This window comes from Micromonospora sp. NPDC004336 (assembly GCF_053602615.1).
Genome location: NZ_JBSGDY010000036.1, coordinates 1 through 44,893, shown reverse-complemented (window position 1 = coordinate 44,893; position 44,893 = coordinate 1). Strand labels below are relative to the sequence as shown.

Below are 44,893 nucleotides of genomic sequence, written 5' to 3'. Positions count from 1 at the left end.
GGGCGGGCCGAGCCGCCCACCCGGAGGCGCTGGTTCAGCCGTTGGGGAACAGCTTCCCGTAGTCGGCGTACGCCATGGCGACGTCGGCCTGGGCCCAGAACCGGTGGTACCGGAACTCCGGCTCGGGGCCGCCGTCGAGGTACGCCTGGACCTTGGGCCACGCCGGGTCGTTCTTGTAGAAGGAGCGGATGTCGACGAAGCTCTTGCCCGGGGCGATGGCGTCGCCGTTGGCCATCGTGCCCGTCCAGCCCGGCGGCACGTAGAGGCCCTGGCCGGTGGCGGCGTCGTAGGTGTCGTCGAAGCGCCGGTAGTCGCCGCGCTTCTCCACCGTGGACACGCCCTGGGCGTCGCTGGCCGCGTGCAGGGCGTCCAGCAGCCCCTTGGCGGTGTTCTTCGCCGCCGCGTTGCCCGACTTGGCCGCGTACGCGATCAGGGTCCGGGCGTAGGCTGCGGCGACGCCGACGTCCTGGCCCTTCACGGTGACCTCGACGTGCAGGTTGGTGTTGGGCTGCGGGTTGGTCGGGTTCCAGGTGGTGGGCTGGCCGGTCCACTTCATGTCCGACGGGATCGACCAGTCGGCGCCGAGCGTGGTGTTGGCGATGGCCCACGGCACCCACTTGTCCAGCAGCGCCTTGGCCTTGGCGTTGCCGGTCTGCAGGTACAGCTCGGCGATGCGCTGCATCGACCAGGCCTGCATGCCGAACCACTGGTTCGACGGCGGGTCGTTGTAGACCGGGTCGACGTCGTAGTACATGCCGTAGAAGGTCGACGTGCCGGCCGGCGGCTGGCCGTAGTGGCCGCCCCAGCTGTTGGTCGCGCCGCCGGCGATGCCGCCCTCGGCGGACTGGAGCCAGGTGTAGAACTCCAGCTGCCGCTCGAAGCTCTTGGTCCAGTCGGCGACCGCGGTCGGCGACTTCGGCTTCAGCTCGTTGACGTTGGTCAGCGCCCACGCCGCGAACGGGTTCTGGTAGCCGAAGTGGTTGTGGCTGGAACCGATGCGCCACGACCAGTTCTGGTTCGTCTCGTACGCGCCGCCCCAGGCGTAGTACCAGGACATCAGGTAGTGCGCCGAGTCCTTGCCGGTGCCGGCCGGGCAGGCGCTCGCCCCGACGCAGTTGCCGATCTTCTTGAAGTACTTGTCGAACATGGCGTACCGCAGGTAGTCGCCCATCTTCGCGGCCTTGGCCACGGTGGCCGCCACGTCGGCCTCCCTGCCCTGCTCCCGGGCCCAGGTCAGGGCCCAGTAGGCGGCCTGCACGGCGCGGGCGTCGGCGTCGGGGGCGTTGGTGTACTTCCACTGCTTAGCCGGGGCGTTGGCCTCCTTGACGAACAGGTCGAGGAAGCCGTACCGGCCGCCGTGGGCGAAGGTGTCGCAGGACGGCTGCGGCACGGTCTCCCACACCGACTCCTGGGTGCCGCGCTGGAAGGTGTTGATGTACGCCGGCCGGCTGGTGCCGTCGCCGCAGCGGCCGTAGCCGTAGGTGTTGTCCACGTCGAGCAGCCAGTGCATGCCGTAGATGTCACCGGTGCCGTAGGTGGACTGGAGCTCGGCGCGCAGCGGGTCCTGCCCGACCGGCACGGACGCCTCCAGCTGCGACGGGTACTGGCTGGGCAGGTCGTGCTCGGCGGCGTACTGCGCGGTGCCCGCCGCGCCCGCCGTCGGCTGGTCCGAATGATTCGGAATTATATATTTTTCCATGACGGTCCAGGCGTTGTTGAACGGCGCCCAGTTCTGGGTCACCCGCCCGTAGTTGGCCTCCAGCCAGAGCCAGAAGCTGAACGCCTCCGAGGTCGTCTCGTGGCCGTGGTCGGGCGCCTCGACGATCAGCGTCTCGACCGAGTGGTACGGCACGCCCTCGGGGCTGAAGTAGCCCGAGTTCTTGATCTTGCCGTACTGGTCGAGGAACCGCTTGACGTAGGTGTTGTCCCCGCCGCCGGTGTCGTTGTCGACCTCGGTGGCGGTGATCGCCAGCGGCGCGTAGCCGGTCGCCGAGGCGGTGACGGTGGCGGTGCCGCCGACCGTGTCGGCGTCCTCGGCCGCCGCGACCGTCACGTTCGCCCCGGTGTTCCAGTTGCTCGGGGTCAGCGTCACCGAGGCCGGCGAGACGGTGATGTCGGTGTCCCCGGTGCGCGCCAGGGTCACCGGCACGTTGGCGCTCGGCGCGGCGCTGAGCTTGAGGTTGACCGTCGAGCTGCCGCCCTCGGTCACGCTCACCGCCGACGGGGTGGCCACCAGCACCGGCCCGGACGCCGCCGAGACGGTGAAGGACTTCTCCGCCGTGGCGGTCAGGTTGGCGTTGTCGTACGCCTTGGCCTGCACGGTGTACGCGCCGGCGGGCAGGTCCTCCAGCGTGTAGCCGTACGGGGCGGTGGTGTCGGTGTTGACCAGCAGGCCGTTGCGGTAGAACTCGACCTTGCTGATGGTGCCGTCGGGGTCGCTGGCGGTGGCGGTCAGCGGCACGTCGGCGGGGGCCTCGAAGGGCCCGGCCGGCACTCCGAGCGTGACCGTCGGCGGCTGTTGCTGGGTGCCGCCGCAGGTCACCCCGTTGACGGAGAACGAGGTGGGCTTCGGGTTGGCGCCGCCGTGCGAGCCGTTGAAGCCGATGCTGGTCGAGGCGCCGGTGCCGAGGCTGCCGTTCCACGACTCGTTGGTCGCGGTGACCTCGTTGCCGGTCTGGCTCCACCTGGCCGACCAGCCCTGCGTGACCCGCTGGTCGCCGGGGAAGGCGAACTTCAACGTCCAGCCGTTGATCGGGTCGCCGAGGTTCTTGATGGTGACGTTGGCGGTGAAGCCGTTGTTCCAGTCGCTGGTCGCGTAGACCACGTCGCAGGCCGGGGCGGCCTGCGCGGCGCCGGCCGGCAGGGTCACCCCGCCGACGGCGAGCGCGGCGGCGGCGACCATCGCCAGGCGGCGACGTCTTGCCAGATTTCTCATGTGCGCGGTGTCTCCTCTGACCTGGCCGGGGACGCGGGCCCCGGCGAGGGCGCCTCCCGCGATGGGGGATTCGAGGCGCCCGGGGATGGTGGTCGGCCCCGGCCCGGCCGGGGTGGCGGCGGGCGGCGCCCCTTCGGCGGGGCTGCGCCGGCCGCGTCGGGTGCCGTGCCGGAGACACCGGCTGCCCTCGGCCCCCACGCTCACGCGATCTGGCTCCGTGTCGCGGTGGCGCCAGTGTGCCACGCATGGAAGCGCTCCCACAATGGGCGCGGGCGCGCCGGACAATCAGATGTTTCGATCTTGTTTTGGGTCTTTCACAAAGCCGTGACGGGCGTTACAGTCGCAAGCATCGTCGATGGGAGCGCTTCCATCGACAAGGTTCCAACTGGAAGATCACCCGGGATCCGTCCGACGGGACCGGGGAGTCAGCCCGAGGGCTGACGGCGGGCCAGCCCGGACGCCGCCGTCAGCCGTCAACCCGCCAACGTGGAGGGAGGTGGATCCTCAAGCCACTCGCGTGGCCCGGCTCCCGCGCGACACGCACGACAGGACGCCAATTCCGCCCGTGCGTGTGCAGCAACGGTGGGGACGGGGGTTGCCCTCCCCCGTCCCCACACTAAGCCCCCTCGCACGATGGGAAAAGAGGCCGACGGAACTGGCCGCTGTCGCCGTTCCGAACGGCCTCGTCCGCTGTCCGCCCACCTTCACCCGCCCCGCCCGGCGACCCGCGGCGCCCCGCCCCCCGCCTCGGCCGGCACGTTCGCGCCCGCACGCCACCGCGCGCCCCCGCCCCGCACCGCCGACCCTCGGGCGCGCGCCGCGGACCCCTTCCGCCCGCTCCGACCGCCGCCACCCCCGCCCCGGCCCCCGACCGGTCTACCGGCGGCGATCGACGGGCGCCGTCCGACTATGCTGGGAGCGCTCCCGGCCCGGCGGTGGCCACGCAGACCACGAGGAGAACCCATGTCGATGCCCACCCGGCGGCAGCCGCTCGCCCACGCCGCGCCCCCCGCCACCGCCCGCGCCGCCACCGGCACCGGACCGGGCGCCGCCGCGACCGCCGGCCCGCCCCTCGACCACGCGGACCCGGACGGCGGGCCCGCGCCGCAGACCGGGGAGACCCCGGCCGCCGGCCTGCGCTTCCCGCCGGACTTCGGCTGGGGCGCGGCCACCTCGGCCTACCAGATCGAGGGCGCCGCCAAGGAGGACGGCCGGGGCGAGTCGGTCTGGGACACCTTCAGCCGTACGCCCGGGCGCACGCGCAACGGCGACACCGGCGACGTCGCCGCCGACCACTACCACCGGTACGCCGAGGACCTCGACCTGATGCGCGACCTGGGGCTGCACAGCTACCGGTTCTCCATCTCCTGGCCGCGCGTGCAGGCCGACGGCGCCGGCGCTCCCAACCAGCGCGGCCTCGACTTCTACCGCCGGCTGGTCGACGGGCTGCACGAGCGGGGCATCACGCCGATGGCGACCCTGTTCCACTGGGACCTGCCGCAGGCCCTCCAGGACGCCGGGGGCTGGGAGTCGCGCGACGTCGCCCACCGGTTCGCCGACTACGCCGAGATCGTCTACCGCGCCCTCGGCGACCGGGTGCCGACCTGGCTGACCATCAACGAGCCGAAGACGGTCGTGCAGAACGGCTACCTCTCGGGGCACCACGCGCCGGGCCGGCAGGATCCCGACGCCGCGTACCTGGTCGCCCACCACCTCCAGCTCGCCCACGGGCTCGCCGTCGCGGCGCTGCGCGCCACCGGCCCCGGCCGGATCGGCCCGGCCCTGAACCTGCACCCCTGCTACCCGGCCGACGACTCCCCCGAGGCGGCGAGGGCGAGCCGGCTCTACGACGGCTACGAGAACCGCCTCTACCTCGACTCCATCCTCACCGGCCGCTACCCGCAGGACGTGCTGGACGACCTCGGACCCGACAGCCGGATGGCGCGCGGAATCCGCGACGGGGACCTGGCCACCATCTCCGCGCCGGTGGACCTGCTGGCCGTGCAGTACTACACCCCGTACTACGTCACCGCCGACGGCCAGACGACCGAACGGTGGCCCACCTCGGAGGCCGACTGGCAGCAGATCTACCCCGACGGGATGTACGACATCCTGACCCGGATCACCCGCGACTACGGCCCGATCCCGCTCACCGTCACCGAGAACGGGCTGCCCACCCCCGACGTCCTCGACGCCGACGGCGTGGTCGACGACGCCGGACGGATCGGCTTCCTGCGCGACCACCTCGCCGCCGCCCACCGCGCCGTCGCCGCCGGGGTGCCGCTGGAGAGCTTCCACGTCTGGTCCCTGCTGGACAACTTCGAGTGGGCCGAGGGGTACGACCAGCGCTGGGGCCTGGTCTACGTGGACTACCCGACCCAGCGGCGCGTGCTCAAGCGCAGCGCCCACTGGTACCGCCAGGTCATCGCCGCCAACGGCCTCTGACCGCCCCGCCGGCATGCGCCCCGACCGGCGCGCGCCCGCGCCGGAAGGGCATCCGGGCCCGGCACCGCCATGCGACCTCGTCGCGGCAGGCCGCCGGGCCCGGGCAGGGCGTCGCCGGCGCGGGCCCGCGCGTCGGTCAGTCCACCGGGGCCGCCGACCAGCCGGCCCCGATGACGCCCAGCAGTCGCAACGCCTCGGCCGACCGGCTGCCCGGCGCGGCGGTGTGCAGGACGAGCCGCTGCCCGCCCCCGGCCAGCTCCAGCACCTCGCGATCCAGCGTCACCTCGCCCACCGCCCGGTGGGTCAGCACCATCCGGTCCGGACGGTCGGGCACGCAGACCCCGTGGTCCCGCCAGCGGCGCTCGAACTCGGGGCTGTCGGCGCGGAGCCGGGCCAGCAGCCGGCCCAGGGCCGGATCGTCCGGGTAGCGGCTGGCGGCCGCGCGCAGGTCCGTCACGCACCGCGCGGCCACGTCGTTCGCGCCGACCGGATCGACCTCCGGCGCCGGCCGGCCGCTGAACATCCGCCAGGCCAGGTTCCGCTCCCCCGGCGCCCAGTCGTCCGGGTCGCCCAGCACGGCCACCGCGAGCGAATTCCAGGCGAGCAGCTCGTACCGGACGTCGATGACGTAGGCGGGGGTGTCGGCGAGCCGGTCGAGCAGGTGTCGCACCCCGTTCGGCACCACGTCGTCCGGGCGGGCCGGCGGGTCGGGCACCTCGCCGGCGAGGCGGAACAGGTGCGCCCGCTCGGTCGGGTAGAGCAGCAGCGCGCGTCCCAGCGCCGCGAGCACCTGCCGGGACGGCCGCGGGGCCCGGGCCTGCTCCAGCCGGTTGTAGTAGTCCACCGAGATCGCGGCGAGCTGGGCGACCTCCTCCCGCCGCAGCCCCGGCGTGCGGCGGCGCGACCCGGGAGGCAGCCCGACCTCCTCCGGGCGCACCCGGGCGCGGCGGCAGCGGAGGAACTCGGCGAGCAGGGCGCGGTCCATCCGCCCATGATGGCCTGCGCCGCGACCGCCCAGCCAGGGACCGCCGGTCCCTGGATGGCCGGTGCCTTCCCGGCCCCGACGCGCCGCCGCAGGGTTGGTGGCATGAGCGCACAGGTCGCCCTCGTCACGGGGGCCAACAAGGGAATCGGTTACGAGATCGCGCGCGGCCTGGCCGCGGCGGGGCTGCGGGTGCTGATCGGCGCCCGGTCGGCCACGCGGGGCCGGGAGGCGGCCGGGAAGCTGGCCGCCGAGGGGTACGACGTGTCGACCGTGCCGCTCGACGTCACCGACCCGGAGTCGGTGGCCGCCGCCGCACGCACCGTGGAACGCGGGTACGGCCGGCTCGACGTGCTGGTCAACAACGCCGGGGTGCTGCTCGACTTCGGGGTCGCCCCGAGCGCCGCCCCGCTCGACGCGGTGCGGAGCACCTTCGAGACGAACGTGCTCGGGGTGGTGGCGGTGACCAACGCGATGCTGCCGCTGCTGCGCCGGGCGCCGGCCGGACGGATCGTCAACCTGTCCAGCGGGCTGGGCTCGCTCACCGTCGGCACCGACCCGGCGTCGCCCTACTCCCGGATGCCGATGGTGGCGTACAACGCCTCGAAGAGCGCGGTGAACGCGGTGACCGTCTGCTACGCCAACGAGCTGCGGGACACCCCGATCAAGGTCAACGCGGCCGACCCCGGGTACTGCGCCACGGACATGAACGGGGGCAGTGGCGACCGTACGCCCGAGCAGGGCGCGTCGGCCGCCGTACGGCTGGCGACCCTGCCGGCCGACGTGTCGGGCCCCGTCCCCGGTGCGCGCAGGTGAGTCATCGATCGTCCTCTCCGGCGGACGCGCCGCCCATCGCGGCGGTCAGGATGTCCTCGCCGCCGCACCCGTGGGCCGGCAGCTCCGCGACGGCCCGGCCGCGCCGCAGGACGACGATCCGGTCGCAGACGCCGGTCAGCTCGGGCAGCTCCGACGAGGCGAGCAGGATGCCCATGCCGTCGTCGGCGAGCCGGCGCAGCAGCCGGTAGATCTCCGCCTTCGCGCCGACGTCGACTCCCCGGGTCGGCTCGTCGAGCAGCAGCAGTCGGGGGCGGGTGAGCAGGTGCCGGGCGAAGACGACCTTCTGCTGGTTGCCGCCGGAGAGGGAGCCGACCGGGGCGGTGGCCGACGCCGTCTTGATCGCCAGTGCGGCGACCTGGCGGCGGACCGCGTCGCGCTCGCGGCCGCTGCGCACGAACCCGGCGGTGGTGAGCCGGCGCAGGGCGGCCAGCACGATGCTGCGGCCGACGGGATGTTCGAGGACCAGGGCGGAGCGGCGGCGGTCCTCCGGCACGAAGCCGACGCCGGCGCGCAGCGCGGCGCGGGGGCCGCGCGGGGCGTACGGGCGGCCGGCGAGCGTGACCCGCCCGCTGCGGCGACCGGGCGGGCCGGCGCCGTAGAGGGTCTCCAGCAGCTCGGTGCGGCCCGCCCCCATGAGGCCGGCCAGGCCGACGATCTCCCCGGCGCGGACGGTAAGGCTGACGCCGGCGGGTTCGCAGCGCCCGGGACGGGCGCCCCGGGGCCGTACGGCGAGCTCGTCGACCTCCAGCAGCGGCGGCCCGGCCGCGCGCGGTGTGCCGGCGGATCCCTCGCCGAACAGGGTCTCCGCCGGGCGGCCGACCATCAGGGTGATGATCCGCTGCCGGTCGGCGCGGTCCGGTCGCAGCGTGCCGGCCACCTCGCCGTTGCGCAGGACGGTGGCCCGGTCGGCGATCTGCTCGATCTCCTCGAGCCGGTGGGAGATGTAGACGACGGCCACGCCGCGCTGGCGCAGCGCGCGGATGGTGGACATGAGCCGGCGCACCTCGGCCTCGGCGAGCGCGGCGGTCGGTTCGTCCATGACGAGGACGCGGGCGTCGAGGGAGAGCGCCTTGGCGATCTCGACGAGCTGCTGCTCGCCGACGCGCAGCGAGCCGACGGGCCGGCGCGGGTCGATCCGCGCGCCGAGCGGGGCCAGCCAGTCGCGGGCGGCGCGGGTCGCCGCCCGCCGGTCGAGCGTCCGCAGCCGGGTGCGCGGCTCGCGGCCGAGCACGAGGTTCTCGGCCACGGAGAGCGCCGGCACGAGGTCGAGTTCCTGGTGGATGGTGGCGACGCCGGCGGCCTGGGCGGCGGCCGGGCCGGCGAAGCGAACGGGGTGGCCGCCGATCGTGATCTCGCCGTCGTAGTCGGTGACGACGCCGGAGAGGATGTTGATCAGGGTCGACTTCCCGGCGCCGTTCTCCCCCAGCAGGGCGTGCACCTCGCCGGCCCGCAGGGTGAGGTCGACGCCGCGCAGGGCGTGGACGCCGCCGAAGCGCTTGGCGATGCCGGCCATGCCGACGATCACCTGGTCGCTCATGCGGCCTCCCGCGCGGAGTCGGAAATCGATTTCTGGCGAAACATAGAGCAGCATCGAAGTTGCGTCAAGAGCGCGGGTCCGATCGCCGCGAACGCCACCCGGCCCGCACCGGACGCGGTCGGCTACGGCACCGCGTTGACGGCCGCGTGCACGGTGTCGGCGAACGCGGTGTCCCGCGCGGCCGCGCTGGCGGCGAACCGCCACGTTCCGCCCGGGTACGCCCCCGACGGCCACGACATGCCGCCGTTGCGCCACAGCGGCTGCCAGGCGGCCATCGCGTGGCCGGCGTCGTACCAGGTGTTGTCGCCCCGCCAGGCCGACGCCCAGCGGTGCGCGGCCACCAGGGAAAGACCGGGACCGGAGGTCATCGACCACGTCGGCATCCCCGGCACGTCGCCGGTCGGCCTGGCCGCGACGGCGGGGTCGCCGACCGACGGCAGGGCCCCGTCGACGTTGAACGCCACCTCCCACACCGGCGCCGTCGTCGGGCCGGTCACCCACCAGGTGACGTCGCTCTGCAGACCCGGGCCGGTCCATCGGGGAGCGACCGTGAGCAGCCAGTCGGCGACGACCGGCTCGTCACCCATCCGCATGCCGACCAGGTTGAGCCGGGAGCCGTCGGCGGAGACGTCCACCCGGGCCGGCGGCCCCGCCCGGTCGGTGACGTCGAACCGGCCGACCGCCAGGTAGGGGCCGGTCCCCCGGTGCGACGAGTCCAGCGCCGGCCGGTACGCCCCCGCCCCGGCCGGGTCGACCGCCAGCGACGCGATCCGGGTGTGCGGCCAGGTGCGCACGTCGGCGCGCAGGAAACCGGTGCTCACCTGGTAGCCACGGGCGACGACCCCGGTGGTCCAGGTCAGCGGGGCCAGCCACAGCCCGCCCTGGCCCCAGCCGGCGTGGCTGAGGTACCAGGTGTCGCCGTTCACCACCACCTCGGCGGCGTGCGCGTCCAGCACGGTCACCTTCTCCGCCGCCTCGAAGCGCAGCGGGTCGCGGCTGCGGTAGACGGCGGTGCGCCGGTACGCCGCCCCGTAGTCGGTGCCGTCGCAGCAGACGAAGAGATACCACCAGTCCCCCCGGCGCAGCACGAACGGCGACTCCGTCTGCCCGGCGGCCCGACCGGTGTGCGGCGACGCGTACGCCACGCCCCGGCCGCTCCACGTCCGCAGGTCGGTGCTGGTGCGGTACGCGACCACGTGGTTGCCGCCCTGCGGGTTCGAGGTCGCCGTGTAGTACATGACCCACCGGTCGCCGACCCGGGTCACCATCGGGTCGCGCGCCTCCCAGCCGTCGGTGAACAGCGGGTTGGCGGGGCTGCGGGTCCAGGTGAACAGGTCGGTCGAGGTGGCCAGGTGCATCCGGTAGTTCGCGTAGTCGGGGCTCCCGGCCGCGTAGAACAGGTAGTAGACGCCGCGGTCGTGGACGACGTGCGGCGCCCAGATCCACTGCTCGCCGGCCGCCGGGTCGGCCCACAGCGCCGGCGGCTGCTTCGTCCACGGTCCGGTGGGCGTGGGCGCCGTGGCGTGACCGAAGCTCCTCTCGTCCTGCGGCGCGCCGGGCTCGGCGTGGGTGATCGCGAAGGCGTGCCACAGCCCGGTCCGCTGGTCGCGCACGATCGTGTGGTCGTTGTAGTACCACGCCGTCGGCTCGCCCACGCCCGGGTCGAAGACCCGGGTCAGCGGCCCGCGCGCCGGGGTCTCGCCGACCGTCTCGTACGCCGTGGTGGTGACCGACGCCAGCGGGCCGACGCGGCGCAGGGCGATCGTGTCCAGGCCGGCGAAGAACCCGGTCGAGGACGCGGACCGGCCGGTCACCGTCACGGTCAACCGGTGGCTGCCGACGGTGAGCGAGGCCGACCCCAGCGGCACCGCCTCGACGCGCCGCACGGCGGGGGCGTACCCGTCGAAGAGCTGGCCGACGGCCACCCCGTCGACGGCGAAGCGCAGGGTGCCGTAGTCGGCGGCGCGGGTGAGCACGGCGCCGATGTCGTACTGCCCGGCCGGCACCGACGGCAGCGTCACGGTGACCGAGTCCCCCGCCCGGGCGCCCCGCAGCCAGAGCTGACGGTCGGCCGACCAGGCCACCCCGCAGCAGTTGCCCTGCGCCTCGACCGGTGCGGTGGCCGAGGCCACGGGCAGCGACTCCGCCTCCACCCGTACGTCGTCGGCGGCGGCGGCGGGCGCGGCCGGGGCGGTCAGCAGTGCGGCGCCGAGCAGGAGCACCGCGAGCATCCGGGGCGCGCGCATCACGACACGCTCGGGCGGGGCAGGTCGGTGCCGGGCGCGAACCGGTCGTGCCACTTGACGCCGGCGCCGAAGCCGCCGCCGGTCGACAGCGCCACGTACGCGTCCGCTCCGGTCCCCCTGGTGTAGGTCACGAGGTCCGCCCTTCCGTCGCCGTTGAAGTCGCCGATGCCGGGCAGCTCGTCGCCCACCGCGAACCAGTCGTGCCATCTGCCGGCCTGCGCGACGAAGCGCGTGCCGTCGGAGAGCGCGACGAACACGTCGCCCGTGGTGCCGCGGGTGAATGTCACGACGTCGTCGCGGCCGTCGCCGTCGACGTCGCCGAGCGCCGGCAGGTGGTCGCCGGGCGCGATGGAGTCGTGCCACTTCCAGCCGTCCTCGACGAACCGGGTGCCGTCGGAGCGGGAGACGAACGCGTCGGCGGCGGCGCCGCGGGTGAACGTCACGATGTCGTCGCGCCCGTCGCCGTCGACGTCGCCGACCGCCGGCAGCTCGTCGCCGAGGGCGAAGTGGTCGTGCCACTTGACGCCCGGGCCGAAGCCGCTGCCGGTGGACAGCGCCACGTACACGTCGGCGGCGGCGCCCCGGGTGAAGGTGATGATGTCGGCCCGCCCGTCGCCGTCGACGTCGCCGACCGCGGGGATCTCCGTGCCGGTGGCGAAGAAGTCGTGCCACTTGACCCCGGGCGCGTAGGCCGTGCCGGTGGAGAGCCCGACGTAGACGTCGGCGCTGTCGCCCCGGGTGAAGGTGATGATGTCGGCCCGCCCGTCGCCGTTGACGTCGCCGGTCAGCGGGACCTCCTCGCCGACGGCGAAGAAGTCGTTCCAGGTCCGCCCGTCGGGCACGAACCTGGCGCCGTCCGACAGGGAGGTGGTCACGTCGGCGGTGGCGCCCCGGGTGAAGGCGACGGCGTCGTCGCGGCGGTCGCCGTTGGCGTCGCTGGTGTTGCGCGTACGGGTGGTCGCCGACACCTCGGCCGAGGGCGCGGAGGTGTTGCCGGCGCCGTCGACGGCGACGACCCGGTAGTGGCGGGTCTGCCAGGCCGGCAGCGGACCGTGCCGGAAGGCGGTCGCGCGGGTCGTGCCGACCAGGTTGGCCGGGGTGATCGCGACGCCGGGGTTGCGCGAGGCGTAGACCCGGTAGCCGGCGACTCCCACGTCGTCGGGCGACGCCGCCCAGGACAGGCCGACGGCGTGCACCCGGCCGGTGTTCAGGCGCAGGCCGGTGACCGCGCCGGGCGCGGTGGCGTCGACGAAGGGGGTGACCATGCTGTCGGCGTCGTAGCGGGCCGCCGTCCACGCCGGGGCGCCGGCCACCGGGGTCAGGGTGACGGTGACGCTCGACCGGCCGGCGGTCAGCGCGGCCGGCAGGACGAACTCGTCGGCCGACCAGCGCTGCCGGTCGTTGCCCAGCGGTTGCAGCCACACCCCGGCCGACCTGCCGTCGACCGACACGGCGACCTGCTGGTACGCGGCGGCCTGGTCGCCGTGGCGGCGCAGCCGTACGCCATGGTTGGCGGGGTCGACGGCGAGCCGGAAGCTGGCGGTGCCGGCGCTGGCCCGGACCTGGCCGGCGACGGGGACGTTGTCGTCGTCGCCCTCGTACGCGGCGGTCAGCGGGTACTGCGTCCCGGAGTCGGTGTACGCGTGCGCGGCGCGGCTGGCGGCGTCGCCGGTGACCACCGTGTCGGTGCGGCGCAGGGCGACGGTCGGCTGGGTGTAGAGGAAGGCGGTCGAGGCGTAGTCGGCGGGCATGTCGTTGGCGGGGCCGTGCTCGATGCCGAAGCGCAGCGCCGTCGCGTAGGGCACCGCGTCGCCGATCATCAGCCGGTACGTGGCGTCGCACTCGTCGACGCAGCCGCCGGAGCGGAACAGGTGGGCGGTGTTGCCGGTGAAGGCGCCGCTGTACTCGCCACGGTTGAAGTACCACCCGGACTCGTAGAAGTCCTCCGTGCCGGTGCCGTGGATCTGCGGCGTGGGCGAGCCGTCGACGTGGACGCGCTCGTCGCCCTCCAGGTAGTTGCGGGTGTTGCCGCCGGTGATGTGCCCCCGGGCGGTCTGGGACACGCCGACGAAGCGGCCCCGCCCGGCCTGGTCGGCGACGATCCAGTCGCTGCCGCCCACCGTCTGGGCGCGCCGGGACTGGGTGGTGAAGTAGCCGGCGGCGCCGTCGGGGGCGAGCGCGCCGGTCCAGGCGGCGCCCGGCGCGGTGGTCACCTCGGCCTGGACGCCGTTGACGGCCGCGCCGGTGGTGTTGGTGACCGCGACGGTGGCGGTGGAGCGGAACGGCATCGGCCACCAGGCGCTGTACCAGCCGCCCGGCGCGGCGTCCATGGCGAACATCAGCGAGCGCACGGAGCGTTCGCCGAGGCCCGCGCCGAAGAACTCGCCCACCGGGCTGTCGACCGTGGTGCGCCCGTCGAAGGTGATCCGCAGCCGCAGCCCCGCCAGTGTCGACGCGGTGGCGGCGGCGTCGGGCAGCCGCAGCCGCAGCGCCGTGACGGCGGCGGGGCCGGTGCGGGTGGCGAGTGTCGCCCGCCCGCCCGCCGGGACGTCGACCCGGGCGGTGGCGGTGCTCGCGCCGGGCTGGGCGGGCTTCGGGTCGCGCAGGCCGGCGGCGCGCAGCCTGTCGACCACGTCGGCGGCGGGGTCGGCGGGGTCGAAGCGGGACACCCCGACCGCGTCGGCGAACGTGCGGTACGTGACGTGGTGGAAGAGCGGGTTGAACTGGGTGGTGATCCGCATGGACTCGCGGTAGGGCATCGGCACCTTGACGGTCACCCCGCCGGAGGTCTGGTCGGCGTTGGTGACCAGCGGGAACACGAACGGGCTGCCGAGGCCGCCGTCGACGAGGCGCTGGAGGCCGGTGTCGACCACGGTGACGCCGTCGAGCTCGATCCGGATCCAGCCGGTGGCGCTGACGTCACCGTCGTCGCGGGTGAACCAGATCGACTGCACCTCGCCGGGCCCGCGGTCCTCGGCGATGACGCAGCCGCCCGACTGACGCAGGCACGAGTACGTGCCGACGAAGCCGTCGTCGTTGGAGCCGTCCCGGGCGAAGCTGGAGAACTGCCGGGTGCGGCTGCCGGCGGCCAGCTCGGGCAGCCGGTCGAGCCGGCGGTAGACGTCCCAGCCGACCGGGCCCTTGTCTGCGGTGACCGCGAGCGCCGCCGTGCCGCGCGGGGTCGGGGCGGGCCCGTCGGCGTGCGCCGCCGTCGCGGGGATCATGATCACCATCACCGCGGCGAGGGCCGACCAGCGGCGTGCGTGGGGCTTCATGGCTGTCCCTCCGGGAGGACCGTCGAGCCGCGGGAAATCGATTGCTCGGCAGTTAACTGGGGGCATCGCGAGATGTCAATACTTTACCGGCGCCGCTCAGTTGCCGAAGGAAGATTCCAGCACTCATTGACAGCCGTGATGGCCATGGCGATACTCCTCGGCAATCGATTTCTCAGCCGGAGACGTCGCACCCTGCCGCCTCTCGTGGCGCCGCGACCACCGCCAGCCGCGTGGGCCCACGCGCCGACGCCCCGACGGCCGCCGGACCGCCCGCCGCACCCACCGACACCCCCAGAGGAGCATCGTGAGACGCACTCCCCTCGCCCTCCTGATCGGCCTCTGCACCGCCCTGGCGTCGGTCGCGGCGACCGCACCGGCGCGGGCCGAGCCTCCGATCGGCACGCTGGCCTGTTCCGCCATCCCCGCCAACCACGATCCCGCGATCACCGTGATCGTCTACCGGGTCGCCCGCGCCCACGACGTCAACGACAAGGTCATGCTCTCCGCGTTCGAGGCCGGCTGGGTCGAGTCGCACATGAACAACCTGCCGTGCGGCGACAAGTCCTCGCTCGGGGTGTTCCAGCAGCGCTGGGACTACGGCTGGGGAACGCCGGAGCAGATCATGGACCCGGTCCACGCCACCACGCAGTACGTCACCCGCGCGATCGTCTGCGACCGGAACAACCCCCGCTACACCGCCGGCCAGGTCGCCCAGTGCGTGCAGCGCTCCGGCTTCCCCGACCGGTACGACCAGGTCGCGGCCAAGGCCCGGACCCTGCTCAACGAGGCGGCGCGGACCCACGCCATCGCCGGCGGGTCCGCCACCGACGTCAGCGGCGACGGCCGCGACGACGTCCTCACCTTCACCCAGAACGCCCTCGCCGACGTCTACGTCGCCACCTCCACGGGCGCCGGCTTCGCCGGGACCTCCGTGAAGTGGAACGACTTCTTCTCCATCGGCGGCGAGACGGCCTCGACCGGTGACGTCGACGGAGACGGCAGGGACGACATAGTCACCTTCGCGCACAGCAACACCGGCGACGTCTACGTGGCCCTGTCGAACGGCACCGGCTTCGGCGGCGGCCAGAAGTGGCACGACTGGTTCGCCCCCGGCGCGGAGATCGGCGCGGTCGGCGACGTCAACGGCGACGGACGCGCCGACATCGTCGCCTTCACCCACAACGCGGCCGGCGACGTCTATGTGGCGCTCTCCACCGGGTCCTCGTTCGTCGGGACGGAGGTGAAGTGGCACGAGTACTTCTCGATCACCGGCGAGTATCCCGCCCTGGGCGACGTCAACGGCGACGGCAGGGACGACATCGTCGTGTTCACCAAGGGCGCCACCAACGACGTCTACGTAGGACTCTCCACCGGCACCGCCTTCGGCGCCGGCGCCAAGTGGCACGACTACTTCGGCCTCAACGGCGAGACCACCCTGTGACCCGCGGACGGGAGACAATCATGAGACCCGGCAGACTCCCCTGGCGCGCGGGTGCCGCCGCCATCCTCGCGGCGGCGCTCCTGGGCCCCGTCGCGCCAGCCGCCGCCGCGCCCGCCCGCCCGGCCGACCCGCTCGACGCGGCCTTCGCCCGGGCGGCCGGCGAGTTCGACGTACCCAGGGACCTGCTGGTCGCCGTCGGCTACGGCGAGACCCGGCTGGACGGGCACGGGGGGCGGCCCAGTCAGGCCAACGGCTACGGCGTCATGCACCTGGTCAGCAACCCGCGCCAGCGCAGCCTGGAACGGGCCGCCGAGCTGACCGGGCAGCCGGTGGCGGCCCTCAAGGCGGTGACCTCGGCCAACATCAGGGGCGGCGCGGCCCTGCTGCGGGACATCGCCGACGCCGAGCGGCTCACGGCCGCGGACCGGGACCGCGTCTCGGCCTGGTACCCGGTGGTCGCGCGGTACGCGAACGCCGCCGACGACGCCACTGCACGCCTGTACGCCGACCACGTCTACGACCTGCTCCGCGCCGGCATCACCGCCGCCGTCCGGGTGGCGCCCCGGCCGGTGCGACCGGAGCTCGGCCGGTACGCCCGTGTCGCCCCCGCCGGGGCGGCGGCACCCGGCGCCCTCGCCGCGGTGCCGGAGTACGCGCCGGCCCGGTGGATCGCCGCGCACGGCGCCAACTACGCGGCGGGCCGCTCCTCGCGGATCACGACCGTGGTGGTGCACGTTACCCAGGGCTCGTACGCCGGCACGATCAGCTGGTTCCAGAACCCGTCGGCGCAGGTGAGCGCGCACTACGTGGTGAAGTCGAGCAACGGCGAGATCACCCAGATGGTGCGTGAGGGCGACACGGCCTACCACGCGCGCTCGGCCAACCCGTACTCCGTGGGCATCGAGCACGAGGGCTACGTCGACAACCCAAGCTGGTTCACCGAGAGCATGTACCGCTCGTCGGCGGCGCTGACCCGCTACCTGTGCGACAAGTACGGCCTGCCGAAGAACCGTACCGCCATCAAGGGTCACCACGAGATGCCGGGCAACGACCACACGGATCCCGGCCCCCACTGGAACTGGAACTACTACGTCTCCCTGGTCAACGCCGGTGGCGGATCCGGTGGTCGCTACCTGGCGGGTTCGCCGACGGACTTCACCGGCGACGGCCGCGACGACATCGTCGCCTTCACCCGAGGCACCCTCAACGACGTCTACGTCGCCACCTCCACCGGCAGCACCTTCGCCGGCACCTCCACCAAATGGAACGACTTCTTCGGCCTCAACGGCGAAACACTCCTCACCGGAGACTTCAACGGCGACAACCGCGACGACATCATCACCTTCACCCACGGCACCCTCGCCGACGTCTACGTCGCCACCTCCACCGGCACCACCTTCAACCCCGCCACCAAATGGCACGACTGGTTCGCCCCCCACAACGAAGTCGCCGCAGTCGGCGACGTCAACGGCGACGGCAAAGACGACATCATCACCTTCACCCACGACACCAACGCCGACGTCTACGTCGCCCTCTCCACCGGAACATCCTTCACCGGCACCGCCGCCAAATGGCACGAATACTTCTCCATCCCCGGCGAACACCCCGCCCTCGGCGACGTCAACGGCGACGGACGCGACGACATCATCACCTTCACCCAAGGCCCCAACACCGCCGCCGACGTCATCATCGCCCTCTCCACCGGCACCACCTTCGGCCCACCCCAGAAATGGCACGACCTCTTCGCCGTCGGCAACGAACAACCCCGCGTCGGCGACATCAACGGCGACGGACGCGACGACATCGTCACCTTCACCTGCGACACCAACGCCGACGTCTACGCCGCCACCTCCACCGGCACCACCTTCACCGGCACCACCATCAAATGGAACGACTACTTCTGCCTCCCCGGCGAATTCCCCTACCTCGCCGACGCCAACGGCGACAACAAAGACGACATCATCGTCTTCACCAAAGGCACCACCAACGACGTCTACGTAGGACTCTCCACCGGCACCACCTTCAACCCCGCCACCAAATGGCACGACTACTTCGGCCTCAACGGCGAAACCACCCTCTGAAGACGTCCCGCGTAGCCGGAAGCAAGCTCCGCGCCGCCCTCGTGGTCCCGTCGGCGCGGTCCACCCCCGATGGAGGAACCATGGACAACATCCCTGCCGTCCGTCAGGCCGTCAGCCGCCGACGGCTACTGACCGGCGCCGCGGGCGTCGCCGCCGCCGGCGCGCTCGGCGGCGCCCTCGCCGCCCAGGGGCCGGCTGCCGCCGCCGGCGACGGCCACGGCCTGCGCATCCTCCGGCACGAGAACTACGGCCGGCTCCAGTACTACCGGTTCGTCACCGACGCCATCGAGTGGGACCCGGCGGTCAACGTCCTGCTCCCCGACGGCTACCACACCAGCGGCAAGCGCTACCCGGTGCTGTACCTGCTGCACGGCGGCGGATCGGACTTCCGGGAGTTCCACCTGCACCACAACATCATCAACCTGACCGCCGGCCGGGAACTCATCGTCGTCATGCCGGACGCCTCCACCGGGTGGTACTCCAACCCGGTCAGCAGCAACACCGGTCCCCGCAACTGGGAGACGTTCCACATGGCGCAGCTGCTGCCGTGGATCGACTCGAACTTCCGCACGTTCGCCGAGTACGACGGCCGCGCCGTGGCCGGCTTCTCGATGGGCGGGTTCGGCGCCCTCAAGTACACCGCCAAGTACTACGGGCACTTCTGCTCGGTCAGCGCCCACTCCGGCCCGGCCAGCCTGCGCCGGGACTTCGGTCTCGTGGTGCACTGGGCCAACGCGACCTCCGCCGCCATGGACCTCGGCGGCGGCACCGTCTACGGCGCGCCGCTGTGGGACGAGGCCCGGGTCAGCGCGGACAACCCGATCCAGCGCATCGAGAGCTACCGGCACAAGCGCGTCTTCCTGGTCGCCGGCACCTCGCCGGAACCGGTCAACTTCTGGGACCGGATCAACGAGGAGCAGGTGCTCGCCGGTCAGCGGGAGTTCCGGGCGGCCCTGGCGCGGGCCGGCATCCCGCACGAGGGGCGGGAGGAGCCCGGCGGCCACGTCTTCCGGCAGAACGTCTTCGTCGACGACCTCAACGGGATGCTCGCGCGCCTGCGCCGCGCCGGCTGACCACTGTTCGACGACGCGCCGCCACCGCAGACTTCCGTCGCGGCCCGGCGGCGCGTCGTCGCCGCCGCGTCATCGCGGCTCGGCCGTCCTTCCCCACGGGCGGCCCGGCACGTCGACGGCGTCCCGCTCCATCCGAGCCCATCCCGACGGGAGTCACCCCATGCCACGGCATCCGAGGACCGGGGCGCGTCGCGTCCTGGTCGCCCTGCTCACCCTGGCGGTGGGCGTCCTGGTCGGCGCGGTGGCGACACCGTCCCCCGCGCTCGCCGCGCCGAACTTCAAGGCCCCGTTCCCGTGCGGGCAGCGGTGGACGTACGGCCACCACAGCGCCGAGGTCCGCCTGGCCCTGGACTTCGTACGGGCCGACGGAGGAGCCACCGCCGGCACCCCGCAGCTCGCCTCCGCGGCCGGTGTCGCGCGCCGGTACTCGCAGCCCAGCGGCGCCGGCAACTACGTCGTCGTCGATCACGGCGGCGGCTGGACCACCTACTACTTCCACCTCAGCTCCTACTCCGTGCCCGACGGGGCGTACGTGCAGCAGGGCCAGCAGATCGGCACCACGGGCAGCACCGGCAACTCGTCCGGAGCGCACATCCACTACGAGCAGCTCTACAACGGTGTCGGGCAGACGATCACGATCAACGGAGCGTCGCTCGCCCCGTACCCGGGCCAGTACCACCAGAAGTATCTGGTCAGCGACAACTGCGGCACGGGGCCGGGGGTCGACCGGTATCTGGCGGGTTCGCCGACGGACTTCACCGGCGACGGCCGCGACGACATCGTCGCCTTCACCCGAGGCACCCTCAACGACGTCTACGTCGCCACCTCCACCGGCAGCACCTTCGCCGGCACCTCCACCAAATGGAACGACTTCTTCGGCCTCAACGGCGAAACACTCCTCACCGGAGACTTCAACGGCGACAACCGCGACGACATCATCACCTTCACCCACGGCACCCTCGCCGACGTCTACGTCGCCACCTCCACCGGCACCACCTTCAACCCCGCCACCAAATGGCACGACTGGTTCGCCCCCCACAACGAAGTCGCCGCAGTCGGCGACGTCAACGGCGACGGCAAAGACGACATCATCACCTTCACCCACGACACCAACGCCGACGTCTACGTCGCCCTCTCCACCGGAACATCCTTCACCGGCACCGCCGCCAAATGGCACGAATACTTCTCCATCCCCGGCGAACACCCCGCCCTCGGCGACGTCAACGGCGACGGACGCGACGACATCATCACCTTCACCCAAGGCCCCAACACCGCCGCCGACGTCATCATCGCCCTCTCCACCGGCACCACCTTCGGCCCACCCCAGAAATGGCACGACCTCTTCGCCGTCGGCAACGAACAACCCCGCGTCGGCGACATCAACGGCGACGGACGCGACGACATCGTCACCTTCACCTGCGACACCAACGCCGACGTCTACGCCGCCACCTCCACCGGCACCACCTTCACCGGCACCACCATCAAATGGAACGACTACTTCTGCCTCCCCGGCGAATTCCCCTACCTCGCCGACGCCAACGGCGACAACAAAGACGACATCATCGTCTTCACCAAAGGCACCACCAACGACGTCTACGTAGGACTCTCCACCGGCACCACCTTCAACCCCGCCACCAAATGGCACGACTACTTCGGCCTCAACGGCGAAACCACCCTCTGAGCGGTCGACAGCGGCCCGCCCGCTCCCCCGGCCCGGACGGCGAGCGCGGCGGCAGGGGCGCACGATCCTGCCGCCGCCGCCCGGCGACGCCGCGTCGGCCCGCCGGGGAGCTCAGCTTCCTGGGTGGGCCCCGGGCGCCCCCGAGGGCATGACGCGCGTGGCGGGGGTGTCCCGTCTCACTGCGGTCCCGCAGCGGATCCCGGTAACGGCCGGTACCCTTGATCGGGTACAGACTGTGCGTATATGTCCGCTATTCAAGGGGTGACCATGCCCGCTGACGTGACTGGCCGCATCGACCTCGCCCGCCTGCAGGAAACGCTCGACGGCCCGTGGGCCAAGGTGCGCAACGCGCACCGCGACCACCTCGACGAGCGCTTCCTCCCGGTGTACGGCGAGACCGGTGACCAGGCACGGGAGCGGATCACCCGGCTGCTCCACGAGCTCCCCGTCGAGCTGGGCATCGCGTCGGCCTTCCCCACCGAGTACGGCGGCAACGCCGACGTCGGCGGCTCGATCGTCGCCACCGAGATGCTCGCCCAGGTCGACCTGTCGCTGATGGTCAAGGCGGGCGTGCAGTGGGGCCTGTTCGGCGGCGCGGTCGCCGCCCTCGGCACCCGGCGGCACCACGACGCCTACCTGCGGGACATCATCTCGGGCGACATCTTCGGCTGCTTCGCGATGACCGAGACCGGGCACGGCTCCGACGTCCAGCAGCTGCGCACCACCTGCACGTACGACCCCCGGACGCAGACCTTCGACCTGCACACCCCGCACGAGGCGGCCCGCAAGGACTACATCGGCAACGCGGCCCGGGACGGTCGGATGGCGGTGGTCTTCGCGCAGCTGGTCACCAACGGCGAGCGCCACGGCGTACACGCGTGGCTGGTCCCGATCCGCGACGCGCAGGGCAACCCCATGCCCGGCGTGACCATCGGCGACGCCGGAGCCAAGGCGGGCCTGCTCGGCGTCGACAACGGGCGACTCAGCTTCGACCACGTCCGGGTGCCGCGGGACATGCTGCTGGACCGGTACGGCCAGGTCGCGGAGGACGGGACGTACTCCAGCCCGATCGAGAACGACTCCCGGCGCTTCTTCACGATGCTCGGCACCCTGGTTCGCGGCCGGGTGAGCGTGGGCGGCGCGGCGTCGGCGGCCACCAAGTCGGCGCTGACCATCGCGGTGCGCTACGGCGACATCCGCCGCCAGTTCGGCACGCCCGACGCGGACCGGGAGGTGCTGCTCAACGACTACCTGGCCCACCAGCGCAAGCTGCTGCCGGCGCTGGCCACCACGTACGCGCTGCACTTCGCCCAGACCCAGCTGGTCGTCGCGCTCGACGAGGTGCAGGGCGGCGACGGGCCGGTCGACGAGCACCGGCAACGGGAGCTGGAGTCCCGGGCGGCCGGCCTCAAGGCCGCGCAGACCTGGCACGCGACCCGCACCATCCAGATGTGCCGGGAGGCGTGCGGCGGCGCCGGCTACCTGTCCGAGAACCGGCTGCCCAGCCTCAAGGCCGACACCGACGTCTTCACCACCTTCGAAGGCGACAACACGGTGCTGCTTCAGCTGGTGGCCAAGGGCCTGCTCACCGGCTACCGGGACGAGTTCGGCTCGTTGGACGGCTGGGGACGCGCCTCCTTCGTCGCCGAACAGGTCCGCGAGATGGTGCTGGAGCGTACCGCCGCCCGGTCGCTCATCGAGCGGCTGATCGGCGCCGTGCCCGGCCGCGACGAGGAGGTCGCCGTCACCGACCGGGGCTGGCAGCTCAAGGTCTTCGAGGACCGCGAGAGGCACCTGCTCGACGGCGCGGTCCGGCGCCTGCGCAACGGCGCGGCCACGAAGAAGGACCGCCCGTTCGACATCTTCAACGACGTCCAGGACCACGTCCTCAGCGTCGCCGCCGCGCACGTCGACCGGGTCACCCTGGAGGCGTTCGTCGCCGGCATCGAGGACGTCGCGGACCCGGCGGTCCGGGCGCTGCTCGACCGGGTCTGCGACCTGTACGCGCTCAGCGTCATCGAGGCCGACAAGGGGTGGTTCCTGCAGCACGGTCGTCTCACGCCGGCCCGCGCCAAGGCGATCACGGCCGTGGTGAACGGCCTGCTCAAGGAGCTGCGCCCGCACATGCGGACGCTCGTGGACGGGTTCGCCATCCCGGACGCGTGGCTGCACTGCGCCATCCTGCGCGAGGAACCCGACCGGCAGGAGACAATGGCCGCCCATGACGCGGCCGGGAAACGGTAGGCGATCCCGGCGTAGGCTCGGACGCCAGCGGTAGCCGGATCACGTCGCGACGACGACGCGCCGCCGGATTTCGGCGGCGTTGCCGCCCGGAACCTCGGATCGTTAAGGTGCGCTGTGCGATTGATGCTCGCCGCGGCGCTCGGTGCGGTCCTGCTCGTCGGCGGGTGGTTCGACGTGCTGTGGGCGCAGAACGCGATGTTCGACCTGCAGGCCGCGGCGCACAGCCCGGAGGCCGACCGCCACGTGCTGCCCGCGTTGGCCAATCTCTACACGGCCGGACACTACGGCGTCCAACTGGCCGCCGTACCGATCGGCGCTGCCCTCGCGGCCCACCACCAGACGGCGGTGGCCTCGCGCCGTGCCGTTTCGGTGGTGTTGTCGGCCGGTCTCGCCGGGACTCTCGTCGTCGCGCCGTCGGCCGTGCTGACGCTGCGGGCGAACGCGGCGTACGAGCCGTTCCTCGACCTCGCCACGCTCACCGACGGTCGCGTCCTGGCGGCGGCCGTCGGCGGCCTGGTCACGTGCGTGGGCTGGGCGCTGATCGGTGTCGTGGTGGGCGCGCGGTGGCGGTGGTCGCCTCGTGCGGGCTGGCTGGCCTGGGCCGGTCTCGCAGGGCTCACGTGGTGTTGGGGTGTGCTGATCTCGGTCGGGCCGCTACGAGACTCCGGGCCGGCCCTGCTCGTGCCGAGCCCCACGACGCCCGGCACGGTGCGGGCGCTGGTCGGGGCGGACCGGGGCTGGGCGTGGCTGGGCGTCGCGTCGCTCACGGTCCTCGCGGTCGCCGGCGCCGTGGCGGTCGCACGCGCCCGCCACGGCGAGCCTCGTCAGCGCCACGGCGTCTCCGGCGGGGACGTCCGCCCCGATCGCTGAACACCCCGCCGGAGCCCTCGCCGTCGATCCGCCGGCGCCGGCCGACGGCGAGCGGTCGCGCGGGACCGGGCGCCGAGCCGTAACGGTCACCCGAGCCGACCGTCGGCGCCGGCCGACGGCGAGCGGTCGCGCGGGACGGGGCGCCGAGCCGTAGCGGTCACCCGAGCCGACCGTCGGCGCGGGCGGCGGCGAGCGCGGCCGCCACGCGGGCGAGGCGGGCGCCCTGGAAGCGGGCCGCCTCGAGGACGGCCTTGACGTACTCGGGATCCCGGCCGGCGCGGCTCTCCACCTGGCTGACGCCGTACGGGTTCCCACCGGCGGCGTGGGCGGTGTCGTAGTTCAGGTAGCCCGTCGGCACGATGATCGACCCCCAGTGGTGGAAGGTCTGGTAGAGGCTGAGCAGGGTCGCCTCCTGGCCGCCGTGTTCCTCGTAGGTGGCGGTGAAGCCGGTCGCCGGCTTGTCGGCCAGTTCCTCCGCCTGCCATGGGGCGGTCGTGGTGTCGAGGAACTGGCGCAGCTGGGAGCAGACGTTGCCGAACCGGGTCGGCGTGCCGAAGGCGTAGCCGTTGGCCCACCGGAGGTCGTCCAGGGTGGCGAGGGGGATGTCGGCGGTCGCGTCGAGGTGGGCCCGCCACTGGGGCTTGGCATCGATGACCCGCTCCGGTGCCAGCTCCGCCACCCGGCGCAGGCGGACCTCCGCGCCGGCGTCGGTGGCGCCATCGACGAATGCCTGGGCGAGTTGGTGCACGGTACCGGTTGCGGAGTAGTAGATGACGGCGATCCTGGCGTCCGCCTGCATGGTTGCCTCCTTTGGTCGGCTTGGGCTTGGGACCAACCCTGCCGAGCGGGCTTACTGGCCGCTTACCGTCGGCTTTCCAATGCCGTCAGGCGCGGGATCGCGGAGGTCGAGCCACGGCCACGACCGTCCGCGCGCGTGGGCCGGGTGGCTGTCGACGCCGACGCCTCTCCGCCAGCCCCGACGGCCCTGCGCGGCGGTGGGGTTTCCGGCGCTCGCGACGCGTACGTCAGGCGACCGTCAGTCGGCGGTAAGGGCGCTGGGCAGGCTCGATCCAACCGACGGACGGAGGAATGCGATGGATCACCTACAGCGCAGCGCGGCCAGTCGCCCGAGCGGACCGCCCGGGCCGGCGCGGGTGGCCACACCCTGGCTCGCCCTGCTGGCCGGCCCGCTGTCGTACGGGATCGCCGGGCCGGCCCTCATCCTCGACGACGTGGCACGGGCGATGGGCGCCGGGGAACGGACGGCGGCCTCCGCCGTGACGGCCTTCGGCTGGGGAATCGCGTTGGGCACGCCCCTGTTGGCGGCGCTGCTGGCCCGCCGCGGCGTCCGGGCGGCCCTGACCGTCGCGACCGCGCTGGTGGTGGCGGGGACGGTCCTGCTCGTGCTGAGTCCGAGCGTGCCGGTGCTGGTGGTCGGCGCGGGGGTGCAGGCCCTGGGGTCCGCCGGGCTCACCGTGACGGCGATGAAACTGGCCGACTCGGCTCGGCGGATGGGGGTGGTGACCGCGTCGCTGGCGGTCGTCGGCTCCACCGGCCCGCTGACCGGCGCGCTGGTGGCCGACGCTCTCTCCTGGCAGGCGGTGCTGGCGTTGCCGCTGCTGGCGGTGCTCGCCGTGCCCGCGGCGCGGCGCGGCGAGTCACCGCGGGAAGCGGCGACGGCGCCGTTCGATCCGCTCGGGATGGCGCTGCTCGCCCTGCTGGTCACCGCGGCGGTCCTCGCTCCGCACCGGCCGCTGGTGGCCGGCCCGGCCACGGTCGCGCTGCTGCTGGTGCTCGCGGTCCGGACGAGGGCGCGCCCCGACGGTTTCCTGCCCGCCGCGGTGGCCCGCAACGGCCGGTTCCTCGCGGCCTCCGCGCTGGCCTTCGCGCTGGGCGTGTTGAACTTCGGCCTGCTCTACACCGCGCCGGACCTGCTGCGGGAGCACGCGGGATGGGACGGCGCCCGCAGCGGGGTCTGGCTGCTGGCGCCGTACCTGCTCGGCGGCTTCGGCTCGGCGTTCCTGGTCGCGGCGTCCGCGCGGGCGCCGCACCGGGTGGTGGCCGGCGCGCTGCTCGCCGCCGGCGCCGCCGCGCCGCTGCTGGCGGCGGCCACCACCGTCGTACCGCTGCTGCTGGCGGCGATGGCGCTCGGCTCCCTGGCCGCCTCGACCGGCCAGGGCGTGCTCGCCCTGCGAGCGGCCGGCGTCGTGCCCGCCTCGCACGAGGCCGAAGCCCTGGGGCTGTTCAACCTCGCCTACCTGCTCAGTGTCGCGTTCGGACCGGCGATCGCCGTGGCGCTCTCGCGCTGACCGGGGTGGGAACCGGACCGACGCGCAGCGGCCGACCGGGATCCGCGCGGCCCGGGGCGGCCGGGCCCCGCGCGGGTCAGTCCCGGGTCAGCAGGTACGCCCGGTCGGGATCGAACGTGACGTCGACGGCGGCGCCCTCCGGCACGGCGTCGCGCGGGTCCACCCCCTGCTCGGTCACGGTGATGGTGCCACCGGTCGTCTCGACCTCGTAGTCGATGCTCGGCCCGTGGAACGTCGAGCGCAGCACCGCGCCGAGGCCGGTGCCGCCGTCGGTCACCGGGCTCAGCCGGATCGTCTCGGGCCGCACCATCAGGTACGCGTCGGTGCCACCCGAGGCGACCTTCGGGTGCGCCCGCACGGTGAGCTGCCGGCCGAGTACCGTCACCGTCGCCACCGAGCCCTCGACGCGTTCGGGTACCGCCTCGATGAAGTTGGCCTGCCCGATGAAGTCGGCCACGAAGACGCTTGCCGGTCGGGCGTAGATCTCACCGGGCGTGGCGACCTGCTCCACCCGGCCCTTGTTCATCACCACGATCCGGTCCGACATGCTCATCGCCTCGTCCTGGTCGTGCGTGACGTAGAGCGCGGTGATGCCGAACATCCGCTGGATCCGCCGGATCTCGGCCCGCATCGAGTTGCGCAGCTTGGCGTCGAGGTTGGACAGCGGCTCGTCGAAGAGCAGCACCTTGGGCTGGAGCACCAGCGCGCGGGCCAGCGCGACCCGTTGCTGCTGCCCGCCGGAGAGCTCGTGCGGGCTGCGGTCCTCCAGGCCGACGAGGTTCATGCTCGTGACGGCCATCCGCATCGCGTTGGCGATCTCCTCCTTCCTGCGGCGTTGCAGACGCAGCCCGTACGCGATGTTCTGCGCCACGTTCAGGTGCGGGAACAGCGCGTAGCTCTGGAACACCATGGCCATCGGTCGCCGCTGGGCGGGCACCCGCTCGATGTCCCCGCCGTCGAGGCGGATGACGCCGCTGGAGACCTCCTCGAAGCCGGCCACCATGCGCAGCGTGGTCGTCTTGCCGCAGCCGGACGGGCCGAGCAGGGTGATGAACTCCCCCGGCGCGATGTCCAGGCTCACCTGGTCGACCGCGACCACGGTGCCGGTGCGGCTGTGGAACCGCTTGGTCAGCTCCTGCAACTCCAGCCGGCCGGCGGTGGACTCCGGCAGCGGTGCGCCGGCCGGCTCGACGAGCGGCCCCCCGATGGACGTGACGGTCATTTCTTCTGCCTTTCCGAGGTGGCCGTACGTTGCAGCGCGGCGCCTCCGCCGACGACGAGGCGGATCAGGCCGAAGCCGGCCAGGACGATCGCGGTCAGCACGGTGCAGTAGGCGAACGCCACACCGTAGCGGCCGGTGCTGGCGGCGCTCAGCACCTGCGAGGTGATGATCTTGGTTTCCGGGGTGACCAGCAGCACGATGGTCGACACCGAGGTCATGCTGCGGGCGAAGCTGTAGCTCAGCCCCGTCAACAGCGCCGGCCGGATCAGCGGCAGGGTCACCCGACGGAACGTCTGCAACGGGGACGCGCCCAGGTCCGTGGACGCCTCCTCGATGTACGGGTGCAGTTGGCTCAGCGCCCCGACCGCGGTGCGCTGACCGGCCGGCACGCTGCGGACCACGTACGCCAGCACGATGGCGAGGGCGCCCGCGGCCACCGCGCTGCCACCCACCAGGCTGGGGAACACCTTCAGGTCGCCGAGGTACCGCTCCGGCCGGTACGCCAGCACGAACCCGATGCCGAGGACGGTGCCCGGCACCGCGACGCCCAGCGTGCCGCCCAGGTCCAGCAGCCACGCCGTGCGGCGCAGGTGCCGGACCACCAGCCACGCCACCACCAGCCCGACGATGCCGGCGATCGGGGTGGCGATGGCGGCGAAGGTGAGGGTGTCGAGCACCGCCTCCACGCCGACGCCGGCCACCACCTCCCGCAGGTATTCCAGCGTGAACGTGTTGTCGACGCCGAACACCCTGGTCATCGAGCCGACGAGCACGGTGCCGTAGACGCTGACGATCACCGCGGCCACGAACAGCGCCAGCGCGTACACCGGCCAGCGGCTCCAGCCACGGATCAGGTGCACGCTGCCCGACGGGCGACCGGTGATGGTGGTGCGGACCTTACGGCTGAGCCACCACCGCTGGGCGAAGTACATCGCGACCGACGGCACCAGCAGGATGACGCAGTACACCGAGGCGCTGGTCAGGTCGTACTCGCCGGTGACCGACAGGTAGGCCCGGCTGGCCAGCACCGTGTAGTCGCCCCCGAGGACCAGCGGGTTGGCCAGGTCGGCGATCGCCTCGACGAACAACAGCAGGAACGGCGCCACCAGCCCCGGCGCCAGCAGCGGCAGGATCACCGTACGCAGGATCCGCCAGCGGCCGGCGCCCATGTTCATGGCCGCCTCCTCCAGCGCCGGGTCCAGTGCCCGCAGCATGCCGAGCAGCCCCAGGTAGGCCACCGGGAACAGCGACAGGGAGAGCACGAACACGAGCCCGTCGAGGCCGTAGATGTCGTACTCCAGCCCGAAGATGCCGTGGCTGATGACGCCGCGCCGGCCGTACAGCACGACGGTCGCCGTCGCCACCGCGAACGGCGGGCTCACCACCGGCACCATCGCGATCACGTGCAGGATCCTCTTGCCCGGCACGTCCAGGCGGGCCTGGACGAAGGCGAACAGGAAGCCCAGCGCCGTGCCACCGGCGCCGACCAGCGCGCCGAGCACCAGTGTGTTCCGCAGGATGCCCAGGTCGACGTCCGAGGTGAAGAACTCCGCGTAGCGCGGCAGCGCCTCCGGGGCGAAGGCGGTGGCCAGGACCGCGACCAGCGGAACGACCGCGCCGATCCCCACCAGCAGCACGCTGACGGCGATCAGCACCCGGATCCCCGCGTCGGTCCTGCGGCGTCGCGGCGTGCTGTTCCGCACCGGCGAGGTGTCCGGTTCCCGGTCCGACAGGAGCACGGTCATGCCTTCGGCGCCTGCGCGACTTCGGCGTCGAACCGCTTGTTCAGGGCAGTCTTGGCCTCGCCGGCGGCGACGGCGTCGTAGTCGACGAGCTTGATGGCGTCGAGCTTCACCACCTTCTCGGACACCTTCGCCTCCGGGTGGGTCGGGAACTGGTACGACTTCACGGTCGGGCCGACCTCCTGCGCCTCGGTGGTCAGCGCCCAGTCGACGAACTTCTTGCCGCTCACCGGGTTCTTGGCGCCCTTGACCAGGGCCACGCCGCCGGTCTCGTAGCCGGAGCCCTCGGCCGGGAAGGTCACCTTCAGGTCCGGGAAGCCGGCCTCGATGGTGGCGACGCAGTCGTGGGAGAAGATGATGCCCACGGCCACCTCGCCCCGGGCGGTCATCTGCGCCGGCGCGGAGCCGGACTTGGTGTACTGCAGGACGTTCGGGTGCAGCTTGCGCATGAACTCCAGCGCCCTGGCCTGGTCCCCACCGGCCAGCTGGACCTGCGTCCACAGCGCCGTGTAGGCGGTGCCGGACGTGGACGGGTGGGCGATGCCGACCTCCTTGGCGAGCTTCGGGTTGAGCAGGTCCGCCCAGGACTGCGGCACCGGCACGCCCTTCTCCGCCAGCACCTTCTCGTTGCTGCAGAAGCCCAGCGCGCCGACGTAGACGCCGGTCCACGCGCCGGAGGGATCCTTGTACTTGGCCGGGATGGCGGCGGCGTTCGGTGAGACGTAGGGCTCCAGCAGGCCCTCGGCGCTCGCGGCCGAGTAGCCGTCAGCCGGTCCGCCGTACCAGACGTCGAACTCGGCGTTGCCCTTGCCGGCCTTGATGCGGGCGAGCGCCTCGCCGCTGGACAGCCGCACGAAGTCGGCCTTGAGCCCGGTGGTCGCGCTGAACCTCCTGGTGGTGGCGGCGCACCAGTCCTCGGTGGCGCCGCAGGCCACGTGCACGACGCCGCCGTCGGTGGCGGCGTTGTCCGTGGCGGCCCCCTCCCGGGCGCAGCCCGACGCGGCCACGCCGGTGGCCAGCAGCGCGGCGGTGATCGTGGCCAGCCGGCGCGAGAGTCTCGTGCTCACGGCATCGACCTCCTCTATTTCGATGAGCGATGGGCTCTGCCAAGGGCAATGTTTCGGTCACGTTAGGACGGTGTGACCGGCGCCTCGGTGACATCCGCGTGAGTGTCGGTGACGCTCCCGTCACCAACCGGGGCGGTCGAACCTCGGCCCTGCGTCGTACGGTGGCCGGGCACGATCCTGCGACCGTGGACGAGGGTGGTTGTGGCTGGCTGGTGGCTGGTGACGGCGGCGCTGGCCGGAGCCGTCGCGGGTGCGGGTACGACGGCGGCCGTGCTGCGCCGACGGACGAACCGGTGGCGGAACGAGCTCGCCACGCTGGAACGGTTGGCGCAGCGGCGGGCCGACCAGGTCAACGCGCTCAGCCACGAGCTGCGCACCCCACTAAGCATGATCAAGGGCGCGGTCGACCTGCTGCGCGAGGGCACGCCCGGCCCGCTCACCGCGGCGCAGCACAAGTTCCTCACCGTGGTCGGGCACCAGTCGACACAGGTGATCGGCCTGTGCGAGAGTCTGCTGCTGCAGGCGAAGATCGAGGCGGGGCTGTTCACTCCCCGGCTGGAGAAGGTCGATGTCGCCGCGGTCGCCCGCGACGTCGTCGCCGCCATGCGCTCGCTCTGCGACCAACGCGACCAACGGATCACATTGGACACTCCGCAGGTGATGCCCCGGATTCCCGCGGATCCCCTGCTGCTCACCCAGGCCCTGACCAACCTGCTGTCCAACGCGAGCCGCTTCACCACCACGGGCGGCAGGATCCACGTCCGGGTGATGACCATGGATACCGGCGTGGCGGTCTACATTACCGACGACGGCGCCGGGATGACCCGGACGGAGCGGGAACGGCTGTTCCGGCGCTTCGCCACCGGGCGTCCGCTCGCCGACGGGACCGGGCTCGGCCTGGTCATCACCAAGACGATCGTGGAACTACACGGAGGCGAGATCATGGTGCATACGGCATCGGCGCGCGGAACGACGTTCCTGCTGACCCTGCCGGACCGGTCGTGACCGCGCCGACGCGACCCACCGCGCTCATCGTCGACGACGAGCCGCAGATGGCGGTGATCGTCGAGTTCGCCCTCCAGACGCAGGACTTCCACGTCCTCACCGCGCACGACGGGGCGACCGCGCTGCACCTGCTGCGGACCAACCAGGTCGACCTGGTCATCCTCGACATCATGATGCCGACCATGGACGGGCTGACGCTCTGCGAGCGCATCCGGGCCCGGTCGCAGGTGCCCATCATGCTGCTGACCGCCCTCGCCCAGCACGACGACGTCATCAGCGGCCTCGAACACGGCGCCGACGACTACGTGACGAAGCCCTTCCACCCGCGCGAGGTCGCCCTGCGGGCCCAGGCGCTGGTGCGGCGTCGGCGCGAGAGCGGCAGCGTCATCCGGGTCGGCGACCTGGTCATCGACCCCGGCACGCAGACCGTCACGCTGCACGACCGCCGGATCGACCTGCCGTTCACCGAGTTCAAGCTCCTGGTCCACCTGGCCAACCGGCGCGGCGTGCCGCAGTCCTGGCAGGAGCTGCTGCGCACTGTCTGGGGCACAACGAATCTCATCGGAGGTCGTGACGCCGTCAAGTCCACCGTGTACCGTCTGCGTTCACGCCTGTCCGTGCTCCCCGGCGGGGCCGGTTACCTGCGTACGCTGCGCGGCGTCGGCTACTTCATGCCTGACGTCCCCACGACATAGTCGTCGACGGCCCGCGCGCGGCCAGTGAACCGGTCGGCCGGACCGGCGAACGGTGTCACCCCCGATCGGCGCCAGTGGCCGGCATCCGACCGGACGATGCGCACCGCTTTCTGTTGATGAGGTTCCGGGCCTGACCGGCACCGGCGACGCCCACGGCATCCGACCAGCGGTGCCCCGGGGTCGCCGGGCCGTCTTCCACCCGGCGGACCGTTGGAACGTATGGAAGGCAGCGAAGATGATCTGCTCGGCATGCGGCACCGACCAGGACGAGGTCGACAGCGGATACTGCGTCAACCCGTCGTGCGGCGTCCGCCTGGACCAGCCCGCCGGACCGGAGCCGGCCGACGAGCCGGAACCACCCGGGAAGAGCGGCCCAGCCGGGCCGGAGGGCTCGCCGGTGGCCGGAGCCGAACCGGACAGCCGGCCCGGGTCCGATCGCGACGTGTCCGGGGAGCCGCCGGAGTCCGGCCGCACCCGGCCGACCGATCCGCGGCGGACCGAGCCCGCGAGCACGTCCGGATCCGGCCCGGCGCACCGGCCCGGAAGCGACGACCCGTCGCCCGGTCCCGATCGTGCCGAGGTAGCGACGCAGCACCGGCCGGCCGATGCCGACGAGGAGACCGAGCAGCGGACGACGCCCGCCGGCGCGGTGGAATCCGGTTGGGGCGCCGGGCCGGCGTGGGGCGGGCATTCCGGGCAGCTGGAGCCCGGACGCGGCGGGCCACCCGACCACCCCGTACCGTCCCACCCGTTGGACCGGATCGATCGGATCGACCGACGCCAGCCCGGCGACGAGCCGACCCAGCCGACCGGAGTCGGACCGGCCGACCAGGGCGAGCCACCGGCATCGCCGGAAGCGACGCCGGCCCCTCCGCCCGACCGGGAGGACTCCGCCACCGGTACGGCGACGGCGGTGGCCGCCGCGTCGCTGCCGCACGTGCCGCGCGCGTCGGGGGCGCACCGGGCCGAGGCGCCGCCGCGCGCGCCCCGGCGCCACACCACGGCCGTTGTCGTGGCCGGAGCGCTGGTGCTCGCTCTCGCGGCCGTCGTCGCCGGCTGGCAGGTGGTGTCCCGGCCGACCGTCGAGCAGCGGGCCGAGCCGGACACCGTCATCGAGCCGGTCGCCGACGGCGACACCTCCCCGAGCAGCGCCGAACCCACACCGACGGTCGAGGCGTCGGCCTCGCCGACGGCGACCGCGCCGCCGGTCGCCGGTGACTCGCCAGGGCCGCAGCGGACCACCGCCGCCCGCACGGCGCCCCGCCCCGCCAACGTCGTCCGGTTCGCCCTCGACGGCGCCCGGAAGCGGGAGGCGAAGTGCCCGCAGGGAGTCACCTGGTCGTCGGACCGCACGCACGGCCCTTCCGCGGTCTTCGACCACGGCGGGCGGCACTGCCTGACCTCCGGCCCGGTGGTCGACACGGCGGGCGACTTCACGGTGTCGGCCTGGATCAAGCTCGGCGTACGCCCCAGCGACCTGTCGATGACCGCGGTCTCCCAGGACGGGCAGACGCAGAGCGGCTTCTACCTCCAGTACAGCGGCTTCCACCGGGCCTGGGCGTTCAACCGGATGAGTGCCGACGTGATGAACCCGAACGGGAACGCGACGGCCACCTCCTCCGCGCCGGTGACGCTCGAATGGACTCACCTGACCGGCACCTACCACGCGGGCAGCAAGACGCTCCAGGTCTACGTCAACGGCGTTGCGGGCACCGCCGTCCAACAGCACTCGGCGTGGCGGGCCACCGGGTCGCTGGTCATCGGCCGGGCCATGTGGAACGGCGAGCGGGGCAACTTCGTCCACGGTCAGGTCGCCGACGTACGCGTCTGGAACCGCACGCTCAGCGCGCAGGAGGTGTCCCGCCTGCCGGGATCCGCATCGGCGGCGGGCTGAGGCGATGCGGCGACCATGGCCGCGGCTGCTCCTGCCGGTCGGGCTGTACCAGGGCGCGTTCCCGGACGCCGACGGTGCGGGCGAGCGGCACGAGGTACGCGTCGCCGACCGAATGCTGGAGCTGCCCGGGGCGCAGTTCGCCTGCTGGCGGGACCCGGCCGGCGCGGCGGACGCGGCCGACCTGCCGGCGCTGCGCGAGCGCGGCCTGCTGGTCGACGTCGCACCGGACCGGGAGGCGGCGCTCGCCTTCGCCCAGGGCTGGCGGGTCACGCCGCTGCTGTTGGGGCTCGGCCACAGCCGGCTCGTCCCGGACCACTTCGGCATCGGGCTGCCCGGCCACGAGCGGGTCACGGTGACACCCCTGGCGTACGAGGTGTGGGTTCGCTCGGCGGTGTCCCCGTCGCTCTGGGCGGCCTGCGCCTCGCTGGCCGACTTCGGCGTGCTCGCCGGCATCGACGTGACCGACCCGGCGACCGTGCTGGGGGCCGTGCTGCCGGAGCTGCCCGGGCTGGTGGCCGCCACCGCCGCCGCACTGGAGCCGGCGTGGTGACGCCGGGTACGGACGACCCGCTCCGGGCCGACGTCGGCGCACCGGAGCGCGACCGCCCGCACCGGGGCGGCGTCGGCGCACCGGAGCGCGACCGCCCGCCCCGGGCCGACGCCGGCGCACCGGAGCGCAACGGCCCGCTGCTGCTGCCCGTCGGGCACTACGTCGCCGGTCAGGGCCTGGAACACTGGGTGCGGGTCGGCGCGCGGACGATCCGGATCCGCGGTGACGACGCCGTCGCCGTCTGGTGGCTGGCCCACGGCCTCACCGACCAGGCGACGCCGTGGACGGCCCGCGTGGTGGCGGAGCACGCGGGCCTGCCCGCCGATCGCTTCACCGGGGCGACGACCGAGCTGCGGCAGGCCGGCCTGCTGCGCGAGGTGGATCCGGCCGACGACCGTGCCGCCGAGCGGTTCGCCCGCCGGCATCGGCTGCACCCGTTGCAGCCCGGGCTGGGGGCCCATCCCGAGCTGCCCGGCTGGTACGCGATCGGGCTGCCCGACGTGCCGGAGGCGGCCGTGGTGGTGCCCCGGTTCGCCTTCGAGGTGTGGCAGTGGGCTCCGGCGGCGGACAGCCTGTGGCAGGCCTGTGAGGCCATCGCCGTCTGGGAGGACGAGCTCGCCGACCCGGACGACCCGGCGGCGGCCGACGACGCCGAGCCGCTGTCCGTGCTGACCGACCTGTTGTACTGTCTGCACCCCCTGCTGGCCGGGCACGCGGCCTACCTGGACGAACGGATAGGAGATCCGGAGTGAGCGGCCTCCCTGGGACCAGCCCGCCCTGGCCGACGACCCGCTCGGCGTGGGAGTGCCAGGCGTTCCTGACGTTGACCCCCTGCCCCGGCTGCGGCGGGCCCGGGCTGCGCCCCACCGAGATCGCCACGCTCACCGGGGACGCCGGCAGGCGGTGGGAGTACCAGGCCGCCTGCGGCCGGTGCGGACGCGCCGAGACGTTCACCTTCGCGGTCGCCGTCGAGCGCGCGCCGGCCTATCCCGGGTTCGGCGGCGCGACGCCGTCCCAACTGCTCGACGCCGGGCAGTTCCTCGTCCTGGCCGAGGCCGTCGCCGACGCGGTGCCCGCCGACCCGTACGACATCGACCCGCCGGACCCGGACGCGGTGGGCACCGTCGAGGCGGAGCTGGCCCGGGCGCGCGACGACATCGGCGTCGCCGTCGCGGCGGTGAGCGAGTGCCTCAAGTTCGTGCCCGCCGGCGCCGCCGCGGTGCCCCGCTCGGCGCTGTGGAGCCCGGCGGGGCTAGCCCGCTTCGACGCCGACCCGGAGGCGTTCGAGCGCCGGCAACTGCTCTCCACGCTGGGCGCCTTCCGCGAGGTCCAGTGGGCGTACTCGCGGGTGGGAGGCTGAGCCGTGACACAGGCGGACGCGCTGGTGTTCCCGATCGGGCAGTACGGCGGCTCCACCGGCCCGCCGGGCGACCCGGCCACCCGGTACGACATCCGGGTCGGCGACCGCCCGTGCTCCCTGGACGCGGGCCGGTTCCTGATCTGGTTGTCCGCGCACGGGACGCCCGGCACGCGGCGCTGGACCGCGCGGGCGCTCACCGAGTCGCTCGCCGCCGCCGGCGCGGCCCCCGCCCCGGACGAGCTGGACGCGCTGTACGCCGACGGCCTGCTTGCCCGGGTCGACCCGCGTCAGGCGGTGTCGTTCGCAGCCGGGCACCAACTGACGCCGCTGGTGCTCGGGCTGGGCGAGGACGGCGACGAACCGGGCGCCTACCCGCTTGGCCTGCTGGAGCAGCCCCTGGTCGCGGTCGCCGGCCCGCTGTTCCTGCTCTGGGCCTGGTCTGCCGTGGAGGACGACCTGTGGTCGGCCTGCCGGCGACTCGCCGACGACGTCGGCACCGGCCCGGACGTCGTCGACGACCCGGCCCTCACCGATCCGGAGGAGGTGCTCGCGGGCATGCTGGAAGGGGTGCACGGCCTGCTCAGCTGCGGAGCCGCCTACCTGGACCGGGTGCCGTCGTGACGGCCCTGGTCATGCCGCTGGGGCACTACCTCGGCGAATACCGGGACGGCGACGGCGACCTCCAGCCGGGGCACATGATCCGCATCGGCGAGGAGACGACCGCCCTGACCGGTCCGACGGAGCTGTCCTGCTGGGCGCTGGCGCACGAGCGACCGGACCCGACCTTCGACGCCGCCGTGGTCGACACCCTCGGCACCGAGGGTCCGGAGGTCGCCGCCGGCCTGCTACGCGCCGGGCTGCTGCGGCGGGTGCCGGATGACGAGTCGGAACGCCGGTCCTTCGCCCGCGCCCACCGGCTGCGTCCCCTGCTGACGGCGCTCGGCCGGCTGGACGGCGACCCCGAGCGCTACGCGATCGGCTTCGCCGGCCAGGTCACCGCGGTGGTCGACGCGCAGACGCGCGACCTGTGGTGGTGGGCCGGCCCGTCGAGGAACCTGTGGGAGCTGTGCGTGCGCGTCGGCGCCGCCCACGCGCGCCGGCCGGAGACGGTCCTGGAGTACTTCCTGGCCCACGCTCACGATCTGCTGGCCGGCGGGGCCGCCTATCTGGACGTGGCGCCAGGATGAGCCCGGCCCGGGGTGCGAACGTTGCGGCGGATTCCCGCACCCCAGGCCGGTGCCCATACGCTAGACCGCGACCGCCGGCCTGGCGGTGACACGACGGTGATCGCCAGGTGACGCCGTCGTCACCGGGCGACGTCACCCGGTGACCCAGGCCCACCGAGGCCGGCACCGCCCACCTCGATGCCATCTCTTTCGATGCTGTTGTCCCCGGGGCTTTCAGGGGCGGCCCGGTTCAGGGTCTCCTCGACGTCGGGGCTGCGCTGGGAGCCGGCGGTGTCGAGGGCGGCTCCGTGGCGACAGCGGTCGCGGACGACCCTTACCCACGCAGACCCAATGCGATCGCCGACGACGGTGCCGGGGGCGGCCCGACGGGCGGCGGCGCGGAACCACCAGGAGCAGGGCCGCCAGACCCGGGGCCGTCCTGGTCGGGGCCGTCCTGGTCGGGGCCGTCCTGGTCGGGGCCGTCCTCATCCGGGCCGTCCTGGTCGGGGCCGTCCTCATCCGGGCCGTCCTGGTCAGGGTCGGCGGCAAGGCCGGGTCCCGACACCAGCGGCAGATCGTGCGCCTGCACGCCGCGTGGGATGTTGCCGGATGCCGGTCGGATGTCCTGCACACCGGGCGGCAGCCAGCCACCGCTCTCCTGCACCTCAAGCAGAATCACCGAGAACAGGTCTGCCAGCCGCGCCGGATCGAGCATTGCCTGCGGCGCGATCAGCAGTCGACGGGTGACTTCCCCGGGCGATGCCGGGCGTAGCTGCCCGTCCAGGCCGATCGGCAGCGGTGCCACCTCGAACCTCACGAACTCGCTGTGCTGGCCCACCACGTGCCCGTCGACGGCTCGCACCTCGACGGTGAACCGCAACGTGTCCTCGTCCTGGAACTCGACCATCCGCAGCGGCTCGTCCAGCCCCACCCGGCCGTTGTCGGCCATCCGCTGCAGGGCGACCGTAACCCTGTTCCGCACCGAGTTCTCGGCCAAGCTCTCGACCAGCGCGTCGCGGACCGGCCCGGCGTTCACCTGATCCGGATCGAGCCTGCTCAGCCTGCGCAGCGTCCACAGCGACGGGGTGCTCCGCCCATAGCGGCGCCACAGGTACTCCTCGACGGTCTTCCAGCGCGCCTCGACCACGGACACGCCCGTCGCGGCGGCGGGCTCCGCGTCGCTGTCGCCGTTGCCTCGATGAGGTTCGAGCAGACCCATGGCGGCGAGCTCACGCACCAGCTCGGCCTCCAACTGATCCACGGGAAGACCGGTAAGCGGAGGTGCGTTCCGCTCGGCGAGTCGTGCGGCGCGTTCGAGATCGACGAGCCGTTCATGGACGCGCCGCATCGCGGCCCGGTCGGCCGTGTTGGGCGTGCCCAGCTCCGGCCGGTTGGGGCCCGGGCGCAGCACCGACGGCCGGTTGCGCCCCAGGTGGTCACGCAGACCGGCGTTGAAATAGCGCAGGTCGCGGCCCCCCTGTATCAGGCGGTCGCGCCGGCTGGGCGTACCGTCGTCGGAGTAGGTCACCTCCGGCGGTGCGAGCCGGGCGACAGCCCTCGACCCCGCGCCCAGCAGCGTGTCGTGAAAGAGCTGCCCCTGGGCCCGGGCCACCCGGTCCGCCTCACGGTCGCGGCTGCTCCGGTAGCCGACCACCGGGGCCGGCTTGATCCTCGCGGCGGCTATCTTCACCGTTTCGCCCAGCCCCGCCGCCATCTGCGCCATGCCCACCAGGGAGTCCGGCCGGGTAGCCATGTCCGCATGCAACGCCTTGCGGGCCTGGGCCCGCTTGTGCGCCGGTGCCCACACCCGCATGGGTGTCTCGCCGACCGCCAACAAGCCGGCGTACTTGGCCGAGCCCAGGAGCATCCTGGTCAGCAGCGGGCGCGCGGCGCCGAAGGGCCCCACCAGCAGAGCCCCGCTGATCAGGGCGACAGCCAGTCGCCCGAGAATTGCGGGCCCGTGCTTGTACAGGAGCTGTGACCGCCAGTAGACCTCGTTCGGCCGGCCGGCAAGCCTGTCCGTCACGCGCTGCCGGGCCGCGTCTCCCAGCCCTGCCGGGGTCGACGAGGCCAGACGTATCAGGATCCGGTCGTTGGTCTGCCGGACGAATCGCCATGACGATCGCCTCGGACGCGGCTCAGCGGACCGCTCGGTGAGATCGTTTCCCCACACCAGCTTCTCGATGACATCGATGTCCTGCAGCGCATCCTCGATCGCGCGCCGCGCGTCCCACGCATCTACCGCCTGCCGGTCGGCGACCTCGTCGAGCTTCACCCGGCTCCAGCCCACGCCGTAGAGGGGGCCGTATCCCACGACGTTGATCGCCCCGTTGGCGACGGTGAACCTGAGCGCGAGTGCGGCCTCGTCCGGCGGTTGGCTCTTCATCGTGCTCAGGGCGATCTGCATGAGAACCGAATTCACGCTGGCCGGCACCTGCTGCGTCGTGACACGCCCCATGTTGTCGAAGAGCCGTGGCGCGCCCGACGCGTACCCCCGGCCGGTCATGGTGTAGGTGACCGGTTGGCCGTCCACCCAGGAGACCGGCGGGTCGCCGGCGCGGCGGAAGAGCTGGAGCCTGCGCCGGCGGTACTCCATGTCCGCCAGCTTGTGCTCGACCTCGTCGGCCATCGTGTTCTGTGCCTCGGTCAGGTCGGCGCGCAGCTGCCGCAGCAGCTCCATCAGCCGCATCCGCTCCTGAGGGTCGAGTGCGCCGCCCTCGTCACGCAGCTTCCGCAGCGTCTCGTGCAGCTTGGTGAGGGGGTAGGTCAACATGCCGGCGGCGCTGTTGCGGCGCGAGTCGGGCGATAGCGACACCTCGTGTTTTTCCTTGGCGGATGCCTCGCGCTCCGGTCTGTCCTTGACGTAGTCCGCTTCGGCCTGGCCGAAGCCCGTGCCGCCTATCTCCGCCCCGAGGACGTACGCGGAGAGCGCCAGCTGCGCCATCCGGCCCTGCACCGGCGGACCGTCGAAGTCGTCGGGGTCGGCCCCCCACAGTGGGACCGCGCTGGCGACACCGCCACCCGCCGCGCCCCCCAGACGCTTCGCCCAGTTCTCGCCCCTGTCGGGGTGCGTGATCCAACGGTAGACGCTGGGCGCTATCTCGGGGCTGGGTAATGCGAATTGGACGGGGGCGCTCTGGCTGGCGACGATGCCGGCGGCCTTGTTGTCGGCGAAGGCCTGACTTCCGTCCCGAACGAAGGCGCGGTTTCTGGTCATCTCGGTCTGATCCGGCGTCCGCTCGGCATACGGATTCGTGTCCATCGCGTACAGCCAGGCCCCGCTGGCGCTGAGCATCCGCCGGAACTGGTGGAACCCGAGTCCGGGCGTGGCCGGGTCGGGCGGTCCGATCAAGGGTCGCAGCGGCCGGGCGAACAACCGGTGCAGGGGTACGCGCTGCGTCGGGCCCGCGTCGGCGTTCAACATGCCGAGCAACGGGTCGGTGACGACCGCACGAACGCCCCGGAACCGGGTCAGAACCCCGACCGCCAGCTCCTTCCTCAGCTTCCAGTTCGCCAGCGTGGTCATCCGCTCGTCGTCGGTCGCTGACACCCCCACCGCCCGGAACCGGCGCAGCAACTCGGCCGCCATGTGGTTCATGGCGATCCGCTCCACCCGAGGGGCAAGCTCCCGGAGGCCGAACAGCGTGTTCAGCTGAGCCGCCGTCCGGGTCACCGCTCTGGAGGCCGGATCCGCGTCGGGCTCGCCCCGCAACAGCGCGAGTTCGGCGAGCGTGCCGGCGACGTCGATGGTGACCGCCTGGTCACTGGCGTCAGAGCGGACGACCACCGTCAGCGCCCCGTCCCTGCCGGTCTCCAGTCGAACGGCACTCCCGGGCACCGCCTGGGCGTCGTCGACCCGGACCGGGATCTGGAACGTCGCGTTCCGTTGGCCGTCGGAGGCAGGCAGCTGCACGGTCAATAACGGCCCGCCGCTGTCCTGGAGCAGTTCGACGCCGGTGATCGCGGCGTCCGGCCGGGACGCATACCGGCGCGCCTGGGCGTCGACCGCGGCCAGCACCTTCTTCCCGTCGGCGGCGCTGCGGGTGTCCAGCATCCGCAACGCGATCAGCCGATGGTCCCGCTCGTTGGTGATTCTCCCGGCCAGCTTCGGGCGCCGTCGGGCGCTGTCAGGCTGGTCAGTGAGCAGACCCATCTCGGTCAGGAGCCGCACCACCCGGCCTGACGAATCGTGCGACCTCTCGTGGGCGGCCGCCCGTGTCAGCCGCCGCCACCGGGAGTTGTCGCCACCGGACAATCGCCACGGGCCGATCCGCAGCCACCCGGGCCTCCTCTCGGAGTCGGTCGAATCACCGCTCCACAGACCCCGCTGGGAGAACCAGACCTTCTCGCCGCTCTCCGCTATGGCGTCCATCAGCAGCGCGGCGTCCAACTCGGGCGTTCCGATCAGTGCCGCCGAGATCTCCACCACGGTGGTCGGAAACGCGACCGACGCGGAGCTGTCCGCGTCGGACGGCACCCGCACGGTGTACGACACGCCCTCCGGCAACGACGCGAACCGAAGCTCGACATCGAAGGAGTGCCGGTACGGATCCTCCGCCCAGGCCCGGGACTTGAACCGGACTGTCCGCGTTCCGCGAGACGCTGTCCCCTTCTGCGCCGACCCGCTGTCCGGCTCCCCACGTACCAGCTCGACGCTGCCCCAGCCGGCGTCCACGTTCCTGACCGCCTCGTCGAGCATGCGGTCCAGGGCGGCCTCGTCCATCGAGTCCAGGCGGGTCGCGCGGTTCGCCTCGTCGACCGCACGGCCGACGGCCCCTGTCAGGACCATCCGATCGGCCTCGAGTGCCCTTCTCGTCTCCAGCACAGCGGCCAACGCCTTGGAGCGCGTCTCGTCCTGAGGGCCGGCCATCGTCGCCAGTAGGGTGTCGACCGCGGCCCTGGCCTGGATGGCGCGTTGGCTCACCTGCTCCGCCAGCGGCGAGAGCCCGAGACGTGTGCGATCGGCCACGCTGTCGCTGGCGGTGACGGCCCTGCCCGCCTCGTCCAGTTCGATCCAGGTCTCAAGCATGGCGCCTCGCTCACGAGACAACCACTTACGGAGTTCGTCCGCCAACTTCACCGCGTTGGCGAAGTCCGGCAGTATCGCCCTTGCCGATCCCGAGGTATCGGCGCTGGCCAGTCGTTCGGCCAATCGCTGGCGCTGCTGGGTGACCGCCTGTACGCGCCGGTCTACCTGGCTGGCGACCGTGTGAAGCGCCGTTTCGGCCTGCACCGCCGTGTCCGGAGATGTCGCTTGCGCGAGCGTTTGGCGTGCGTCGTTGTAGGTGCCTTCGAGGTTCCTGACCACCTCGTCGGCGGTGGCAAGCTGCTCCAGCACCGGGGCCAACGATCTCTGTAGTTCGGCCAGGCGGAGTCCGGCGTCGATCCTCGCTCCGACGAGGGCCACCCGGTGTGCCGGGGTGAGGTCGCTGCTCGCGCCGGCCGCCCATACCCTGTCGCGCGCGGCCCGAAGTTGGGCGGTGGCTTCCGCGCTCCGTCCGGCAAACGAGCCGGCCTGAACGCCGAGCCTGGTGAACACCTCCCGGTGGTTTCGGGTGATGCGCAGCATGTTGTCGATTTCCAGGGCCGCGTCCAGCTCCTGCGAGAGGACCGTGCGGAGCGTCGCACGGCTCTCCGCGGGGAGCTTCGTGCCTTCCTCATCAAAGAGCTTCGCGATCGCCGCGTGAACGTCGGTGTCGAGTGCGGCGATCGCGGCTTCGTCGACACCCCCGGAGCGCAACGCCGCCGCGAGCCGGTCCGCCGCGGGCAGCAGGTCCCGCCGCAGCGCCGCCGCGACCTTCTCCGCCTCCTCGACCTCATCTGGTCTACCGCGATGCACGCCGTCGGTCGGGGCGATGCCGGCTGCCACAGCGTCGAAGTGGGCCATCACGGCGTAGACGCCGTCCAGGGTGGCCTCGGCCATCCTGATCTCCGGCGGCCGGGGGTCGCGGTCGCGCGGGTCCTCGTCGCCGCCCCAGCCCTGCGTACCGGTCGGGCCGCCCGGCCCGCCATGACCGCCCGACCCGGCTCGGTCCTCCTGGCTCTGCGTGCCGTCGGGTGTGTCGGGCGCCGGCGGCGCGTCGGTCAGCTCGGCTGACCCCTGCTCGGTCCGGTCCCGCCCGGCCGTCGCCGTGTCAACCGACGCTGTACCGGCCGGCGCTGCGTCCACGCCGCCGGCCGACGGCCCAGCAGGACGACCCCGCCCGCTCCGGCGGCTGGCCTGCCGGACAGCAGGACGACCAGGCCCGCCCCGGCGGCTGGGCCGACGGCGCCGCACCCGGCGACCGGCCGCAGCACGACGACCCCAACCGCTCCGGCGGCTGGAACGCCCAGCAGGACGACCCCAACCGCTCCGGCGGCTGGAACGCCGACGGCGACCAGCGGCCGGGCGCGTCCTGGGCCCCGCCGCAGGACGCCCAGCCGCAGGGCGACGAGTGGCCTGCCCGGGACGAGCCGGTCCGGGTCCGGGCCGCCGCGTCGGTGCCGCAGCAGCCCGACGACCGGGACGCCAACGGCTGGGGTTCGACCGAACCGGCCGCCAGCCCGCCCGCCCGGGCGGCCGTCAGCGTTCCCGGTGACGGCGGCCAGCAGTGGGCCAACGGAGCGGAGAGCCTGCCGCAGCGGGCCGCCGCCAGCCCGGTCGTACCGGACGTCGAACCGTGGTCGGCGGACGAGGCGTGGGGCCGCGCCGAGACGGGCGAGCCGGCCGCGAGCCGCGCCGGCAACGGCTGGGAGGCGGACCGCGCCGAGGAGCCGCCGATCTACCAGCCCGCTCCGGGCCCCGGCATCTCGCCGGCCAACGCGGTGCCGCTGCCCCCGCAGGAGCAGCGGGTGCCCGGCGCCAGCCTGGCCGCCGCACCGCCGGCCGACTACGCCCCGCCGGCCCAGTTCGCGCCCGAGCAGTCCGCCCGGGACGGCGGCCTGCCCGCGTACGACCAGGAGCAGCCCGCGTGGGCGCAGCCCGGCTCCCGGCACGACGAGGCGCAGTCCCCGGCCGGGCCCGTGGTGCCCGGCCCGCGTACCTCGCCGGAGGCCGGCGGGCGGGCTGCCGTGCCGGCACCGGAGGGTGCCGACGCCGCGGGTGGCAGCGTCTCGGCGAGCGCCTCCGTGCCGCTGGCCAGCCGGGTGATGCCGCCGGCCGACCAGGCCCTGCTACCGGGCGGCACGCCCGCGCCGCAGCCCCGGGTGTACGGCCGGCCGGCCAACCCGGAGTCGACGGACGAGCCGGAGCGGGGCGAGCCCGACGGGCACCGGCCGGACCACGCGTCGTCGCCGTTCGACCAGGGCCCCGAGGCGCGCTTCGACCAGGGCCCGGACGCCCGGTTCGACCAGGACACCCGCTTCGGCCAGGCGCCGGACAACCGGTTCGACCAGGACCCGCGCTTCGGCCAGGCGCCGGACAACCGCTTCGACCAGGACACCCGCTTCGGCCAAGGGCCGGACAACCGCTTCGACCAGGACACCCGCTTCGGCCAGGCCCCCGAGCAGCGGTTCGACCAGGGGCAGGAGACCCGCTTCGACGAGCGGGACCGGGGGCCTGCCGCCTTCGGCGCACCCGCTCCCGCGTCGCCGGCCGCGCCCCCGGCCTTCCCGCCGGGCGTGCCGTCCTTCGTCGACGCCCCGGCGAGCGACCGACCCGTGAACGGGGTCCGGCCGCACAGCGACACGGACCGGCCGGGCGAGCACTTCGGCGCTCCGGCCGCCTCCGCGCCGCCCGGCTACGGGCCGGCCCCGACGGCCGAGCCGACGCCGGGTGGCGCCTTCCCGCCGGCGTTCCCGCCGCCCGGGCAGCAGTCCGGCCCGTCCTGGGACCAGGGCGACGCGGACCGGGAGCAGGGCCGGTTCGACTCGTTCAAGCCGATCGCCGAGCCGAAGACCGAGGCGCCCCCGCCGAAGGTGCGCAACGGGCGGGTGCTCGCCGCGGTGCTCGTCGCCGCGGTGTTGATCCTGGCGGTGCCGCTGGGCCTGCTCATGCTCCTCGGCAAGGTCGGCGGCGCCGAGGAGACCCCGGCCTTCGACCCGGCGGTCGGCAGTTGCGTCAAGCAGTCCGGCGCGGGCGCGGCGGCGGCGGACTGCGGCGAGGCCGGCGCGTTCACCGTGGTCTCCAAGGTGGACGCGAAGGACAAGTGCGCCGACCCGGCCCAGCCGCACGTGGTGCTCCCCGGCGACGGGGCGAACCGGGTGCTCTGCCTGAAGCCGGCCGGCAAGTAGCCACACCGCGACGGCGGGCCACGGG

28 protein-coding genes are annotated in these 44,893 nt (G+C 73.2%); 18 read left to right on the top strand and 10 right to left on the bottom strand.

Annotated elements, in window-relative coordinates; genetic code table 11:
* Positions 1 to 34: 34 nt before the first annotated feature.
* Positions 35 to 2,926: a glycoside hydrolase family 48 protein gene (locus ACWENR_RS10875; protein ID WP_452276823.1), complete on the bottom strand. Its 2,892-nt coding sequence runs from the start codon at positions 2,924 to 2,926 to the stop codon at positions 35 to 37.
* A gap of 972 nt (positions 2,927 to 3,898) precedes the next feature.
* Between ACWENR_RS10875 and ACWENR_RS10870 the strand changes: the two genes are divergently transcribed.
* Positions 3,899 to 5,380: a GH1 family beta-glucosidase gene (locus tag ACWENR_RS10870; RefSeq protein ID WP_452276822.1), complete on the top strand. Its 1,482-nt coding sequence runs from the start codon at positions 3,899 to 3,901 to the stop codon at positions 5,378 to 5,380.
* Between the two features lie 136 nt (positions 5,381 to 5,516).
* Here the strand turns inward: ACWENR_RS10870 and ACWENR_RS10865 are convergent, their stop codons facing one another.
* The gene (locus ACWENR_RS10865; protein WP_452276821.1) at positions 5,517 to 6,365 is read right to left on the bottom strand and encodes a helix-turn-helix transcriptional regulator; all 849 of its coding nucleotides are present in this window, start codon (positions 6,363 to 6,365) and stop codon (positions 5,517 to 5,519) included.
* A gap of 102 nt (positions 6,366 to 6,467) precedes the next feature.
* Here ACWENR_RS10865 and ACWENR_RS10860 point away from each other — a divergent pair, with 102 nt between their 5' ends.
* Positions 6,468 to 7,178 (top strand): SDR family oxidoreductase, encoded by a 711-nt coding sequence (locus ACWENR_RS10860; RefSeq protein WP_452276820.1) that lies wholly within the window; start codon positions 6,468 to 6,470, stop codon positions 7,176 to 7,178.
* A 1-nt stretch (position 7,179) separates the two neighbouring features.
* Here ACWENR_RS10860 and ACWENR_RS10855 read toward each other — a convergent pair whose 3' ends face one another.
* The 3 genes from ACWENR_RS10855 to ACWENR_RS10845 all read right to left on the bottom strand — a co-directional run bounded on the left by ACWENR_RS10855 (position 7,180) and on the right by ACWENR_RS10845 (position 14,257).
* A complete protein-coding gene (locus ACWENR_RS10855) occupies positions 7,180 to 8,736 on the bottom strand; it encodes a sugar ABC transporter ATP-binding protein (protein WP_452276819.1) in 1,557 nt (518 codons plus the stop codon).
* Between the two features lie 122 nt (positions 8,737 to 8,858).
* Complete coding sequence (locus ACWENR_RS10850) at positions 8,859 to 10,982, bottom strand: family 43 glycosylhydrolase (RefSeq protein WP_452276818.1); 2,124 nt, start codon at positions 10,980 to 10,982, stop codon at positions 8,859 to 8,861.
* Entirely contained in the window at positions 10,982 to 14,257 is a 3,276-nt protein-coding gene (locus tag ACWENR_RS10845; protein WP_452276817.1) for a DUF2961 domain-containing protein, read from the bottom strand. Before ACWENR_RS10845 ends, ACWENR_RS10850 begins: the two co-directional genes overlap by 1 nt.
* Positions 14,258 to 14,561: 304 nt before the next feature.
* Here ACWENR_RS10845 and ACWENR_RS10840 point away from each other — a divergent pair, with 304 nt between their 5' ends.
* The 6 genes from ACWENR_RS10840 (at position 14,562) to ACWENR_RS10815 (ending at position 23,647) form a co-directional block, all read left to right on the top strand.
* Positions 14,562 to 15,698, top strand: coding sequence for an FG-GAP repeat domain-containing protein (locus tag ACWENR_RS10840; protein ID WP_452276816.1), 1,137 nt, complete (start codon positions 14,562 to 14,564; stop codon positions 15,696 to 15,698).
* Positions 15,699 to 15,718: 20 nt separating this feature from the next.
* A complete protein-coding gene (locus tag ACWENR_RS10835) occupies positions 15,719 to 17,779 on the top strand; it encodes an N-acetylmuramoyl-L-alanine amidase (RefSeq protein ID WP_452276815.1) in 2,061 nt (686 codons plus the stop codon).
* 80 nt (positions 17,780 to 17,859) lie between these two features.
* Positions 17,860 to 18,852, top strand: a complete 993-nt coding sequence (locus ACWENR_RS10830; protein ID WP_452276814.1) for an alpha/beta hydrolase — start codon at positions 17,860 to 17,862, stop codon at positions 18,850 to 18,852.
* 160 nt (positions 18,853 to 19,012) lie between these two features.
* On the top strand, positions 19,013 to 20,533 hold the full coding sequence (locus ACWENR_RS10825) for an FG-GAP-like repeat-containing protein (RefSeq protein WP_452276813.1): 1,521 nt from the start codon (positions 19,013 to 19,015) through the stop codon (positions 20,531 to 20,533).
* Positions 20,534 to 20,800: 267 nt separating this feature from the next.
* A complete protein-coding gene (locus tag ACWENR_RS10820; RefSeq protein WP_452276812.1) occupies positions 20,801 to 22,777 on the top strand; it encodes an acyl-CoA dehydrogenase family protein in 1,977 nt (658 codons plus the stop codon).
* A gap of 114 nt (positions 22,778 to 22,891) precedes the next feature.
* Complete coding sequence (locus ACWENR_RS10815) at positions 22,892 to 23,647, top strand: hypothetical protein (RefSeq protein WP_452276811.1); 756 nt, start codon at positions 22,892 to 22,894, stop codon at positions 23,645 to 23,647.
* A 157-nt stretch (positions 23,648 to 23,804) separates the two neighbouring features.
* On the opposite strand, the gene wrbA is transcribed toward ACWENR_RS10815, so the two are convergent.
* On the bottom strand, positions 23,805 to 24,446 hold the full coding sequence (gene wrbA / locus ACWENR_RS10810; RefSeq protein ID WP_452276810.1) for an NAD(P)H:quinone oxidoreductase: 642 nt from the start codon (positions 24,444 to 24,446) through the stop codon (positions 23,805 to 23,807).
* A gap of 295 nt (positions 24,447 to 24,741) precedes the next feature.
* Here wrbA and ACWENR_RS10805 point away from each other — a divergent pair, with 295 nt between their 5' ends.
* A complete protein-coding gene (locus ACWENR_RS10805) occupies positions 24,742 to 25,956 on the top strand; it encodes an MFS transporter (RefSeq protein ID WP_452276809.1) in 1,215 nt (404 codons plus the stop codon).
* 76 nt (positions 25,957 to 26,032) lie between these two features.
* On the opposite strand, the gene ACWENR_RS10800 is transcribed toward ACWENR_RS10805, so the two are convergent.
* Genes ACWENR_RS10800 through ACWENR_RS10790 form a run of 3 tightly spaced genes read right to left on the bottom strand, consistent with a single transcriptional unit; the run spans position 26,033 to position 29,987 of the window.
* Positions 26,033 to 27,178, bottom strand: coding sequence for an ABC transporter ATP-binding protein (locus ACWENR_RS10800; RefSeq protein ID WP_452276808.1), 1,146 nt, complete (start codon positions 27,176 to 27,178; stop codon positions 26,033 to 26,035).
* Complete coding sequence (locus tag ACWENR_RS10795) at positions 27,175 to 28,923, bottom strand: ABC transporter permease (RefSeq protein ID WP_452276807.1); 1,749 nt, start codon at positions 28,921 to 28,923, stop codon at positions 27,175 to 27,177. Before ACWENR_RS10795 ends, ACWENR_RS10800 begins: the two co-directional genes overlap by 4 nt.
* A complete protein-coding gene (locus tag ACWENR_RS10790; RefSeq protein WP_452276806.1) occupies positions 28,920 to 29,987 on the bottom strand; it encodes an ABC transporter substrate-binding protein in 1,068 nt (355 codons plus the stop codon). Before ACWENR_RS10790 ends, ACWENR_RS10795 begins: the two co-directional genes overlap by 4 nt.
* Before the next feature lie 201 nt (positions 29,988 to 30,188).
* Between ACWENR_RS10790 and ACWENR_RS10785 the strand changes: the two genes are divergently transcribed.
* From ACWENR_RS10785 to ACWENR_RS10750, 8 genes are all read left to right on the top strand, one after another.
* The gene (locus ACWENR_RS10785) at positions 30,189 to 30,992 is read left to right on the top strand and encodes a sensor histidine kinase (protein WP_452276805.1); all 804 of its coding nucleotides are present in this window, start codon (positions 30,189 to 30,191) and stop codon (positions 30,990 to 30,992) included.
* Entirely contained in the window at positions 30,989 to 31,687 is a 699-nt protein-coding gene (locus ACWENR_RS10780; RefSeq protein WP_452276804.1) for a response regulator transcription factor, read from the top strand. The genes ACWENR_RS10785 and ACWENR_RS10780 overlap by 4 nt, the downstream gene beginning before the upstream one ends.
* A 751-nt stretch (positions 31,688 to 32,438) precedes the next feature.
* Complete coding sequence (locus ACWENR_RS10775; protein ID WP_452276803.1) at positions 32,439 to 33,581, top strand: LamG-like jellyroll fold domain-containing protein; 1,143 nt, start codon at positions 32,439 to 32,441, stop codon at positions 33,579 to 33,581.
* 4 nt (positions 33,582 to 33,585) lie between these two features.
* On the top strand, positions 33,586 to 34,131 hold the full coding sequence (locus tag ACWENR_RS10770) for a hypothetical protein (protein WP_452276802.1): 546 nt from the start codon (positions 33,586 to 33,588) through the stop codon (positions 34,129 to 34,131).
* Entirely contained in the window at positions 34,125 to 34,883 is a 759-nt protein-coding gene (locus ACWENR_RS10765) for a hypothetical protein (RefSeq protein ID WP_452276801.1), read from the top strand. Before ACWENR_RS10770 ends, ACWENR_RS10765 begins: the two co-directional genes overlap by 7 nt.
* Positions 34,880 to 35,491 (top strand): hypothetical protein, encoded by a 612-nt coding sequence (locus ACWENR_RS10760; protein ID WP_452276800.1) that lies wholly within the window; start codon positions 34,880 to 34,882, stop codon positions 35,489 to 35,491. Before ACWENR_RS10765 ends, ACWENR_RS10760 begins: the two co-directional genes overlap by 4 nt.
* Positions 35,492 to 35,494: 3 nt before the next feature.
* Positions 35,495 to 36,112, top strand: a complete 618-nt coding sequence (locus ACWENR_RS10755) for a hypothetical protein (RefSeq protein WP_452276799.1) — start codon at positions 35,495 to 35,497, stop codon at positions 36,110 to 36,112.
* Positions 36,109 to 36,678: a hypothetical protein gene (locus ACWENR_RS10750; protein WP_452276798.1), complete on the top strand. Its 570-nt coding sequence runs from the start codon at positions 36,109 to 36,111 to the stop codon at positions 36,676 to 36,678. Before ACWENR_RS10755 ends, ACWENR_RS10750 begins: the two co-directional genes overlap by 4 nt.
* Before the next feature lie 313 nt (positions 36,679 to 36,991).
* Here the strand turns inward: ACWENR_RS10750 and ACWENR_RS10745 are convergent, their stop codons facing one another.
* A complete protein-coding gene (locus ACWENR_RS10745; protein WP_452276797.1) occupies positions 36,992 to 42,580 on the bottom strand; it encodes a hypothetical protein in 5,589 nt (1,862 codons plus the stop codon).
* A gap of 134 nt (positions 42,581 to 42,714) precedes the next feature.
* Between ACWENR_RS10745 and ACWENR_RS10740 the strand changes: the two genes are divergently transcribed.
* Positions 42,715 to 44,868: an LppU/SCO3897 family protein gene (locus ACWENR_RS10740; protein WP_452276796.1), complete on the top strand. Its 2,154-nt coding sequence runs from the start codon at positions 42,715 to 42,717 to the stop codon at positions 44,866 to 44,868.
* The last annotated feature ends 25 nt before the right edge of the window (positions 44,869 to 44,893 follow it).

What these genes read in the sequence shown, in the direction of transcription:
- ACWENR_RS10845 (WP_452276817.1), bottom strand. Translation starts at nt 14,257, where the DNA reads ATGAAGCCCCACGCACGCCGCTGGTCGGCCCTCGCCGCGGTGATGGTG.
- ACWENR_RS10850 (WP_452276818.1), bottom strand. Translation starts at nt 10,982, where the DNA reads ATGCGCGCGCCCCGGATGCTCGCGGTGCTCCTGCTCGGCGCCGCACTG.
- ACWENR_RS10745 (WP_452276797.1), bottom strand. Translation starts at nt 42,580, where the DNA reads ATGGCCGAGGCCACCCTGGACGGCGTCTACGCCGTGATGGCCCACTTC.
- ACWENR_RS10825 (WP_452276813.1), top strand. Translation starts at nt 19,013, where the DNA reads ATGCCACGGCATCCGAGGACCGGGGCGCGTCGCGTCCTGGTCGCCCTG.
- ACWENR_RS10800 (WP_452276808.1), bottom strand. Translation starts at nt 27,178, where the DNA reads ATGACCGTCACGTCCATCGGGGGGCCGCTCGTCGAGCCGGCCGGCGCA.
- ACWENR_RS10770 (WP_452276802.1), top strand. Translation starts at nt 33,586, where the DNA reads ATGCGGCGACCATGGCCGCGGCTGCTCCTGCCGGTCGGGCTGTACCAG.
- ACWENR_RS10870 (WP_452276822.1), top strand. Translation starts at nt 3,899, where the DNA reads ATGTCGATGCCCACCCGGCGGCAGCCGCTCGCCCACGCCGCGCCCCCC.
- ACWENR_RS10855 (WP_452276819.1), bottom strand. Translation starts at nt 8,736, where the DNA reads ATGAGCGACCAGGTGATCGTCGGCATGGCCGGCATCGCCAAGCGCTTC.
- ACWENR_RS10795 (WP_452276807.1), bottom strand. Translation starts at nt 28,923, where the DNA reads ATGACCGTGCTCCTGTCGGACCGGGAACCGGACACCTCGCCGGTGCGG.
- ACWENR_RS10830 (WP_452276814.1), top strand. Translation starts at nt 17,860, where the DNA reads ATGGACAACATCCCTGCCGTCCGTCAGGCCGTCAGCCGCCGACGGCTA.
- wrbA (WP_452276810.1), bottom strand. Translation starts at nt 24,446, where the DNA reads ATGCAGGCGGACGCCAGGATCGCCGTCATCTACTACTCCGCAACCGGT.
- ACWENR_RS10865 (WP_452276821.1), bottom strand. Translation starts at nt 6,365, where the DNA reads ATGGACCGCGCCCTGCTCGCCGAGTTCCTCCGCTGCCGCCGCGCCCGG.
- ACWENR_RS10820 (WP_452276812.1), top strand. Translation starts at nt 20,801, where the DNA reads ATGCCCGCTGACGTGACTGGCCGCATCGACCTCGCCCGCCTGCAGGAA.
- ACWENR_RS10805 (WP_452276809.1), top strand. Translation starts at nt 24,742, where the DNA reads ATGGATCACCTACAGCGCAGCGCGGCCAGTCGCCCGAGCGGACCGCCC.
- ACWENR_RS10835 (WP_452276815.1), top strand. Translation starts at nt 15,719, where the DNA reads ATGAGACCCGGCAGACTCCCCTGGCGCGCGGGTGCCGCCGCCATCCTC.
- ACWENR_RS10860 (WP_452276820.1), top strand. Translation starts at nt 6,468, where the DNA reads ATGAGCGCACAGGTCGCCCTCGTCACGGGGGCCAACAAGGGAATCGGT.